Annotated in this window: 67 protein-coding genes (2 of these 67 cut by a window edge); 50 read left to right on the forward strand and 17 right to left on the reverse strand. The window is 63.8% G+C overall.

Annotation, left to right across the window (positions count from 1 at the left end):
• From hflC to ENHY17A_RS03315, 4 genes are all read left to right on the forward strand, one after another.
• Window positions 1-244, forward strand: partial view of a protease modulator HflC gene (hflC, locus tag ENHY17A_RS03300; protein ID WP_159710044.1) — the end only. The gene continues 617 nt to the left of window position 1, outside the view; 244 of the gene's 861 nt are visible here — the last part of the coding sequence; its start codon lies off the left edge, out of view; the stop codon is at window positions 242-244.
• 114 nt (window positions 245-358) lie between these two features.
• Complete coding sequence (locus tag ENHY17A_RS03305; RefSeq protein ID WP_159710046.1) at window positions 359-1,891, forward strand: Do family serine endopeptidase; 1,533 nt, start codon at window positions 359-361, stop codon at window positions 1,889-1,891.
• Between the two features lie 102 nt (window positions 1,892-1,993).
• Complete coding sequence (locus ENHY17A_RS03310) at window positions 1,994-3,622, forward strand: helicase HerA-like domain-containing protein (RefSeq protein WP_159710048.1); 1,629 nt, start codon at window positions 1,994-1,996, stop codon at window positions 3,620-3,622.
• Between the two features lie 143 nt (window positions 3,623-3,765).
• Entirely contained in the window at window positions 3,766-4,455 is a 690-nt protein-coding gene (locus ENHY17A_RS03315) for a hypothetical protein (protein ID WP_236547723.1), read from the forward strand.
• A gap of 55 nt (window positions 4,456-4,510) precedes the next feature.
• Here the strand turns inward: ENHY17A_RS03315 and ENHY17A_RS03320 are convergent, their stop codons facing one another.
• From ENHY17A_RS03320 to queF, 3 genes are all read right to left on the reverse strand, one after another.
• Complete coding sequence (locus tag ENHY17A_RS03320) at window positions 4,511-5,788, reverse strand: glycoside hydrolase family 130 protein (RefSeq protein WP_159710052.1); 1,278 nt, start codon at window positions 5,786-5,788, stop codon at window positions 4,511-4,513.
• 49 nt (window positions 5,789-5,837) lie between these two features.
• The gene (locus ENHY17A_RS03325; protein WP_159710054.1) at window positions 5,838-8,123 is read right to left on the reverse strand and encodes a glycosyltransferase family 4 protein; all 2,286 of its coding nucleotides are present in this window, start codon (window positions 8,121-8,123) and stop codon (window positions 5,838-5,840) included.
• A 149-nt stretch (window positions 8,124-8,272) separates the two neighbouring features.
• A complete protein-coding gene (queF, locus tag ENHY17A_RS03330; RefSeq protein ID WP_159710056.1) occupies window positions 8,273-8,719 on the reverse strand; it encodes a preQ(1) synthase in 447 nt (148 codons plus the stop codon).
• Window positions 8,720-8,749: 30 nt separating this feature from the next.
• Between queF and ENHY17A_RS03335 the strand changes: the two genes are divergently transcribed.
• The 4 genes from ENHY17A_RS03335 to ENHY17A_RS03350 are packed head-to-tail and all read left to right on the forward strand — an operon-like array spanning window position 8,750 to window position 13,704.
• Window positions 8,750-10,285, forward strand: coding sequence for a cryptochrome/photolyase family protein (locus ENHY17A_RS03335; RefSeq protein ID WP_236547724.1), 1,536 nt, complete (start codon window positions 8,750-8,752; stop codon window positions 10,283-10,285).
• A 58-nt stretch (window positions 10,286-10,343) separates the two neighbouring features.
• Window positions 10,344-11,180, forward strand: coding sequence for a 3-mercaptopyruvate sulfurtransferase (sseA, locus tag ENHY17A_RS03340; RefSeq protein ID WP_159710060.1), 837 nt, complete (start codon window positions 10,344-10,346; stop codon window positions 11,178-11,180).
• 20 nt (window positions 11,181-11,200) lie between these two features.
• Complete coding sequence (gene metC, locus ENHY17A_RS03345) at window positions 11,201-12,376, forward strand: cystathionine beta-lyase (protein ID WP_236548010.1); 1,176 nt, start codon at window positions 11,201-11,203, stop codon at window positions 12,374-12,376.
• Window positions 12,367-13,704: a mechanosensitive ion channel family protein gene (locus ENHY17A_RS03350; RefSeq protein WP_159710064.1), complete on the forward strand. Its 1,338-nt coding sequence runs from the start codon at window positions 12,367-12,369 to the stop codon at window positions 13,702-13,704. The genes metC and ENHY17A_RS03350 overlap by 10 nt, the downstream gene beginning before the upstream one ends.
• An 11-nt stretch (window positions 13,705-13,715) precedes the next feature.
• Here ENHY17A_RS03350 and ENHY17A_RS03355 read toward each other — a convergent pair whose 3' ends face one another.
• Window positions 13,716-14,201: a hypothetical protein gene (locus ENHY17A_RS03355; RefSeq protein WP_159710066.1), complete on the reverse strand. Its 486-nt coding sequence runs from the start codon at window positions 14,199-14,201 to the stop codon at window positions 13,716-13,718.
• A 44-nt stretch (window positions 14,202-14,245) separates the two neighbouring features.
• Here ENHY17A_RS03355 and ENHY17A_RS03360 point away from each other — a divergent pair, with 44 nt between their 5' ends.
• Window positions 14,246-15,505: a GNAT family N-acetyltransferase gene (locus ENHY17A_RS03360; RefSeq protein ID WP_443018283.1), complete on the forward strand. Its 1,260-nt coding sequence runs from the start codon at window positions 14,246-14,248 to the stop codon at window positions 15,503-15,505.
• 132 nt (window positions 15,506-15,637) lie between these two features.
• Here ENHY17A_RS03360 and ENHY17A_RS03365 read toward each other — a convergent pair whose 3' ends face one another.
• The 11 genes from ENHY17A_RS03365 to ENHY17A_RS03415 all read right to left on the reverse strand — a co-directional run bounded on the left by ENHY17A_RS03365 (window position 15,638) and on the right by ENHY17A_RS03415 (window position 21,525).
• Window positions 15,638-15,841: a helix-turn-helix transcriptional regulator gene (locus ENHY17A_RS03365; protein WP_236547725.1), complete on the reverse strand. Its 204-nt coding sequence runs from the start codon at window positions 15,839-15,841 to the stop codon at window positions 15,638-15,640.
• Between the two features lie 593 nt (window positions 15,842-16,434).
• The gene (locus ENHY17A_RS03370) at window positions 16,435-16,623 is read right to left on the reverse strand and encodes a conjugal transfer protein TraR (RefSeq protein WP_159710068.1); all 189 of its coding nucleotides are present in this window, start codon (window positions 16,621-16,623) and stop codon (window positions 16,435-16,437) included.
• Entirely contained in the window at window positions 16,616-16,984 is a 369-nt protein-coding gene (locus ENHY17A_RS03375) for a J domain-containing protein (protein WP_236547726.1), read from the reverse strand. Before ENHY17A_RS03375 ends, ENHY17A_RS03370 begins: the two co-directional genes overlap by 8 nt.
• A 200-nt stretch (window positions 16,985-17,184) precedes the next feature.
• A complete protein-coding gene (locus ENHY17A_RS03380; protein WP_159710072.1) occupies window positions 17,185-17,826 on the reverse strand; it encodes a hypothetical protein in 642 nt (213 codons plus the stop codon).
• Entirely contained in the window at window positions 17,823-18,005 is a 183-nt protein-coding gene (locus ENHY17A_RS03385; RefSeq protein ID WP_159710074.1) for a hypothetical protein, read from the reverse strand. Before ENHY17A_RS03385 ends, ENHY17A_RS03380 begins: the two co-directional genes overlap by 4 nt.
• Window positions 18,005-18,205 (reverse strand): hypothetical protein, encoded by a 201-nt coding sequence (locus tag ENHY17A_RS03390; protein ID WP_159710076.1) that lies wholly within the window; start codon window positions 18,203-18,205, stop codon window positions 18,005-18,007. Before ENHY17A_RS03390 ends, ENHY17A_RS03385 begins: the two co-directional genes overlap by 1 nt.
• On the reverse strand, window positions 18,202-18,435 hold the full coding sequence (locus ENHY17A_RS03395; protein WP_159710078.1) for a hypothetical protein: 234 nt from the start codon (window positions 18,433-18,435) through the stop codon (window positions 18,202-18,204). The genes ENHY17A_RS03390 and ENHY17A_RS03395 overlap by 4 nt, the downstream gene beginning before the upstream one ends.
• 151 nt (window positions 18,436-18,586) lie before the next feature.
• Window positions 18,587-19,033, reverse strand: coding sequence for a hypothetical protein (locus ENHY17A_RS03400; protein WP_159710080.1), 447 nt, complete (start codon window positions 19,031-19,033; stop codon window positions 18,587-18,589).
• Between the two features lie 79 nt (window positions 19,034-19,112).
• Window positions 19,113-19,418 carry an HIRAN domain-containing protein gene (locus ENHY17A_RS14885; protein ID WP_159710082.1) on the reverse strand — a complete coding sequence of 102 codons (306 nt, stop codon included), beginning with the start codon at window positions 19,416-19,418 and terminating at the stop codon, window positions 19,113-19,115.
• An 89-nt stretch (window positions 19,419-19,507) separates the two neighbouring features.
• A complete protein-coding gene (locus ENHY17A_RS03410) occupies window positions 19,508-20,269 on the reverse strand; it encodes a hypothetical protein (RefSeq protein WP_159710084.1) in 762 nt (253 codons plus the stop codon).
• Between the two features lie 485 nt (window positions 20,270-20,754).
• The gene (locus ENHY17A_RS03415; protein ID WP_236547728.1) at window positions 20,755-21,525 is read right to left on the reverse strand and encodes a LexA family transcriptional regulator; all 771 of its coding nucleotides are present in this window, start codon (window positions 21,523-21,525) and stop codon (window positions 20,755-20,757) included.
• Between the two features lie 3 nt (window positions 21,526-21,528).
• On the opposite strand from ENHY17A_RS03415, the gene ENHY17A_RS03420 reads away from it, so the two are divergent.
• From ENHY17A_RS03420 to ENHY17A_RS14690, 12 genes are all read left to right on the forward strand, one after another.
• A complete protein-coding gene (locus ENHY17A_RS03420; RefSeq protein ID WP_159710088.1) occupies window positions 21,529-21,723 on the forward strand; it encodes a helix-turn-helix domain-containing protein in 195 nt (64 codons plus the stop codon).
• A gap of 199 nt (window positions 21,724-21,922) precedes the next feature.
• Entirely contained in the window at window positions 21,923-22,402 is a 480-nt protein-coding gene (locus tag ENHY17A_RS03425; RefSeq protein WP_159710090.1) for a phage regulatory CII family protein, read from the forward strand.
• Between the two features lie 39 nt (window positions 22,403-22,441).
• The gene (locus ENHY17A_RS03430) at window positions 22,442-23,161 is read left to right on the forward strand and encodes a hypothetical protein (RefSeq protein WP_201296332.1); all 720 of its coding nucleotides are present in this window, start codon (window positions 22,442-22,444) and stop codon (window positions 23,159-23,161) included.
• Entirely contained in the window at window positions 23,158-23,313 is a 156-nt protein-coding gene (locus ENHY17A_RS03435) for a hypothetical protein (RefSeq protein WP_159710092.1), read from the forward strand. Before ENHY17A_RS03430 ends, ENHY17A_RS03435 begins: the two co-directional genes overlap by 4 nt.
• Window positions 23,310-23,513 (forward strand): hypothetical protein, encoded by a 204-nt coding sequence (locus tag ENHY17A_RS03440; protein WP_159710094.1) that lies wholly within the window; start codon window positions 23,310-23,312, stop codon window positions 23,511-23,513. The genes ENHY17A_RS03435 and ENHY17A_RS03440 overlap by 4 nt, the downstream gene beginning before the upstream one ends.
• The gene (locus tag ENHY17A_RS03445; protein WP_159710096.1) at window positions 23,510-23,749 is read left to right on the forward strand and encodes a DUF2312 domain-containing protein; all 240 of its coding nucleotides are present in this window, start codon (window positions 23,510-23,512) and stop codon (window positions 23,747-23,749) included. Before ENHY17A_RS03440 ends, ENHY17A_RS03445 begins: the two co-directional genes overlap by 4 nt.
• Before the next feature lie 283 nt (window positions 23,750-24,032).
• The gene (locus tag ENHY17A_RS03450; RefSeq protein ID WP_159710098.1) at window positions 24,033-24,293 is read left to right on the forward strand and encodes a hypothetical protein; all 261 of its coding nucleotides are present in this window, start codon (window positions 24,033-24,035) and stop codon (window positions 24,291-24,293) included.
• Window positions 24,290-25,966 carry an SNF2-related protein gene (locus ENHY17A_RS03455; RefSeq protein WP_159710100.1) on the forward strand — a complete coding sequence of 559 codons (1,677 nt, stop codon included), beginning with the start codon at window positions 24,290-24,292 and terminating at the stop codon, window positions 25,964-25,966. The genes ENHY17A_RS03450 and ENHY17A_RS03455 overlap by 4 nt, the downstream gene beginning before the upstream one ends.
• Window positions 25,963-26,349: a VRR-NUC domain-containing protein gene (locus tag ENHY17A_RS03460; RefSeq protein ID WP_159710102.1), complete on the forward strand. Its 387-nt coding sequence runs from the start codon at window positions 25,963-25,965 to the stop codon at window positions 26,347-26,349. Before ENHY17A_RS03455 ends, ENHY17A_RS03460 begins: the two co-directional genes overlap by 4 nt.
• Window positions 26,346-27,056: a helix-turn-helix domain-containing protein gene (locus tag ENHY17A_RS03465; RefSeq protein WP_159710104.1), complete on the forward strand. Its 711-nt coding sequence runs from the start codon at window positions 26,346-26,348 to the stop codon at window positions 27,054-27,056. Before ENHY17A_RS03460 ends, ENHY17A_RS03465 begins: the two co-directional genes overlap by 4 nt.
• Complete coding sequence (locus tag ENHY17A_RS03470; protein WP_159710106.1) at window positions 27,022-27,585, forward strand: hypothetical protein; 564 nt, start codon at window positions 27,022-27,024, stop codon at window positions 27,583-27,585. Before ENHY17A_RS03465 ends, ENHY17A_RS03470 begins: the two co-directional genes overlap by 35 nt.
• Window positions 27,586-27,848: 263 nt before the next feature.
• Window positions 27,849-28,181 carry a hypothetical protein gene (locus ENHY17A_RS14690; RefSeq protein WP_236547729.1) on the forward strand — a complete coding sequence of 111 codons (333 nt, stop codon included), beginning with the start codon at window positions 27,849-27,851 and terminating at the stop codon, window positions 28,179-28,181.
• Window positions 28,182-28,269: 88 nt separating this feature from the next.
• On the opposite strand, the gene ENHY17A_RS03480 is transcribed toward ENHY17A_RS14690, so the two are convergent.
• A complete protein-coding gene (locus ENHY17A_RS03480; RefSeq protein WP_159710110.1) occupies window positions 28,270-28,455 on the reverse strand; it encodes a hypothetical protein in 186 nt (61 codons plus the stop codon).
• Window positions 28,456-28,727: 272 nt separating this feature from the next.
• Between ENHY17A_RS03480 and ENHY17A_RS03485 the strand changes: the two genes are divergently transcribed.
• The 18 genes from ENHY17A_RS03485 (at window position 28,728) to ENHY17A_RS03565 (ending at window position 43,958) form a co-directional block, all read left to right on the forward strand.
• The gene (locus tag ENHY17A_RS03485) at window positions 28,728-29,366 is read left to right on the forward strand and encodes a hypothetical protein (RefSeq protein ID WP_159710112.1); all 639 of its coding nucleotides are present in this window, start codon (window positions 28,728-28,730) and stop codon (window positions 29,364-29,366) included.
• A complete protein-coding gene (locus ENHY17A_RS03490) occupies window positions 29,299-31,455 on the forward strand; it encodes a phage terminase large subunit family protein (protein ID WP_159710114.1) in 2,157 nt (718 codons plus the stop codon). The genes ENHY17A_RS03485 and ENHY17A_RS03490 overlap by 68 nt, the downstream gene beginning before the upstream one ends.
• A complete protein-coding gene (locus ENHY17A_RS14890; protein ID WP_443018303.1) occupies window positions 31,455-31,670 on the forward strand; it encodes a phage head-tail joining protein in 216 nt (71 codons plus the stop codon). The genes ENHY17A_RS03490 and ENHY17A_RS14890 overlap by 1 nt, the downstream gene beginning before the upstream one ends.
• Window positions 31,667-33,160, forward strand: coding sequence for a phage portal protein (locus ENHY17A_RS03495; protein ID WP_159710116.1), 1,494 nt, complete (start codon window positions 31,667-31,669; stop codon window positions 33,158-33,160). The genes ENHY17A_RS14890 and ENHY17A_RS03495 overlap by 4 nt, the downstream gene beginning before the upstream one ends.
• 11 nt (window positions 33,161-33,171) lie before the next feature.
• Window positions 33,172-35,313 (forward strand): prohead protease/major capsid protein fusion protein, encoded by a 2,142-nt coding sequence (locus tag ENHY17A_RS03500; protein WP_159710118.1) that lies wholly within the window; start codon window positions 33,172-33,174, stop codon window positions 35,311-35,313.
• Between the two features lie 66 nt (window positions 35,314-35,379).
• On the forward strand, window positions 35,380-35,664 hold the full coding sequence (locus ENHY17A_RS03505) for a hypothetical protein (RefSeq protein WP_159710120.1): 285 nt from the start codon (window positions 35,380-35,382) through the stop codon (window positions 35,662-35,664).
• Window positions 35,665-35,676: 12 nt separating this feature from the next.
• A complete protein-coding gene (locus ENHY17A_RS03510; RefSeq protein ID WP_159710122.1) occupies window positions 35,677-36,006 on the forward strand; it encodes a DUF2190 family protein in 330 nt (109 codons plus the stop codon).
• Between the two features lie 2 nt (window positions 36,007-36,008).
• Window positions 36,009-36,329: a head-tail joining protein gene (locus ENHY17A_RS03515; protein ID WP_443018284.1), complete on the forward strand. Its 321-nt coding sequence runs from the start codon at window positions 36,009-36,011 to the stop codon at window positions 36,327-36,329.
• Window positions 36,326-36,979 carry a DUF6441 family protein gene (locus ENHY17A_RS03520; RefSeq protein ID WP_159710126.1) on the forward strand — a complete coding sequence of 218 codons (654 nt, stop codon included), beginning with the start codon at window positions 36,326-36,328 and terminating at the stop codon, window positions 36,977-36,979. The genes ENHY17A_RS03515 and ENHY17A_RS03520 overlap by 4 nt, the downstream gene beginning before the upstream one ends.
• Complete coding sequence (locus ENHY17A_RS03525; protein WP_159710128.1) at window positions 36,976-37,428, forward strand: hypothetical protein; 453 nt, start codon at window positions 36,976-36,978, stop codon at window positions 37,426-37,428. The genes ENHY17A_RS03520 and ENHY17A_RS03525 overlap by 4 nt, the downstream gene beginning before the upstream one ends.
• Before the next feature lie 21 nt (window positions 37,429-37,449).
• A complete protein-coding gene (locus ENHY17A_RS03530) occupies window positions 37,450-38,406 on the forward strand; it encodes a phage tail tube protein (protein WP_159710130.1) in 957 nt (318 codons plus the stop codon).
• Window positions 38,403-38,555, forward strand: a complete 153-nt coding sequence (locus tag ENHY17A_RS03535) for a hypothetical protein (RefSeq protein WP_159710132.1) — start codon at window positions 38,403-38,405, stop codon at window positions 38,553-38,555. The genes ENHY17A_RS03530 and ENHY17A_RS03535 overlap by 4 nt, the downstream gene beginning before the upstream one ends.
• Entirely contained in the window at window positions 38,555-39,112 is a 558-nt protein-coding gene (locus ENHY17A_RS03540) for a hypothetical protein (protein WP_159710134.1), read from the forward strand. The genes ENHY17A_RS03535 and ENHY17A_RS03540 overlap by 1 nt, the downstream gene beginning before the upstream one ends.
• A 32-nt stretch (window positions 39,113-39,144) precedes the next feature.
• The gene (locus ENHY17A_RS03545) at window positions 39,145-39,300 is read left to right on the forward strand and encodes a DUF7697 family protein (RefSeq protein WP_159710136.1); all 156 of its coding nucleotides are present in this window, start codon (window positions 39,145-39,147) and stop codon (window positions 39,298-39,300) included.
• Complete coding sequence (locus ENHY17A_RS03550) at window positions 39,297-42,278, forward strand: TIGR02594 family protein (protein ID WP_159710138.1); 2,982 nt, start codon at window positions 39,297-39,299, stop codon at window positions 42,276-42,278. The genes ENHY17A_RS03545 and ENHY17A_RS03550 overlap by 4 nt, the downstream gene beginning before the upstream one ends.
• Before the next feature lie 5 nt (window positions 42,279-42,283).
• A complete protein-coding gene (locus ENHY17A_RS03555; protein ID WP_159710140.1) occupies window positions 42,284-42,886 on the forward strand; it encodes a hypothetical protein in 603 nt (200 codons plus the stop codon).
• Window positions 42,883-43,542 (forward strand): hypothetical protein, encoded by a 660-nt coding sequence (locus ENHY17A_RS03560; RefSeq protein ID WP_159710142.1) that lies wholly within the window; start codon window positions 42,883-42,885, stop codon window positions 43,540-43,542. The genes ENHY17A_RS03555 and ENHY17A_RS03560 overlap by 4 nt, the downstream gene beginning before the upstream one ends.
• Before the next feature lie 5 nt (window positions 43,543-43,547).
• Window positions 43,548-43,958: a DUF6950 family protein gene (locus ENHY17A_RS03565; protein WP_236548012.1), complete on the forward strand. Its 411-nt coding sequence runs from the start codon at window positions 43,548-43,550 to the stop codon at window positions 43,956-43,958.
• Here ENHY17A_RS03565 and ENHY17A_RS03570 read toward each other — a convergent pair.
• Entirely contained in the window at window positions 43,936-44,271 is a 336-nt protein-coding gene (locus ENHY17A_RS03570; RefSeq protein WP_159710146.1) for a hypothetical protein, read from the reverse strand. The two genes, ENHY17A_RS03565 and ENHY17A_RS03570, sit on opposite strands and share 23 nt — an antisense overlap.
• A 27-nt stretch (window positions 44,272-44,298) precedes the next feature.
• Between ENHY17A_RS03570 and ENHY17A_RS03575 the strand changes: the two genes are divergently transcribed.
• The 11 genes from ENHY17A_RS03575 to ENHY17A_RS03625 all read left to right on the forward strand — a co-directional run.
• Complete coding sequence (locus tag ENHY17A_RS03575; protein ID WP_159710148.1) at window positions 44,299-48,252, forward strand: hypothetical protein; 3,954 nt, start codon at window positions 44,299-44,301, stop codon at window positions 48,250-48,252.
• 11 nt (window positions 48,253-48,263) lie between these two features.
• On the forward strand, window positions 48,264-48,731 hold the full coding sequence (locus ENHY17A_RS03580; RefSeq protein ID WP_159710150.1) for a hypothetical protein: 468 nt from the start codon (window positions 48,264-48,266) through the stop codon (window positions 48,729-48,731).
• Entirely contained in the window at window positions 48,728-49,072 is a 345-nt protein-coding gene (locus ENHY17A_RS03585) for a hypothetical protein (protein WP_236547730.1), read from the forward strand. The genes ENHY17A_RS03580 and ENHY17A_RS03585 overlap by 4 nt, the downstream gene beginning before the upstream one ends.
• Complete coding sequence (locus tag ENHY17A_RS03590; RefSeq protein WP_159710154.1) at window positions 49,072-49,248, forward strand: hypothetical protein; 177 nt, start codon at window positions 49,072-49,074, stop codon at window positions 49,246-49,248. The genes ENHY17A_RS03585 and ENHY17A_RS03590 overlap by 1 nt, the downstream gene beginning before the upstream one ends.
• Window positions 49,249-49,261: 13 nt before the next feature.
• A complete protein-coding gene (locus ENHY17A_RS03595) occupies window positions 49,262-49,831 on the forward strand; it encodes a hypothetical protein (RefSeq protein WP_201296333.1) in 570 nt (189 codons plus the stop codon).
• A gap of 3 nt (window positions 49,832-49,834) precedes the next feature.
• Window positions 49,835-50,641, forward strand: a complete 807-nt coding sequence (locus ENHY17A_RS03600) for a hypothetical protein (protein WP_159710156.1) — start codon at window positions 49,835-49,837, stop codon at window positions 50,639-50,641.
• On the forward strand, window positions 50,638-51,258 hold the full coding sequence (locus ENHY17A_RS03605) for a DUF4376 domain-containing protein (protein ID WP_159710158.1): 621 nt from the start codon (window positions 50,638-50,640) through the stop codon (window positions 51,256-51,258). Before ENHY17A_RS03600 ends, ENHY17A_RS03605 begins: the two co-directional genes overlap by 4 nt.
• Window positions 51,255-51,638 carry a DUF1353 domain-containing protein gene (locus ENHY17A_RS03610; RefSeq protein WP_159710160.1) on the forward strand — a complete coding sequence of 128 codons (384 nt, stop codon included), beginning with the start codon at window positions 51,255-51,257 and terminating at the stop codon, window positions 51,636-51,638. Before ENHY17A_RS03605 ends, ENHY17A_RS03610 begins: the two co-directional genes overlap by 4 nt.
• Before the next feature lie 335 nt (window positions 51,639-51,973).
• Window positions 51,974-52,507: a hypothetical protein gene (locus ENHY17A_RS03615; RefSeq protein WP_159710162.1), complete on the forward strand. Its 534-nt coding sequence runs from the start codon at window positions 51,974-51,976 to the stop codon at window positions 52,505-52,507.
• 23 nt (window positions 52,508-52,530) lie between these two features.
• Window positions 52,531-52,944 carry a hypothetical protein gene (locus ENHY17A_RS03620; protein WP_159710164.1) on the forward strand — a complete coding sequence of 138 codons (414 nt, stop codon included), beginning with the start codon at window positions 52,531-52,533 and terminating at the stop codon, window positions 52,942-52,944.
• An 8-nt stretch (window positions 52,945-52,952) separates the two neighbouring features.
• Window positions 52,953-53,468, forward strand: partial view of an N-acetylmuramidase family protein gene (locus tag ENHY17A_RS03625; RefSeq protein WP_201296334.1) — the 5' portion only. It continues 258 nt past the right edge of the window; the window shows 516 of its 774 coding nt (coding positions 1-516); it begins with the start codon at window positions 52,953-52,955; its stop codon lies off the right edge, out of view.

Below are 53,468 nucleotides of genomic sequence, written 5' to 3' on the forward strand. Positions count from 1 at the left end.
GTTGACGATCCGCGCTCAGGGCGAGCGCCAGGCGCAGATCATCCGCGCCGAGGCCGATGCACAGGCTGCGCAAATCTATGCCGCAAGCTTTGGCAAGGATGCTGAATTCTACAATTTCTGGCGGGCGATGCAGTCCTATCGCTACACCTTTAACGATCGCGGCGACGGCACGTCGGGCGAAACGGCATTCGTGCTGGCGCCCGACAATGCCTATCTCCAGCAGTTCCGCGCCGGGGGGCGGTAACGCGAAGCTGACGCAACGTTCATATTCAAACGGCGTTCAGCATCGAAAAGGGATGAATGGCGGCGATCCGCCCGGCCCATCGGGGCCGAGACATAGTTAGGAAGGAAGACCTAAGTGCGATACGCTTATGCGATCACCTCTGCCCTGCTCGTCGGCGGCGCTGCCGCGACGATGGCGTTGCAATCGCCGCTCGGTGCACAGACCGCCCAGAATGACGGGATGACCACGGCCAGCGCGCCCCGCGCCGGTGCGCCGGGAAGCTTTGCCGACCTGGTCGCCAAATTGCAGCCCGCGGTCGTCAACATCTCGACCGAACAGCGCGTCACCGTTCAGCAGAACAACCCATTTGCGGGTACGCCGTTCGAGGGCTTTTTCGGCAATCGCGGCGGCAGCGGGCAACCGGTTCAGCGTCGCGGCAATTCGCTGGGCTCGGGCTTCCTGATCTCCAACGACGGCTATATCGTCACCAACAATCACGTTGTGTCGGCTGGCACGCGCAACGCGGTCGTCGAATCGATCAAGGTGACGATGACCGATGGTCGCGAAATGACCGCTCGCCTGGTCGGCCGCGACGTCGAATCCGATCTCGCGGTTTTGAAGGTGGAGGGCAACGACCTGCCCTTCGTCCGGCTTGGCGGATCGGCGAATGCGCGCGCCGGCGACTGGGTGGTCGCGATCGGCAACCCGTTCGGACTGGGCGGCACCGTGACCGCAGGCATCATTTCGTCGGTACAACGCATCACCGGCGTCGGATCGTTCGACCGCTTCATTCAAACCGACGCATCGATCAACATGGGCAATTCGGGCGGACCGTTGTTCGACCTGAGCGGCAATGTGATCGGCATCAATTCGCAGATCTATTCGCCGACTGGCGGCAATGTCGGCATCGGTTTCGCGATCCCCGCGGACGAGGCGCGTTCGATCATCGAAACGCTGCGCAGCGGTGAGACGGTGCAGCGCGGCTATCTGGGCGTCGGGATCCAGCCGCTGACACCCGATCTGGCACAAGGCCTTAATCTGCCGTCGAACCTGCCGCGTGATCGCGGTGAAGTCATCTCCAGCGTTCAGCCCGGCCAGCCCGCAGCGGCGGCTGGTATTCGTCAGGGCGACGTGGTGGTGCGCGTCAACAATCAGGACGTGACCCCGGATCAGTCGCTCAGCTATCTGGTCGCCAATGTCGCGCCCGGCACGACCATTCCGGTCGAGTTAATCCGCGACGGTCGTCGCCAGACGGTTCGTGTCCGCGTGGCGGAGCGGCCTTCGGCAGAAGAGATGGCCGCGACCGAATTCGACCCGAATGCAGAGCAGCCGATGCCCGGCCGGCCGTCCGATGATCAGGCCAGCGCAACCGCATCGCTCGGTCTGAGCGTTCAGGCGCTGACCCCGCAGATCGCGCGTAGCATCGGCGTTGCGCAGGATACCCGCGGCGTCGTCATCCTTGCGGTCGACCCGTCGAGCGATGCGGCGCAAAAGGGTCTGACCCGCGGGCTGGTCATCACCTCGGCCAACCGCACGCCAGTCGCCACGCCTGCCGATCTGGCGCGGGTGGTGACACAGACGCGCGCCGCCAACCGCGACAGCGTGCTGCTCTATGTGCAGACCCGTGCGGTCAGCCGGTTCGTTTCGGTGGAACTGGCCGCGCAATAAGCAGCCTTACGTGTCGAAATATCGGCGCGCGTCGGGATACTGACGCGCGCCGTTTTTCGTTCTAGGCTCGGCGCCGAGTCACGGCGGGCGGGGAGAAGACGCATGAGCGATACCGGCATCTATATCGGCCTGGGCGGCGGCCAGCCTCAGGAACTCGCCCTCAAACGCGCCAATCGCCACGGGCTGATCGCGGGTGCGACCGGCACCGGCAAGACGGTGACGCTTCAGGGACTTGCCGAGGGGTTCTGCAACGCGGGCGTCCCTGTGTTCGTGGCGGACGTGAAGGGCGATCTCGCCGGACTGGGCATGGCGGGCTCCCCAACCGCCAAAACGCATGAACCATTCGCCGCGCGCGCAGCCGAGATCGGCATGACCGACTGGGCATATGCCGCCTGCCCGGTGCAATATTGGGACTTGTTCGGCGAACAGGGCCATCCGGTGCGTGCCACGGTTTCCGAAATGGGGCCGCTGCTGCTGTCGCGCCTGATGAGCCTGAACGACACGCAGGAAGGCGTGCTGACGATCGCCTTCACCATCGCCGACGATCAGGGGCTGTTGCTGCTCGACCTCGACGATTTGCAAGCGATGTTGGTCCACTGTGCCGAAAATGCCGACCAGATCGGCGTCCAATACGGCAATGTGACCAAGGCGAGCGTCGGTGCGATCCAGCGACAATTGCTCCAACTGCGTGCCCAGGGCGGCGATCATTTCTTCGGCGAACCCGCGCTGGAACTCGCCGACTTCATCAAGACCGACGAGAATGGCCGCGGCGTGGTCAACATCCTGGCCGCCGACAAGCTGATGGCGTCTCCGCGCCTCTACGCGACGTTTCTGCTGTGGCTCCTGAGCGAACTCTTTGAAACGCTTCCCGAGGTCGGCGACCCCGACAAGCCCAAGCTCGTCTTCTTCTTCGACGAAGCGCATCTGCTGTTCGACGAAGCGCCGCCTGCGCTGATCGACAAGATCGAGCAGGTCGTGCGCCTGATCCGCTCGAAGGGCGTCGGCGTCTATTTCGTCACGCAGAACCCGATCGATATTCCCGAGACGGTCGCAGGCCAACTCGGCAACCGCGTTCAGCACGCGCTGCGTGCCTTCACCCCGCGCGACCAGAAAGCGGTCAAATCCGCCGCCGAAACCTTCCGCGCCAATCCGAACATCGATGTTGCAACCGCGATTACCGAGCTGAAGGTCGGCGAGGCGCTGGTCTCGCTGCTCCAGCCCGACGGAGCGCCCTCCCCCGTCGAGCGCACACTGATCCGCCCGCCCGCCTCGCGCGTCGGTACGCTGACCCGTCAGGAGCGCGGCGTGCTGACAGTGACCGATGCGGTGGGCAGCAAATATGACGAGGCCATTGACCGCGAATCGGCCGAAGAAATCCTCACCGCCAAGCGCGCCGAAGCGCAGGCCGCGGCAACCGCCGAAAAGGCCCAAGCCGAAGCCGACAAGGCCGCCGCGATCCAGGCGAAGGAAGACGCGCGCATCGCCAAGGAAACCGAACGTCAGCGCATCGCCGCCGCACGCGAAGCCGAACGCCAGCAACGCGCCGACGAACGCGAAGCCGCCAACTCGCCGTGGGAACGCGCCAAGAAAAGCGCCACCCGCACCGCAACGACCACCGTCAGTCGTCATGTCGCCAACGAATTGAGCAAGGCGGTGTTCGGCGGAGGCAAGAGCGGCGGGCTTGGCGGCAAGCTGCTGCGCGGGGTGCTTGGCGGGTTGTTCAGAGGGTGAGGCTACGGATCGCTCTCATCGCACTAACCGGTTTAGGCTTGCCGTCGATGGCCGCCACGTCGGTTCAGGAGCGCGTCACGCTGGGCGAATTACGGGGCGGCGACACCCCGGAACTCCGCGCGCGTCTGCTTCCGCCAAGCGTTGTGCCGCTGATCGTCGAGGGAGCCGTCGCGCGGACCCCGCATGGCGCACCGGGATCATGGAGCGGCTATTGGAAGGAAGCGGCACAGCCTTATGCGGTCGATTTATGTCGTCGACGCACGCATCACAGGAGCTTCTTCAATATCGAAGCTGGTAAGCCCGGCGCGACCGATGCCATGCCGGTCGATGCGCGTCGCCTGCACAGCGTGGATGGTTTCGCCCTTACCCACCCACACGAGGCCACTCGGCAGCGCTGTGACGGGCAAAAGATGTTCTTCCAGTCATCCGAGGCACGCCGCGCCGTCGATTTCGACGTAGCGCGGGAACTTGCTCGGCTGATCGATGCGGCGAGCGCCGACGCTCCGATCGACTTCCGGATCACCTGCGCATCGGATCCCCTCATCGCCGACTGTAGCAAAGAACCGAGACGTTTTTTTGCCGAACTCGACATCGCGCAGCTTTCCGCCATCGATTATCCGATGGCGTACAGGACGATCTCAGAAGATCGCCAAGCCAACGGACGCACAACCCGGATACGACAAGCGACGGGGCCGAAAGACGGCGAATGGCAATCCCCCACGTTTCGACTCGCCAGCGCGGATCGTGAACGACAGATTTGGGTCGTGACACTCGGTGAGAATACCGCGGGGAAGACCGAAATCACGATGCGAAGTGATTTTGTAATTCACTGACGATGAAAAGCCGACATCCGCGCAGAGGAGCTTGATTCAGCGATCTTCAATCGCCTCACATCGCCGCCAACAACGACCCGATCTTCAAGAACGCGAACGCCACCGACGAATCCGCGACGCCGTAGGGGATGAACAAAATATCCCCGTGCCGGATCGCGCCGCACGAATAGACGACGTTGGGGACATATCCCTCGCGGTCCTGACGCGCGGCTTCGAGGATCGGCTGTTTAGTCCGGCCGATCACCTTGGACGGGTCGTGCTTGTCGAGCAGCACCGCGCCGATCGAATATTTCCGCATCGCGCCGACGCCGTGAGTCAGCAACAGCCAGCCTTCGTCCAGCTCGATCGGCGGGCCGCAATTGCCGATCTGGACCAATTCCCACGGATATTCGGGCTCGAGCAATTTCTCGCCTTCATCCCAATGCGTCAGGCTGTCGGATTTGATCAGGAATAGGTTTTCGCCGTCCTGCCGCCCGATCGTCATATATTGCCCGCCGATCTTGCGCGGGAACAGCGCCATGCCCTTGTTGCGCGCGGCGCTGCCGGTCATCGGCACCAGATCGAAATCGCGAAAATCGCGCGTCCGCATCAATTCGGACTGGATGCCGAAGCCGTTATAGGCGGTATAGGTGCCCAGCCATTCGTAATCGCCGTCGCCATGATCGAACCGGACCAAACGCAGATCTTCCAGCCCGTTCGACTGCTGCTTGGTGATCGGAAAGATGACCATGCCCGACAGCGTCGAATCGCGGTGGCGCTGGATCGTCACTTCGCCCTCGGGCGCGGTGCGTTCGTCGCCGTGAAAATCGCAGGTCGTCGCGAACGGCGCGTCAGGCGCCAGCCGCAACTGGCCCTTGTCGGTGATGATGCCTTCGCGGAACGCAACCGAAGAAATATGCCCTTCGCCAACCGCGCGCAGCGACATGATGATGCGAAGCGAGCCCTTGGGCATGCCCGTCTGGTCGTGATGCGGCACCGCGCTCGGGTTCATCAGCGCGGCGGCGGCATAGCTATATTCGTGGCAGAAATAGGCACCGATCAACTGGCGTTTTTCGTCGGAAATATCGTCTTCGAGCGAGAGCAGCCCGGCAATCTCGTCATAACGGGTCATGAACACCCGCCGCGTCTGCCAATGCCGCGCCTCGAAATCGCGCAGCACCGCTTTCAATTGCTTGGCGGCCTGACCGGGCGACATTTCCAGCACTTCGCGGACCAGCCGTTCGCTGCGGCTCTCCCCGCTGCCATTGGCTTGCCACGCAATATGAAAGGGCCGCACCACCACGCGCGAGGGGTCCGCGTGCAGCCTCAGGCTGTGATGGGACAGATCGATCATCGGCAACCCCCGGCTTCGCGCAATCAGTTACGGTTGCGCACGGGCCGGTTCAGGCGGTCGCGCGACGCTCTGGCTGTGCCACGGTTGGCACCTGCTTTGAAAGGGCGGAAATCGCGCAGGACGCCAATTGCAGCGCCAAAATCGATTCGGCACCCTGATTGCGGTTAACGCCGGTGGGCATCAGCCCGTCATAACAGCCGCCATCGGCACCACTCGACAATGGCAGATCGAGTTCGTTCGCGCCGAGATACCAGCGATAGGCACGCATCGCCTCATCCACCCAGCGGCGGTCGTCCGTCGCCTCGAACGCCGCGGCGCACGCATCGATCGTCGCCTGCGCTTCCAGAGGCTGCTGATCGAACGGCAGCGGTTCGGCAAATTCGCGACCGAAGCTTTCGGTGCCGACCGCACGGAAATGACCGTCGGGCGAGGTCTGGCGCGTGACGATCCATTCCAGCGTCTCGATCCCGCACGCGATCAGGTCGTCGCGACCCAGGGCGACGCCCGCGCGCAGCAGCGCTTCAGGCAACCGCGCATTGTCGTAGGCGAGCACGATTTCGAACCATTTCCATTCCGGACGGCGCGCGGCGTCGAGCAGGGTCAGCAACTGGTCGCCGAACCGCGACATCAGGTTGCGGGCAAGGCCGTGACCGGGGCGCGCGGCATCGATCGATGCGGCACCCAGGATGGCGAACGCCTGCGCCCGCGGGCTGCCGAAATCGAGCGCGATGTGCGCGGTCTGGTCGAACAGGGCGGTCGCCCATTCGCGGTGCTTGCGCTGCGGGGCCTCGTTGGCGGTGACGCCCAGCGCCCACAACGTACGCCCATTCGAATCCTCGGACCCCGTATCCTCGCACCAACTCCGGTCGAACGCCATGAAATTGCGGAATGCACGGGTATCGGGGTTCCAGGCGTGCTGGATGAAGGACGCGTAGATCGTCGTCCATTTGTCGCGGGCAGCAGCGTCGAGATCGGCGATGCGGCTCGCCAAAATCAGCGCGCGGGCATTGTCGTCGATGCAATAGCCATGGCGACGGTCCGGCACCGAGTAGATACCGTGCTGGAGCATGCCCGTCGCGTCGCTCATGCGTTCGACAGCCTGGAAATCGGCGGCAAGCACCTTGGGCGCGGCCTTGGCGACCGTTGGCTGCACCAGGCGGCGCGGCTTGGCGGCAATTGCGCCTGCGATCTCGTCCATCGCGTGTTCGGCAAGCCGCGACCAGATCATCGACCGTCCACGCGCATAGGCCCGCGCCGCCAGCGCGCTACGTGCCACGTCATCGCTCAACAGCGTCGCAATCTCGCGGGCAAAGCCCTGACTGTCGCCGAAGGCGACGAGCCGGCCATGGTCGTCATTCAGGATTTCGGTTGCGTGAATATAGGGCGTCGACACCACCGGCTTGCCCGATGCGACCGCATAGGACAGCGTGCCCGAGGTGATCTGCGCCGGGTTGGTATAGGGCGTCACATAGATGTCGGCGGCATCGAGATAATCGAGCAGCTCGTCGGCTTCGGCGAACTTGTCGATGAACTCGATATTGTCGCCAAGGCCGAGTGCCGTCGCCCGCTGGGTCAGGCCGTCGCGATACGCTTCGCCTTCATGCGCGACCAAGTTGGGGTGAGTTGCGCCCAGCACGACGTAAAGCGTGTCGGGATGCTGCGCCACGACCTTGGGCAGCGCGTCGATCAGCGTCTCGATCCCCTTATTGGGCGCGAGCAAACCGAAGGTAAGGACGACCGAGCGCCCTTCCCAGCCGAATGCCGCCTTCTTGCTGTCCGGGTCGACCAGTGCGCGATCGGGCACGCCGTGCGGGATCATCACGATCTGGCGATCATTCGCACCGTGGACGCGCTTCAATATGTCACGCCCGGCCTCTGCCATCACGATCACCTTGGCGGCACGGCGGAGCAGCGCTTCCATCACCCGGCGTTCCTCGGCGCTCGGGCGCTCCAGCACGGTATGCAGCGTGACGATGACGGGCAGCGTGATCCGGTCGAGCAACCCGAGCAGATAATCGCCCGCCGACCCGCCATAAATGCCGTATTCGTGCTGGACCCACAGCGCCTTGGCACCCGATTCCTGAATCGCACGGGCTGCATCGGAATAAGCCGTGCGCTCGTTCTGGGGAATCGCGCGGGTAACGTCGGCCGGATATGCATAGCGCCCCGGATGGTCGTCCATCGCGTACACATCGACCCGCAGATCGGGATAACGCGCCTTCATCGCCAGATAGGTGTCGGTGGTATAGGTCGCGAGGCCGCATTTACGGGGCAGGTAATTGCCGAGCAAAGCGATATGGTCGATCGACGACGATCCAGCCGCAAGATGCGCCATATGCAGTCCCTTCGCAAAAGCGAGAATGCGCCCACAAATGGCAGGCAGCGACTCAGTAACCGCTTGAAGGACAGATGGTTGCACTAATGTTGCAATGCAGCAAGAAAATTCGCGACGAGTGCACGTCCGGGCGCGCCAAATTGCGCGCGCTATCCCCGCCCGCGATAATTCTGAACGCCCTGGTCGGGCAGCCACAGCGCTTCGGGCGGCGCACCCGATTGCCAGAACACGTCGATCGGAATGCCGCCGCGCGGATACCAATAGCCACCGATGCGCAGCCATTTGGGCTTCATCTCGTCGAATAGGCGCTGGCCGATGCCGACCGTGCAATCCTCGTGGAAGGCGGCATGGTTGCGGAACGCGCCGAGAAACAGCTTGAGCGATTTGGATTCGACGATGGTGTCGCCGGGCGCATAATCGATGACCAGATGCGCGAAATCGGGCTGGCCGGTCACCGGGCAGAGCGAGGTGAACTCGGGCGCCGAAAAGCGGACGCAATAAAGCTGCCCTGCGCGCGGATTGGGAACATAATCGAGGATCGCCTCTTCCGGCGTGGCGGGAAGCGCGCTGGTCTGGCCGAGATGCTTTGGGGTCATGCGCTGCGATTTAGGAAGGTTGGGGCGGAATTGAAACACTCTGTCGAAACGCTGATCCCGGTGCTGGGCGACCAATTGACGCCCGACATCGCATCGCTGAAAGGCGCGAACCCGGAAACCAGCGTCGTACTGATGATGGAGGTGGATGAGGAAGCCACCTATGTCCGCCATCACAAGGCCAAGATCGCATTCATCCTGTCGGCCATGCGCCATCATGCCGATCGGCTGCGTGGACTGGGCTGGACGGTCGATTATGTCCGGCTGGACGATGCCGACAATGCCGGCAGCTTCACCGGCGAAGTCGCACGCGCGGTAGAGCGCCATGCGCCCGCCACGATCTGCGTCACCGAGCCCGGCGAATGGCGCGTGCGCGCGGCGATCGATGGCTGGGCCGACAAGTTCGATTGCTTGGTGGAGATTGTCGAGGACGACCGCTTCGTCTGCTCGCACGCCTCGTTCGACGCCTGGGCCACCGACCGCAAGCAACTGCGCATGGAGTATTTCTACCGCGAGATGCGTCGCAAGACCGGGCTGCTGATGGCAGGCGACAAGCCCGAAGGCGGGCAGTGGAACTATGACGCCGAGAACCGAAAGCCTGCGCAGAACGACCTGTTGATGCCGCGTCCGATCGCGTTCCGGTCCGACGACATCACGCGCGAGGTGATCGCGCTTGTCGCAGACCGCTTTGCCGACCATCCCGGCAGCCTCGACCAGTTCGAATTCGCGGTGACGCATGAAGAGGCGATGCGCGCGCAGCGCCATTTCCTGAAATCCGCGCTGCCCGATTTCGGCACCTATCAGGACGCGATGCTGACCGGCGAGCCCTATCTGTGGCACGCGGTGCTGTCGCCTTACATCAACGCGGGACTGCTCGACCCGATCGACCTGTGCCGCAAGGTCGAGGCCGAATATCGCGCTGGGCGGGTGCCGCTCAATTCGGCGGAAGGGTTCATCCGCCAGATCATCGGCTGGCGCGAATATGTCCGCGGCATCTATTGGCGCGAAGGACCGGATTATGCCCAGCGCAATTTCCTTAACGCAAAACGCGACTTGCCCGCATTCTACTGGACCGGCCAGACCGACATGCATTGCCTGTCGCAAGCCATCGGCCAGACGCTCGATCGCGCCTATGCCCATCACATCCAGCGCCTGATGATCACCGGCAATTTCGCGCTGCTGATCGGCGCCGACCCGCATCAGGTGCATTTATGGTATCTTGAGGTCTATGCCGACGCCTATGAGTGGGTGGAACTGCCCAATACGCTGGGGATGAGCCAGTTTGCCGATGGCGGCTTGCTGGGGTCCAAACCCTATGCGTCGTCGGGTGCCTATATCGACCGGATGTCGGATTATTGCCGGTCGTGCCGCTACGACGTGAAGCAGCGCGTCGGCCCCGATGCCTGTCCGTTCAACGCGCTTTACTGGGATTTTCTGGCGCGCAATCGCGGCAAACTGGGCGACAATCCGCGCCTGTCGATGCCCTATCGCAACTGGGATCGGATGGAAGCCGACACGCAGAACGCGCTCATCAAGCAGGCACGCGGGTTTCTGCAATCGCTCGACTGACGCGCTTGCCCGGGCCTCACGAAGCGGTCAGGATCGCATCGTTCGAAGGAGACGATGGATGGACGATCTGATCTCGACGTCGTGGCTGGCCGACCGGCTGACCGAAAGCGATCTGGTCGTGCTGGATGCCAGCTGGTTCCTGCCCGAACATGGCCGCAACCCCCGCACGGACTTCGCGAGCGGCCACATCCCCGGCGCGCGTTTCCTTGATCTGGCGGCTCTGACCGACGCAGACGATGCGTTGCCGATGATGCTGCCAAGCGACCATGCATTCAATGAAGCGATGCGCGCGCTCGGCATCTCCAACGACACTCGCGTCGTCGTTTATGACGACAGCCCGTTGCACACGTCTGCACGGGCATGGTGGATGATGCGATTGATGGGTGTGCCGCGCGTCGCCATCCTCGATGGCGGTCTCGGGCAGTGGCGTGGCGAAGGACGCGCGCTGGAGATGGGTGACGCGGCACCCGCCTCCGGCATTTTCATGGCGCATTCGGATCGCGGACTGGTGCGCGACAAAAGCGCGATGCTCGCCAATCTGGCGAGTGGCGAGGAACAGATGGTCGATGCGCGATCGCCCGCGCGCTTTGCAGGCGAGGAGCCGGAACCGCGCGCCGGGGTGGAGCCGGGCCATATTCCGGGCAGCCTGAACCTTCCCTATGCACGGCTGTTCGATGCCGAAGGGAAGTGGCGGCCGCCCGCGGAACTGCGCGCGGCATTCGAGGATGCCGGGGTCGATCTGCACCGCCCGATCGTCACCACCTGCGGCTCCGGGGTGACCGCGGCGACATTGGTCTTCGCATTGCATTTGCTTGGGCACGAAGCCGCGCTCTATGACGGCAGTTGGTCGGAATGGGGTGCAGCAGACGTGCCCAAGGCGAAGGGGCCTGCGTGAACGAGGACGCCAAGCGGAATATGGGCAATGCGACGCGCGTCGTCGCGGCGGGGCGGCGCAAGGAATGGACGGGCGGCATCGTCAATCCGCCGGTGTGGCGCGCTTCCACCATCCTGTACGATAACGTCGCCGAAATGCGCGCGCGGGGCAGCGCCGATACGCATCACAAATTATTCTACGGGCGGCGCGGCACCCCGACCCAGTGGAGCCTGGCCGACGCGCTGACCGAGCTGGAACCGGGGGCCGAAGCCACGTTCCTCTACCCCTCGGGCGTCGCAGCGATTGCCGCAGCACTACTGACCGTGCTGGCGCCGGGCGACGAACTGCTGATGGTCGACAGCACCTATGACCCGACGCGCGGGCTGTGCGACGGGCTGCTCGCGCGGATGGGGATCACGACACGTTATTATGATCCGATGGTGGGCGCGGGCATCGCCGACCTGATCGGCGAGCGCACCCGCGCCATCTATATGGAAAGTCCCGGTAGCCTGACCTTCGAGGTGCAAGACGTGCCCGCCATCGTCGCGGTGGCAAAAGCGCAGGGGCTGGTCACCCTGCTCGACAATACCTGGGCGACGCCGTTGCTGTTTCCGGCGATGACACGCGGCATCGACTATTCGATCCTGGCGTGCACCAAATATGTCGTCGGCCATTCGGACGCGATGCTCGGCTCCGTCACCGCCGCACCCGGCAAGTTCGATGCGCTGCGCCAGACCAGCTTTCAGATGGGCCAATGCGTGTCGCCCGACGATGCCTATCTCGGCTCGCGCGGGCTGCGCACGATGGCGCTGCGATTGAAGGAACAGGGGCGCAGCGCGCTCGCCATCGCGGGGTGGCTGGCGCAGCAACCAGGCGTCGCTCGCGTCCTCCATCCCGCGGTCGACACCTGTCCCGGTCACGACCTGTTCGAACGCGACTTCAAGGGCGCGGCGGGCCTGTTCGCCTTCGTCCTCGACGGCGGCAAAGACGCGGCGCGCACCGCGCTGATCGACGGGCTGGACCTGTTCGGCATCGGCTATAGCTGGGGCGGTTACGAAAGCCTGGTGGTGCCCGTCGATCCGCAGCGCCATCGCAGCGTTACCGACTGGCAGGCCGAAGGACCGGTGGTCCGATTGCAGATCGGCATCGAGGATACCGAAGACCTGATCGCCGACCTTGCCCGCGGCCTCGAACAGTTTCGTGCCGCATGCCGTTAGAGCAGCTTAACGCCTGGCTCGTCACACGCGGGCTCGTCATACCGCCGACAGCGGAACTGATCGAAGCGGCGATTGCGCTCGGGTTTGCGCTACTGGCGCTTGCCGCCGGTTGGTATGCGGGCCGCCGGTTCGGACCCCGGCTCAACGCATTCTGGACCGATCGGGTCGGCCATGCAGAGGGACTGGCCGGGCGCATGGGCGCGATCGTGCGGCACGGCACAGCCGCGTTGCTGCTCGCGATCCTGTTCTACCTCTGGCCGTGGAAGACGCTCGCCGCGCTGGGGTTCGGCATTTCGCTGGGCGCGGCGACCGCGATGCTGCTGCTGGAGGTGATGCGCGGACTGTCGATGCCGCGCTGGGCGGCGCGATTGATCGCCGCATTCGTCTTCGTCGCGATCCTGTCTGGCGCGATCGGCGGGCTGGGCGAGATCACCGCGCTGATGGAAAGCGTCGGGTTCAACATCGGGCGACGCCGCATTTCGCTGTTGAGCGTGGTCACGCTGCTCGTCACCATCATCGCATTGTTCGCGATTGCGCGGCTTGCCAACCGGCTGGTCGCGCATTCGATCGAACAGGCACGCGGGTTCGATGCGACACAAAAGCTGTTGTTCCAGAAACTGGCGGGCGTCACCATCCTGGTCGCCCTGTTCTTCTTCGCGATCGACCTGCTCGGACTCGACCTGACGACCTTTGCGGTGTTTTCGGGCGCGTTCGGCCTGGCGATCGGTTTCGGGCTGCAAAAGACGGTCGGCAATCTGTTTGCCGGAATCGTCCTCCTCATGGACCGGTCGATCAAGCCGGGCGACGTGATCGTCGTCGGGGATCAGTTCGGATGGGTGAACAAGATCGGGGTGCGTGCCGTCAGCGTGATTACGCGCGACGGCAAGGAGCATCTGATCCCCAACGAAAACCTGATGACGCAGGAGGTGGAAAACTGGTCCTATTCCGACCGCAACGTCCGCGTCCGTATTCCCGTCGGTGTGGCCTATGAATCGGACATCAAGCTCGCCCAGCAATTGATGCTGGACGCCGCGAACGAAAGCCCGCGCGTGCTGAATTCGCCCAAACCCAATGTCTGGCTGACCTCGTTCGGCGATTATGCGCTGGAACACGAAATCCTGGCGTGGATCAACGATCCCGAAGGCGGCGTCGGCAATGTTAAGTCGGACGTCCTCAACCGGCTATGGGTGAAGTTCCAGGAACACGGCATCGAAATCCCGTTCCCGCAGCAGGTGCTCCATTTCCGTTCGACCAAGGGCGACCAGATCGGCAGCGTCGCGGGAAAGCGGTCGGACGGCCCGGTCGGCGGGCTGGAGGACGCGCCCTAAAGTCCGGGCGTTCAGCGCAGCAGGTCGATCACCTCGGCGCGTGAGACGTTCGCCTGGCTCAGCACCGCGCCCCAGGCATCGCGCAGGATCGCATCGCGCGTCGGCGCTGTCGCCTGCGCTGCATCGCCGGTAACCGTCGCGGTAGTCGCGGCAATCGTCACCGGGGGTACCGATCCGCTCGCGATCCAGCTTCCCATCGCGCGGTAATCGCTGCGCGACGACGGATTGGCGGGCAGCGCGGCGGCGACCGAGGTCGGTTGTGCGTCGGCGGGAGGACTGCTTGCCGATGGGGCTGGCGATGGCGCGGAAGACGCGGGCGGCGGCGAGGATGCGGGAGCGGGTGAGGGCTCGGCGGCAACCGGTGCCGGATCTGGCGCAGGTTCGGCAGCAGACGACGGCTGGCTCGGCGGAGGCGCGGGCTGCGGCTGCGGCTGGGGCTGCGATTGTCCGGGCGGTGTCTGTCCGCGACCAGGGTTCAAAATCGATCCGATAAGCATGGCGCCAGTCTCCTACGACGACATTCGATGCCGTCGATTAGGGGATGAATCTGTCGATCGCCTTGCCCGACATGGCTGGCGCGGCGTTTACCGTCTTTGCATCGGCTTGTGCGGCACCACTGGCATCGCGCGCGTATCGGCTTACATCTGACGGCGTGAACGAGCCGAACCTGACTGCCCAGATCGCCCAAGGCGTCACCTCGGTCCCGGCCGAACGCTGGGATGCCTGCGCGGGCAGCGGCGATCCGTTCGTCAGCCACGCTTTTTTGAGCGCACTCGAAGCGTCCGGTTCGGTCGGCCCCGGCACCGGCTGGCAACCCCTGCCGATCCTGACAGGCCCGGAAGGCGCGCCCACCGCCGTCGTCCCCTGCTACGCCAAAAGCCACAGCCAGGGCGAATATGTCTTCGATCATGGTTGGGGCGATGCATGGCAGCACGCGGGCGGGGAGTATTACCCCAAGCTTCAGGTCGCGGTCCCGTTCACGCCTGTCCCCGGCGCACGCATCCTTGTCGATCCCGCCGCGAACCCCGATACCGCGACCCGCGATGCCATCCGCGCCATCCAGGCGGTCACCGACCAGTCCGGACTCTCCTCCGCGCACGCCACGTTCGTTGCGCCGGAACAGATCGCCGCATTCGAAGCGGCGGGCTGGCTGATCCGGCAGGGCACGCAATTCCATTGGCAGAACGACGACTACGCCTCGTTCGACGATTTCCTGTCCGCGCTTGCCAGCCGCAAGCGCAAGGCGATACGCAAGGAACGCGCCGCCGCCGTCGATGGCCTGACCATCCGCCACCTGAGCGGGGCCGAGATCACCGAAGCGCATTGGGACGCGTTCTGGATATTCTATCAGGACACCGGTGCCCGAAAATGGGGCCAGCCCTATCTGACCCGACCGTTTTTCTCACACATCGGCGAGACGATGGGCGACAGGCTCCTCCTGATCCTTGCCGAACGCGATGGGCACCCGATCGCGGGCGCGCTCAATCTGTTGGGCGGCGATGCGCTTTACGGGCGATATTGGGGATGTACCGAGGACATCCCCTTCCTTCATTTCGAGCTGTGTTATTATCAGGCGATCGATGCCGCGATCGCGCGCCGTCTGGCGCGGGTAGAGGCAGGCGCGCAGGGCGAACACAAACTCGCGCGCGGCTATATCCCCGTCCCCACCTGGTCCGCGCATTACCTCCCCGATCCCGGTTTTCGGCGGGCGGTGGCCGATTTTCTCAAGCGCGAACGCCATGCGGTCGAACAGGAACAAGCGTTTCTTGGGGAGCTTGCTCCGTTCAAACGCGCGGGCTGATCGAAGCGGGGGGAAGGTGGTGGACAGGGCTTCCAGTGCATTATTAGCGCTGACGCCCGCAAACTCGGCATTTGATACGGCTGGCGTCGGACGATACCCCCACGCCTACCCCCAAATTATTTTCGCTACCCCTCAAGCGGCCTTCTGATCGAGCGTCGGAAGCGCCGCCATCCAGTCGAGCACTTCCTGCTCCCGCCAGGCGACGATACCACCGCCGAGATCGACTTGCTTCGGAAAAGTGCCAGCGTGCATCCGATCGTAGATGGTCGAACGGCCCAGCGGCACCAGCTGCTGGACCTCCTTCAGGCGGATCAGGCGGTTCGAGCGTTCGGTCACTGATGTTGCCTTTCTGATCCAGCGATTTCTGCTTGCACCCACATGCCGTTACGAACGCGACCCTGGTATCCGCACTCGTCGCACCCGCCGCCCCGGTCTTCGAAGCCGTAGGTGCAGCCCGAACAACCTTCGGTCCATTGTACGCTTTCGCACAGTTGCCCCTCCACAAAGGCCCACGCCTTTCGACGATCGAGCCGCCTTCCCGCCAAGCGGTCAGCCTCCTCCCAGGATACCGGGCGATCATCGTGGATGATGCGCTGATCCACGGTTGAGGTTCCGGCGCGTATGATGACCGACCCCGCCATTACGCGGGTTCTTCCACAGAGGATTCGTCATCGCCGTACCAAAGGTGCACCGGGCACCCTTTGCCTGCCCTGGGGCATTTGAACACGCCAACCCGTCCGCGACGGACGTCCATCCATCCAGCGCCGCGAAGGGCAATGCCGTGCCGCGGGCATTTGATCGGATCAAACCTGCTCGCGCGACGGCGACGGTTGTTATGTGTCCTCAGCCTGCTCATGCCCGACCCCCCTCGACAGGGGCGGAGGGGAGAAGCTCAAAGCCAGCGGCCGGGTTGGGATGCGCCGACATCGTCAGTACCTCCGGATGCGTTTGGGTTCGCGGCAGGGTGCGCAGCGGCCGTGGACCAGCCGCGGGCTATCCTCACCGCAGTCCTCGCACTCTCCGGCCACGCCGACCAAGATCGGCTGGCGCGCGGCGGCGATGTTGCGATCGAGGTGCGCTTGGGCGATGTCGTTGGCGAAGTCAGCGATGTCAGCCATGCTGGCGCTTCCCTTCGTCCCGCGCCGCAGTCAGTCGGGCCATGCCGCCATCGATGCCGCCGTTCTGGTCGGGGTGGGCGTCGCGGGCGAGTTTGCGATATGCTGTGTCAATGGCGGCTGGCGCCGCCGACTGATCCACGCCGAGGATCGTCCACCACGCATCCGGTGCCGGTAGCGCCTCGAAGCCGGTAAATGCGCGGTCCAGCATCTCGGACGCACCCCAGCGCTCGATACCCCGCATTGCTTCGGCGGTCTTGCCGATCGCGCGGATATTGTCGTGCAGCTGATCATATTTGTCGCACGCAAACACGCCATCGCGACCCTTGCGCTTGAAATACACAGCGACGCCGGGATCAAGCATTGAGCGGCGGGCGAGGCTGACCGATCCGTCACGGTTTAGCGGCTGGTCAGACGACAGAACGATGTCTTTTGCGCCAAGCCTCTCAAGCTCCGCAAACATTTCCTTCCGCGCCTGTGAAGGCGGCACCTTGAAAGGAGCGCCTTTCCGGCTTCCCCGATGGCGGGGCCATCCGGCTGGCCAAAGCAGTGGGTATCTTTGGGTCATGCGGCTTTCCTGATCGAAGTGGACTGGAGCACGAAGGCGCCCCATTGATCGGCCATCGCCGCAGCGATGCCGGGGAAGAACCGCGACCGCTCTTTCCAGCGATCGGGACCAGGTGGCATTCGGTGCACTCGCGCCTCGCGGCCCTCGACGATCTGCGTCGCAACAAGCGGAGGCAGATTGCGCAGCCAAAGACAGGTGCGCTTCGTCTCGCCATGGCCGAACTGCCACGGCTGGACCGACTGTGCGGGGTCGGCGTAGTCATCGATCCGAGCCTTGGCGTGCTTGTGCATCACCGGGTTTTCAACGGCGACATGTGCGATCGGCGCGTTCCAGAGCGTCGAGAACAGCGCCGCGCCCTCATCCAGTTCCGCCCACATGCTCGCAAGCGTCCGGCCTGGCGGTGGACTGGACAGCCAGCGCACACCGCTGTTGCAAAGCCGGGTGCAAGGGGGATGCGCGACAATCAGAAGATCCCAGCCGTCGGGCAAAATATGGCGCACATCGCCGACAATGTGGCGATTGCTGCGCTTGTCGTCCGGTAGCAGGTCGCACGACCAGGCGTCGAACCCGCGCGCAGTGAATGCATCGCGTACGGTGCCCGAGAATTCACAGGCGACGAGGATGCGCGGGTCTCTCATGCGGCGCTCCATTCAGGCGATCGATCCCAGACCGCCGCGTCGATCGTGATCGGGTCCGTGTTCCGGGTGTGATGACGCTGCACCACGACCTTTCCGGCTGGCGCGGTGATACGGGGCATCCGACGCGCGCGGATCGCGTGGCCGGGTGCCACCTCGATACGGCGGTACTCGCTGGCCATCACCGAACCTCAATGCTTGCCGACAGCGCGCCTTGAACGCTGTCGGCAGTGGGGTGCGTGTCGCCCGGGAGTGGGGAGGCGACCGAGGCTGCGGGGAGAACGGTGAGCGATTGTGCCGCCATGGTGGCGACCAGGCCGAGCGCGGCGCCAAGCGTCAGGCGCGTGAAGATCGCCTCCATGTCGCGTCCGAACCGGATCATGATTTGTGGCCCAGGTTGGACGGCGCGACGCGCGGTCCGCCCTTGAGCGCGCGATCGACGGCCTGCTCGCGAGCGAACTCATCACTGACGAGTTTGATGACGACGCCGATCTGACCGGCACCGATGCCCTTATCGAGCAGCTTTTCCAGCTGGCCGACCTGACCGGCGCTGATCGGGATGCCTGCATCCTTAGCGCGCTCGGCGACGCGGTAGTGGCGCATCGGGATCATGGCCGGAACCCCAGCAGGCGGCGGAGCAACGATGGTCGTTCGTCCCGGCGCTGTTCAATGATGTCGAACGGCTGGGCACCGTCACCGGTGACCCAGACATCGCCCCAGCGCTTGCGGCTCTCTGGCGTGCTCAACCGAGGAGGGTTGGCGGTCAGCATTGCGCACCTCGCGCGCCGTAACCGGCATATGCCTGCTCGGCGGCGATGCGTGAGGCGGTCGCTGCCTTCAACTCGGACTGCGCCCGCGTCAGGGCGGTGTGGGCATCGACTTCGCGCGCCCTCGCCTGCTCAATGCGCGTGGCGAGCGTCCGTGACGTGATCCGGTCGGGTGCATCCTTGCCGCGACGGGCCTTACGGTCGATCGCGTCGTTGATGTGGAGCATCAGCGTGTCGGCGCTGATGCACAGGCGTTCCGCCCGAAGCTGGATGCGCGACGTCAGGTCGGTGATGACAGTCTGCGCTGCGCGCCGAGCGTTGCTGCCCGCCGGCAGCTTCAGATATTCCGCCGTCCGTGTGCGAAGCTCCAGCGCCACCGGGCGCAGGTCTTCGATCGCCTGGACGACGTCCGGATCCTCGATTTCGAATGTCTGGTGCAGCACGGTGATCTCCAAAGCCAAAGCGGCGATGGAGGTAAGAACACCATAATGGTGCTACGGTGTCAACACCATTCCGGTGTTGCTAGTCCGGCCAGTCCGGATCGGGCCAGAATTCTGGCTCTGGCTCCGGTTCTACTGGTGAGGGCAATCCGGCCAAAGAAGGTTGCTCACCGCCAAACGCCGCGCGAATCACCGCGCCGTAGGCAGCATGGTGTTGAAAGATCGCCGTAACTTCTGTTTCGCGGAGCAGCTTTGCGATCCGCGGAGCCCGCTGAGTTGTAACGTAGCCAATCTGGATGCCGCGGCAGGAATATACCGCGACCGCGTGCTCATCAGCCGGATTGTTCGGCTCTGCGCGAAGCTCAACGGGTTCGCCCGGCTCGCACATCTTGAGCTCGAAACGCCGTCCTGGACCACGCTTGTTGGGGTGGTCAGCGCCGACTACGGCGAGGGAAAACGGGGGGGGCAAAGTTACTTTTAATGCCTCGTCCACATCGAAAAGTGCGACGCGGCCTGCGAGAAACGAATGAGGTGGCCGACCTCCTCAAGCAGAAGCGCATCACCCGACGGGATGCCACCATCATCGTGTACTGCGACCCGCTCGACGGAGGCGTACGCGGGATTGTGCTTGATGTCGTAAAATTCTTTGAAGCGGCGGGCTACAGCCTCTCGGTCTGCAATGGGCTCGACAAAGGCAATAGGCTTGCTTTCGGTGCGGTCCAACACCACCGCGCTTACGCGATAGTGGCCGCCTAAGTGGCCGGATACTTGTTCATTGGTTCGCACGCGTTTTGCGCCGACCGTATCCACCACTTTGCCAAGCAGCGACGCTTTGAAATCGTGAATGGGCGCCAAGCTGTTCTTCAGTGCTCTGTCCGCAATCAGACGAGAGGCGCAGCCCACAAGCGTCATAGCGACTCCCAGATCATCATCGGCATGACACCTGCGCATGACACGCATTCCGTCGAGACGACAGCCATATGCCTCAACCTCAGGCTGAACGACATCGGCAAGGCGTTTGCCCGTCGGAATGCCGAGATTTGCCAGTATCATTGCAGCGTAGCTGTTGTCGTGCACCAGGTAGCCTTCGGCCTCAGCCCGGACCACGACAGCAACATTGTGGCCGCTGTGGTATATCTGCGGCAGATAAACCTCCAAGCCCTGATTAGTGCGTTCGACTTCGACCATCGAGCAGATGGCTGACCGAATGATTTCGGGTGTGATCTCACGTTCACTCATCGAAGTACGGCATATTTAGCTGCTCGGACATGTAAGGCGGCCTTTCGTACTTTCCGAAAAACTGAATGTTCGTATGGTTCAGAAACTCGCTAAACCACTGATGGTGAATCAGATCTCTCTGGTCTGGTTGCGCGATATCGCACGGCCACGTTGTCCAGTGGGTTTCCCGCACGACGCGCCGCGCCTCCTTGTTGCTATGTGACCTCGCTGGGTTCACGTCCAACGCAAAAATTCGTTCACCGTATATCAGCAGAAAACTACATTTTCGCGGTAGTTTTCGGATATGCGCGGTCAAGGTGAGGCGCACGCGAGCCCGACTTTCTGACGGCACGACGACACGCAAATCACATGTCGCATAATCGCCGTGAACAGTATCTCGCCAGTTCAGCGAATCGTAAATGACCTTCGGCTCCGCAAGGATCCGAGCCACGGTACGATGAAAGATGGGGCCCGTCAGAAACTCCGCCCAATATCGAATCCGTGCATTACAAATCTCTCGCGAAGCGAATAACCCGCCCCCAAATCCGGACTTCGTCGGCGTCAACGGCATACGCCTCGATCGTCTTGTTGTCCGAGATCACCAAAATCCGCTTACCACCCTCGATCGGCCGAAGGCGCTTGATCGCGGCGCCACCATTGATTGAAGCCGCATAGACGCGATCGGAATGCAGCAGCTGGTTCTGCGTCGTGTCGATCAGCACCTCGTCATTGGGCAGGATTGTCGGCGACATGCTGTCCCCCACTCCCCGCGCCAGCTTCAGCCGGTGCGCCGGTGTTCGGGTGAATACCCGGAGATAGCCCAGGTCGAAGATGACCGGCTCGTCCTCGACATAATCGTCGACGCTAGCGCCTGGTCCCATCGGTAGCGAGAGATCGAGGCGGCCGAGAGTGGCGGTTTCGCCCGCATCAACGGCGCGCATGACCGGCTGGTCTGACGTCTTGGCCGGGACAGCAGCGGCCCCATCGCTGGAAATGATTTCCGTGGCACGCACGCCGAACGCCGTGGCTGCGCGCTCCATCCAGTCCTGCGTCAGCTTGCGCTGACCCTTTTCCAGCCGCTCGATCTGCTGGCCGCTGGTGCCCATGCGCGAACCGAGCTCAGGGCGCGACCAGCCACGGGCCATCCGCAGCGCTTCAATGTTGTTCGTCAGAGACACGCCTTGTGATGCACCAAATTGGTGCGGCTCGCATATGCTCCAATTTGGTGTTGACATCATCTCGGTATCAGCACCATGTTGGTGTTGTAAGGAGCTCATTGGATGACGCTACAAGACTGGCGGGATCGCGAAGGTGTTTCAGTCCCCGAATTTGCGACGCGGATCGGCCGAACATCGGAAGCCGTGCGCCGGTATGTCTTGGGCGATCGCATCCCTGATCGTGAAACCATGCCCCTGATCGCGCGCCATACGGACGGGCAGGTCACTCCAAACGACTTCTTCGGAATTGCCGCATGACCTGCGCGCGCTGTGGCGAGCCCGTCTGTGGCCATTCCGACGTCATCTACGCTGGCCTCAATGCCCCACGTCGGCCCGACTGGCTGCGCGACATGGCTGAGCGGCTGGTGTCCCCATTTCATGATTGTGAACCTGCCCTGCCCGCCCCGGCAACACACCGGGAAACGGCGGCAGGAATTCCCCCAAAGGATTTGCACCTGTGACCGACGTCCCCCTGACCAGCGAAGAGAAGATCCTCGCGCTCGCCACGAAGCGGGCGATCCAGGCGGCTGGCGGCGTGGACGTCTGCGCGCGGGAGACCGGGCTGTCGACCAGCCAGCTGTCGCGCTGCAACAGCCCCAACCACCGCGACAGCCTGACCATTCGCGACGCGCACACGATCGAGGCGATCGGCGAAAGCGGCCAGCCGCACATCCTGCGCGCCCTTGCCCGGCTGCTAAACTGCGTCGTCGTGCCGATGCCAGAGGCGACGGTGGACGTCGCCTGCATCGCCAGCGGCACCATGGAATTGACCGGCGAGCTCGGCGACTTCGCCCAGCAGGTGCGCGGCGCGCTGTCGGACGGGGAGATCACCCCCGGCGAGGCAGTGCTCGGCATCGAACATCTCGACGACCTTGATCAGGCGAGCGCCGCACTGCGGCTGAAGCTTCGCTCGATCGCGGACACCAAGCGGAACTGAGGATCAAACCGCCGGGGCGGCCCGGCCAGGAGTGACGACATGGACGCCATCACTGGCGGGGGACCGGCTGGGGCCGGTTCCGCGAACAATATCGGCTTGTCCCGACGCAAGGGCCAGAACACGAGCACCGCCGTCATGCAGCGTCGTGTCGAGGCGCACGACTCGCTGGACGATTTCCCTACGCCGCCCTGGGCGACGCGGGCGCTGTGCGAGCATCTGATCGAAGAGTGGTTCGCCTTAAGCGGAAGTACGTGCCGCGAACCGGCCGCGAACCGGGGCCATATGGTTGCGCCGCTGTCAGAGTATTTCGCCAGCGTCGAAGGCTCTGACGTCCACGATTATGGCGCGGGCTTTCCTCAACGGGATTTCCTGTTTCCCGGTCCGCTGGAACCGGCGGACTGGACGATCACCAACCCACCGTTCCGGCTAGCTGAGCAATTTATCGAGCGTGCACTGGCGACCAGCCGGATTGGCGTGGCGATGATCGTTCGTGCCGCCTTCCTTGAGGGTGTCGGACGCTTCGACCGCCTGTTCGCGACCCACCAGCCTGCGGCGGTGCTGCAATTCAGCGAGCGCGTCGTGATGCACAAGGGCAAGCTATCGCCCAAAGGTTCGACTGCAACCGCTTACTGCTGGATCGTGTGGCACCCCTCCACGATCGGTAAGGTTGCGCGACCATCTTCGCGGCTCAACTGGATCCCGCCTTGCCGGAAGCGGCTTGAGCGCGCGTCCGACTATCCGGTCGAGGTGGCGGCATGAGCGTCTTGGACCTCAAACCTGAGTGGATCATCACGCCTGGCGATCGCACCATCGCGCGCCAAGTCGAATCCGAACGCGCCCGCCGCGGCCACGCCCGAGAATATCACAAGCGGTTCTTGAACGACCCCCTGATCCGGGACCGCGCGGCATGACCGGCTTCCGTAGCGCCTTGCATCAACCGGCTGGCCCATCGCTGCTGTCGCAGGACACCATCCTGCGCCGCAGCCTTACGTCCAGTTCCGACGCCCATCAGCGCGCCCAGCTGCGCACCAGGCAGCAGTTCCTTTCCCCCGACGCGGTGGCGGCCGCGTGGGACCGACTGAACACCGCCAAAGAAGGAAAATGGGCATGAGCGAAGTAGTTGCGGCGGACCAGCTCCGCCTGCTGATCGAGCGCATCGAGCGGCTGGAAGAGGAGAAGAAGGGCCTCTCCGATGACATCAAAGACGTCTTTGGCGAAGCCAAGGCAACCGGGTTCGACACGAAGACGATGAAGACCATCATCCGGTTGCGGAAGATGGAGAAGCATCACCGCGAAGAAGCCGAGATGATCCTCGAAACCTACCTGACCGCGTTGGGCATGGCGTGAAGCGCAATCCCGGCCACCTCCCATCAGAGGCGGTCGGGAAACGCGTGCGCGTCCAGCTGCGCCGCGGAACGATGGGGACGGAAGACCCGAACCCGATGAGCCCGCCCGGCTGGGCGGCAGACGGAAAGAGCGGATGCAAGTGGGCGCTAACCGGCAGCCCCTTCGACATCGTTGAGTTTGAGGTGATTGCGTGACGAGCGTCCATTCGACAGTCCAAATCCTACGGCGGGCGCGGCTTCGGTCAAGCACCGAGGCTGCGCTACAGACATCGATCGAAACAGCATTGACCGCGGGCGATGTCGAATTCGAGCGCGAGGCGCGGTTGGCACCCGGCGAGCGCATCGACTTCCTTACGACTGGCGGCATCGGCATCGAGGCGAAAACCCGGGCCAGTCGCCGCGCCGTCTTTCGGCAACTCGAGCGGTATGCGGCGATCGACACGATCAGTTCGCTCATTCTGGTCACCGGCACCGCCATTGGCCTGCCCGAGAGCATCAACGGCAAGCCGCTCTTTCTCGTCTCGCTCGGCAGGGGCGCGCTGTGAAGACCTATGGCAACCTCCAATTCCTGCCGGGCCCACCCGCACGTTGGAAGATCACCGAACTCGCGCCCCACGTCGCAATCGCGCTCAAGCGCCTGTTCACGCGCGTTCCGCAGACAGCCGTCGATATCCTCCTGACGGACACTGACGAGCTGCGCACGGACTTGGCGTGGTTCATGTCGCGCTATCCGCTGGCTCACGATGCGCAGGCCATAATCGAGGAAGGCTGCTCGCGCGTTGCCGATCGCGCCGCCGAGCGGGAACGCATCTTGTTACCGAACTGGGCACCAGGCGAGGTGCAGGGGTTCAAAGAGGGCCGCGAACCCTATCCCTATCAAGTTCAGGCCGCGCGGCTGGCACTACACAATCCCGGCCTGCTGCTCGGCGACGAAGTCGGCCTGGGGAAAACCATATCCGCTGCCGCCACGATCACTATGGGCGCTCCCCTGCCCGCCGCGATCGTCGTGCAGGCGCATTTGGCTGGACAATGGGCCACGCGGATCGAGGAATTCACTAACCTGCGGACGCACATCATCAAGGGAACGAAGCCCTACGACCTGCCGGCCGCCGACGTTTACATCTTCCGCTATTCGAACATCGCGGGCTGGACCAACGTCATCGCCCAGCGTCTGTTTCCGACCGTGGTCTATGACGAGATCCAAGAGCTCCGCCACGGTCGCGGCACCGCGAAGGGCTCGGCCGCCGCCGTGCTATCCGGCAATGCGCAGGTCCGCATGGGCCTCACCGCTACGCCGATTTACAACTATGGCGATGAAATCCACGCGGTGATGGCGTTCCTGCAGCAGGGCCTTCTGGGCAGCCGCGACGAGTTTATGCGGGAGTGGTGCGCAGGGACGAAGGTCGTGCGGAATCCCGATGGGCTCGGGTCATACCTGCGCGATACCGGCTATTTCCTCCGCCGCACCGAGGATGACGATATCGTCTCCGGATCGATGCCGCCGACGAACGTGGTGGATTGGGAGGTCGGTTATGATCAGCGTGCCGCCGATGGTGAGGAAGCGCTAACTCGCCAGCTGGCCATGACCGTGTTGCAGGGGTCGTTCGTCGCGGCCGGGCAGGCGGCACGAGAGCTCGACGCCAAGATGCGCCAGATCACTGGGATTGCGAAAGCCCGCTCGGTCGCGGCGTATGTTCGGCTGTTGCTCGAGGAAAGCGACCGCGTGCTGCTGGCGGGCTGGCACCGTGAGGTTTACTCAATCTGGCAAGACGAGCTCGCCGAATTTCAGCCGGTGCTCTATTCCGGAAGCGAGAGCGCGGCTGGCAAGCAGCGAAGCGTCGAGCGATTCACCACCGGCCCTGCCCGCGTGATGATGATTTCGCTGAGGTCAGGCGCCGGGCTGGACGGCCTGCAGGGCTATTGCAACGATATCGTCTTTGGCGAGCTCGACTGGTCGCCCCAGGTCCACCACCAGGTGATTGGCCGCCTGCGCCGCCCCGGCCAGCCTAAGCAGGTCACCGCGCATTATCTCCATACCAGCGAAGGCAGCGACCCGGTCCTGTTGGAGACGCTTGGCGTAAAGTCGGACCAGGCTCGCGGCATCAACAGTCCCGGCGTAGATACGCAGGCCCGGTTCAGTGACGACAGCAGGATCCGCCGACTGGCCGCGCATGTTCTGGATCAGCAAGGCCTCAACTTCAGCGAGCGCGCAGCATGACGCGCTTAGGGGGCAAGATTGGGCCGACCGGCCTGCTCGAGCGGGCGGTGCAGCGTGCGCTGATCACCGGGTTCGCCTATCAGCGCTGCTATGCCGTGCACACGCCCAACGGCGCGCACCTGGCGGGCGATGCCATCCGGCGCGCGAGGCAGGTGGCCGCGCTCAAGAAGGATGGCGTCAGCCCCGGCTTTCCTGACCTGACGGTTCTCGATCACGCGCAGCTGCGGGTCGGCTTCGTCGAAGTGAAGCGTGAGGGGCGGACCGACCTCGATCCCGAGCAGGTCTGGTGGCGCGATGAACTGCACCGGCTGGGGTATCCCTGGGCGCTGGCGAACACGCCCGACGCCGCTACCGGTATCCTGCGCGGCTGGGGGTGGCGATGAGCATCCGCATCATGACCGCGGTGTGGGGCATGGACCTGCCCGACAGCGAGAAGATCGTCCTGCTGGCGCTTGCCGACTGCGCGAACGACGAGGGCATCTGCTGGCCGTCAGTCGCGTCGCTGGCGAAGAAATGCAGCAAGAGCGACCGGACGATCCAGGCGGCGATTAAATCGCTCACCGCGGCTGGACATCTGACCCGTGACGAGCGGCCGGGCAAGGGCGTGCTTTATACCTTGCACCCTACCCCCGCAGCGACTGCGCCCCGCAAGGACTGCGCCCCGAAGCGAGCGACACCCACCCCCGAAGCCGCTTCGGACAAACCGTCAAGAACCCCCATATCTTCTTCGGATGCTTCGCATCCTTCGAAGGGCACGGGTGCGCAGAAGCGCGGCTGGCCGAAGGACATGCCGCCGCCAGCCAACGTACCCGACGACTGCTGGGCCGGGTTCATCGAACACCGGAAGGCCAAGCGTCAGACACTGACACCGCGGGCCTACGTCCTGCTCTGCAAGAAACTCGCTGAGCTTGCCGAGGACGGATGGCCACCGGGCGAGATGATAGACCGCGCCGTCGAGCACGGCTGGACCAGCGTATTCCCACCGAAAAGCAATGAGACCCGACATGCACAACCTGGCCGTCCAGCACGAGGACGCTTCCGCGACCCGCTCCTCAATGAACCCGACCGCGGTTATTCCGGCGTGGGTTGATCTGGGCGCCCTCGATGCCAGCCTGACGCACGGATACGGCCTGCCGGTGCCTGCCGGTGCCGCGACCGCGCTGCGCACCGCAGCGGAGGCGCACGTGGCGGCGCTGGCGCCCAGCCTGCCGGCCGATCGGTATGCAGTGCTGCGTGGGCTACGGTCGGCGACGATAATCAAGGATGAGGATGCGGACGAGGCGAAGGCATCGATCTCCCTGCTCAACGCTCACCTGTCGGACGTGCCACAGGACATCCTCGAAGCCGCGTGCCGGGCTTATTGCAATGCGCCCGGGCGGCGGTTCTATCCCCGGTCGGCGGGAGAGCTTCGGGCATTCATCAACCCGATGATGTCGGAGAGGCAAGCGCGCGCGGTGCGGCTGCGCCGACTGGCGGAGCGGGTGGAGCGTGACGAACGGCGTCAGGCGGAGATCGACGCCGATCCGATCATGCCGGGCGACGTCGCGGCGATCTGCCGCGAATTCAAACTGAATGCGAGCATGGCGCAGAGCATTGCGCCCGGGGGGACTGCAGGGTGACGAACAGGATCGACAAGGCTGATGCGTGGTGCATCCTTCGGACGAGCGGCGGGCGCACCCTGCCGCTCGCTCGGTCGTTGCGGGCGGCAGGGTTCGAGGTGTGGACTCCCACCCAGCGGGCGATGCGGCGGTTGCCACGGAAGCGGGTGAAGGTCGAACGAGAAGCCCCCATACTGCCGACGTTCGTCTTTGCGCGGCTGGCTCACCTGCAAGATCTAATCGCGGCTCGGTCTGATGCGCGCGCATCGCATCCGCCCTATTCGGTGTTCCGCTATGCCGGGCGCGTCCCGGTGATCGCCGAAGGACAGATAGCGAGCCTGCGCGCGGAAGAGGCGCGAGCCGAACGTCTCTTCGAAGATGACCGCGAGCGCGATCGCGTGGCAAAACTGCGATCGTCCTCGTCCGTACCGGCGGTGGGCGCGCGGGTCTCCGTGCCCATCACTGCGTTCACGGGCATGGTTGGTGTCGTCGAAGCCGCCAAGGGGCGCAGCGCGGTCGTGAACTTTGGGGGCGGGCGCACGGTCACGATTGCAGCTTGGCTTCTCGAATCGGGTGAGATACAGAACGCGAACACCGGAAACGGCATCGCGGCATGAGCCGCCTGCGACGAGATAGGTCTGGCGATACCGCTGCCCTCGTCCCCAACGCAGGAGCGTGACGCTCCGGGCGAAGTCCGAAGGCTATCTAAGATTTTGGCATAAGCGTCACACCGCGGCCAAGCGGTGAGACTTCGATCTGATCCAGTCGATCAACTAAATCCGCGAATACGTCGTCATGGTCCACCGGCATGTAACGCTGGAACCCGCGGCCGAGTACCGTCAGGTCGTGCTGGGTCAAGAATCCGACGGCGATAACGGCTTCATCTGGCATGACTTTATCCGATCAATGCCTCAACGGCTGCGCTTCGCATTCGGGTCCAATGCGATCCAACATACTTCGTCGATGGCGGCACGCGAGCGGGTTGCCGCCCTTTCCTGCTGTGCTAGTCGCCATCGACGGGGACCGAGTATCCAGATCGTGGAGGCTAACCCTGCCACCAAGGATCGGTCGGGGAGCCGTGGGTCCTTCCTGATCCTTTGGGTAATGAGGGGGGCGAAGGCGCATTAGTTTCCTAGCTCCAGGGGTCAAAAGGTGTCCGCACTATGTTCGCACCATCTGACCCGGTCAGCATTCGCGAATTTGCACGGCTCGATGGTTGCGACGACAAGCTGGTTCGGCGAGCCATAAAGCAAGGAAAGCTGCGGACTTCGGGCGACGGCAAGCTCGATGTCAGCCTCGTCGGAACTGGCTGGCGAAAGCGAAATCGGCAGCGCGCCAACGGTGCGGACAAGGGTGCGGACACCCCTCGCAATGTCCGCACAAATGTCCGCGCTGAAGTCCGCACCGATCCGCCCGCCGAGGAGGTCGATCGCGCGGCTGACGAAATGTTCTCCGAGGAAGCTGACAACTTCCTCGACAAGGTGCTTTCCGGGCAGTTCGCAGACCAGGGGCACGCGGAGCGGATCAAGGAAAACGCACTGGCCGCAAAGCATCTGCTGGCGGCACGCAAGGACGCGGGAAACCTCGTCGAGATCGAACTGGCCGAACGCGTCCTGTTCGAAACGCAGCGCTCCCAGCGCGACGCCTGGATCAACTTCCCAACGAGGATAGGGCCGCTGCTCGCGGCGGAGTTGGGAATTGAGGCGGATAAGGTCGTGGAGGCCCTAACCGCCCATGTCCACCAGCAGCTTGACGACCTTGGAGAACCCGAAGCCGACTTCACGGGCCAGCACTCAGGCTGAACGCCTTCGGGCATCAGCGAACCGCGGCTGGACGCCGCCGCCGCGCATCAGCGTAGCGGAGTGGGCAGACCGATATCGACGGCTCGCGAAGGAGGCGGGCAGCACGTCGGGCAAATGGCGAACGTCAACCGTTGAGGTTGCGCGCGGTGCCATGCTCGCGGTGACCGAGCCGGGCGTCCACAAGATCACGGCAATGGTCTGCACGCAGTTGATGAAAACTGCGCTGCTTGAAAACACCTTCGGCTATTTTGCCCACCTCGACCCTTCCCCGATGCTGATTACTCAGCCGAAGGAAGATGCGGCGGAGCAATTCTCGAAGGAGCGCATCACGCCGCTGATCCGCGCGACACCAGCACTGCGTGGGCTGTTCGGATCGGGAAAGAGCCGGAACGCCGACGAAACGCTGCTCTATAAAGCGTTTCCTGGCGGTTTCCTCGCACTTGCTGGTGCGGGCAGCCCTGACAACCTGGCGCGCAGGCCGATCCGCGTCGGCCTCTGTGACGAGATCGACAAGTATCCCATTACGAAGGAAGGCAACCCGCTCGATCTGATCGAGGAACGGCACGCCACCTTTGCTAACTGGCTGAATATCCGGGCGTGTTCGCCGACGATCTCCGGTGAAAGCCTGATTGAGGACAGCTATCTTGACGGTGACCAGCGGCAGGCATCGGTCGAATGCCCGCATTGCCAGCACCGACAGTTTCTCGATTTCTTCCGGCATGTCGAGTGGGACAAGGATCTCGACGAGAAGGGCAACGTTGCCGAGCATCATGTTCGGTCAGCGCGCATTTATTGTGAGGCTTGCGGCACCGGCTGGAATGAAGGCGAGCGGCTTCGCTCACTTGCCACCACGCAATGGCACCAGACAAAACCATTCACCTGCTGCGGCAAGCGGCACGTACCGCTGGAGGATTACGAGCGCGCCTGGCGTGATCAGCCTGGGGGCGACGATGTGCCAAACCCGGTGCGCGTGGTTTGGGAATGGTGGGCAGCAGACCGGTGGGCAGTGCATCGCGCGGTCTGTTCGGATTGTGGCCGCTGGGCGGTCGACAATGAACACGCATCGTTCACGGCGTCGAAGCTGTTCAGCCCTTGGCCGAAGGACGCTCCGCCGAAGATCGCTGACAAGTGGATCAAGGCCAAGGACGATCCGGATAAGCGGGTCACGTTCGACAACACCCAGCTAGGCAGACCGCATGTTCGCAGTTCTGCCAAGGACGTTGCCGCTGAAGTACTGGCGCGCCGAGCTGAACGTTGGGCGGGCGAAGTGCCGGAGGGCGTCGGCATCATCACGGCCGGCTTGGACACGCAGGATGACCGCGTTGAAATCGAGTATGTCGGCTGGGGTCACGGCGAAGAAAGCTGGTCACTCGGGTTTGAGGTAGTACCCGGCGATCCAGCCGCGGCTTCATTCTGGGATAGGGTGGACGCCGCACTAAAGCGCCGGTTCAAGCGGTCTGACGGGCGCGAGTTCATTATTTCTGCGGCTTGCATCGATTCGGGCGGGCATCACACTCAGTCAGTCTATGCGTTCGCGAAAGCCCGGCTGGGTCGGAACGTCTGGGCCGTTAAGGGGCAGAGCTCACGGAATGGCGATCGAACGCCAGTCTGGCCGACCACCCGGCCGAGTGCGAAGAACCGAACCCGTTTCAAGCCGATCATCATCGGTACGAATTCCGCGAAGGACTCGATTCGCAACCGCCTCGCTCTGGATGAGCCCGGGCCGGGATACATGCACTTCGAGGCTGATCGCGATCTGGGCTGGTATGTCCAGCTGACCGCTGAGAGGCTGCTGACCAAGGTCATGAGCGGCCGACGGTTTACCGTCTGGGATTTGCCAAAAGGCCGCGCCAACGAAGCGCTGGATTGCCGCGTCTACGCTTACGCCGCCCTGATGGGCCTGATGCACCTGGGCATGAAATTGAATGCGGTCACCGACGCAGTGTCCGCTGAACCTGAGATCACCACCGCCCGCCCGCCAAAAACGGCGGAGGCTGCAGCCAAGCCAGTCGCCAAGCCCAAGCCGGGCAAGTCATTGGGTTTCGCCGCGCGCAAAGGCAGCTGGGTAAACCGAAACGGGAGGCGATGATGGCTTTTCAGCAATCCGATCTCGATCAGCTGCGCGCAGCCCTGTCGACTGGCATCCGGTCTGTCACTTTCGCCGATGGACGCCGGACCGAATATCAGAATGCGGGGGACCTCGTTGCCGCCATCGATATGGTCGAGAAGTCGATCGCAGGTGAGGCCCGCGCTGGCCGTCCGCGCCGCCGCATGACAATCCTTCAGGTGGGGCGCCGACGGTGAACTGGATCGATCGCGCCATAGGCTATGTTTCGCCCGTGGCGGGCATGCGCCGACAGGCCGCTCGCGCCCTCCTCGATCGCCGTGCTCCGCCGCAAGGGCGCCGCGGCTTTGGCAGAGGGAAGCGCGCGCCATTCGGCATCAATACCGGCAACCCGGATGATGCGCGCCCGAAGCAATATGTTTCGCGCGAGCGGATACTGCGGCTGGTCGCGGAAAACCCGTTCGCCCGGAAAGCGCTCAGCGCGTTGTTAAACAGCATTGTCGGCTGGGGAATCACCGGTGCGCCTGGCGGGTCAAAGGCGCTGCGCACTGCGTTCGCCGAGTGGATTAAGGTTTGCGACTTTCAGGGACGCCGCGATCTCTACGGGCTGCAAGAGTTGTGGGTCCGCTCGATGTTGCGGGATGGCGAGGTGTTCATCGCCAAACGTTGGCGGAACAATGTCGAAGGCATTCCGCTCCGGCTGCAGACCTTCGACAAAGGGATGCTCGCGACGTGGAAGGTCGGCGCGAGCATTGAGCGCGGTATCGAATACGACGGCGACGGCGTGCCTATTGCCTATCATTTTGCACGGGCGCGCAAGGGAACGCGCTGGGCAACTGACAACACTATTCGCCTGGTTGCCGACGACGTCATTCACCTGTTCCATGACGAGTATGTTGGCCAATCTGAAGGCGTCAGCATCTTCAACAGCGTGATCAAGCGCCTGGGTGATGTTGAAGAGGGCATCGAAGCCGAGGTGGTGAAGGCCAATATCTCAGCCTGCCTCGTCGGATTTCGCTACCGCACCCCGACTGACACCGGCGAGGATGAGTCCATCGGTATGCCGGTGGACAACAGCCCGTCGGACCAGCCGCCAGTAGAAGAACTGGTGCCGGGCATGGTCGAAACACTTGACCCCGGCGAACAAATCACGTTCTCAAACCCGCCGAAAACTGGTGGAATCGGCGATCTAGCCCGAATTGCGCTGCTCGCCTCGTCGGCTGGCGTCGGCGTTACCTACGAGCAAATGACGGGTGACCTGTCGAACGTCAATTTCAGTAGTTATCGGGCGGGAGCGCTCGAGTTCAAGCGGACGGTCGGGCGCCTTCAGTATCTGACACTGATCCCGGTCTGCCTCGATCGCATTTGGGGTTGGTTTCTGAAAGCCGGTATCGATTTCGCTGTGTTTGCAAATAAGCCGGTGCCGATCAAATGGACGCCGCCGCCGTTCGAATCGATCGACCGCCTTGGCGACGCGGAAGCCGACATTGTCGAGATGCAGGCCGGTTTGGAAAGCCGGGAAAACCTGCTTTCGTCGCGCGGTTACGATCAAGACGAGATCTTCGAGCAAATTTCGACGGGTATCACGAAGCAGAAGGCCGCGGGGCTCGCATTCAAGGGCGACCCGTACGAACCCGGCCAAATGGCACAGCCCGATTCCAGCGCGCGCGGCGACGCGGCGCTGGCGATGGAACTGGCCCGAATGATCCGCCGCGCCCGAGCAGGCTGACAGGAGATACCATGAAGGACAAACCGATTTGCCCGCCCGTCGAGGCGGCCGAAGATGCGCGCACGTCGTCGTTGCTGACCCCAAACGGCAAAAAGCTGAAGCGTGACAAGCGTCGCCACGAGCCTCCCATCGATGATGCGGCCAGCGGTGTTCTCACTCGTAACGCGCCGCGAGGCGCGGAAGATGACGGCGAACGCCGCCAGCCGCAGGTCGGCGGTCGAGGCATTCGCGCGCTCACGGTCGTTCCCGAGAGCTACGACGAAAGCGCGCGCACCGTTGAAGCGGTGCTTTCGGCAGGGACTGCTGTTCGCCGCAACTGGTTCACCGAGGAACTGGAAATTACGGCGGAGGCGATCGACCTCGGCCGCGTCACAGGCGGCATTTGCCCCCTGCTGGACACCCATAATCAGTACGAACTGAACGCCGTTATCGGCCGGATCATTTCCGTCCGCATCGAAGGCGGTCAGCTGCTGGGCACTCTTCAGTTTGCCGACGACGATCGCGGACGTGAGATCGAACAGCGTGTGCTGCGCGGCGAACTTCGCGCCATCTCCATCGGCTACCGGGTCACCAAGTGGGTGATGACCGAAGTTGACGACAATGATCACGAGACCTGGCGCGCAGTCGCTTGGGAGTTGCTGGAAGCCAGCCTCGTTCCTGTTCCCGCCGATCCGAACGCCGTGGTTCGATCCGCACAGGGAAATGCGAATCACGGAGCCACCGAAGAGGAAGATGAAATGAAACGGAACCTTCCGGGCGTCGCGGCTCCGTCCGCGCCAGCCCTTAGCACCACGACCGCCGCCGCCCCTGCCGTTGAGCAGGCGCGTACCGAACCCGCTGCTCCTGCGCCGTCTCCCGCGCCTGCAGCGCGTTCAGTAATCCCCGCATCGCGCATTCTGGAGCAGTGCGGACGCACGGCTGATCTTGGCAGTGAGTTTGCTGCCGAGCTGATCCGCGCGAACGAAGAATCGCCATTCAGCGAAGCTGATTTCCTTGGCCGGATCTCCGAACGCCTGTTGGCGACCCGCGCAAACACGCCGACGGTGAACGTCCGCGCTGGCCCAACCGGCACGGAAAGCGATGGCTATCGCGCTGCCGTTGCCGCGGCTGTCATTCTCCGCGCATCGCCAGGCCTTCAGCTGCCCGAGACCGAAGTGGAAGCTGCCCGCGAGTTCCGCGGAATGTCGCTGATGGAATTGTCGCGCGACTATCTGGAGCGCACCGGGATTTCCGCTCGTGGTATGGGTCGGCTCGAACTGGCGGGCGCGGCGCTGGGTATGCGCTACGGCGCAATGACCACCAGCGATTTCGCCAATGCGCTGTCGAGCGCGGTATCTCGCCGCCTTCGCGATGCATATGCGGAAGCACCGCAGACGTTCGGCGCGATCGTTGATCGCACCACGCTTCCGGACTTCAAGGAAACGTCGATCATCGGCTTGGGTGACGCTCCGCAGCTGCGCTTGGTGCAGGAGAACGCAGAGTTCACCTATGGCGCAATCAGCGACAGCGGTCAGACCTACAAGCTCCAGACCTATGGTCGTATCGTCGCGATCACGCGTCAGGCGATCATTAACGACGACAAGCGCTTGTTTGGGCGTATTCCAACCATGTTCGGGCGGCGCGCGCGCGAACTGGAAGGCGATCTCGTCTGGGGCATCCTGCTCAGCAACCCTGTGATGGGTGACGGTCAGCCGTTGTTCCATGCCAGCCACGGCAACCTTGCTGCAGTCGGCGGTCCGATTAATGAAGCGACCGTCGGCGCTGGCGAGCAAGCAATGCTTACCCAGCGTAACCCCGACGGCACGCTGGCGCCGGTCCGTCCGGAATACCTCATCGTCGGTCCCGCCAAGAAGGTCGAGGCGCAGAAGTTCCTCACCGCCGTTGTTGCCGCCAAAACAGACGATGTGAACCCGTTCCCGGGAACGCTCCAGCTGATCGTCGAGCCTCGCATCACCGGCAACCAGTGGTTCCTTTCCGCTGATCCGAATGCGTTCGACACGATCGAGATGGGCCACCTCGATGGGCAGGAAGAACTGTTCATCGAAACGCAGGCCGGTTTCGACGTCGATGGCGTCAAGACTAAGGCGCGGCTCGATGTGGGCGCCGCACCCATCGATCATCGCGGCTTCTACAAGAACCCCGGCAACAACTGATCTGCCGAACAGGCGGGGCCTTAGGGCCCTGCCCGCATCGCCAGCGCATTCGGCGGGAGAACCACCATGAAAGAAGTGACACTCAAGAGCTTCGCCGTGATTCGCGGCGCGGTTCGCTATGCGTCGGAGGGGCCGATCACGGTCACTGAAGACGAGGCCAAGCGCTTGAAAGACGCCGACCAACTCGCGGACGACGACGATGATGACGACGGCGACGATCTCACCGGACTCAAGCTCGTCGACCTGAAGAAGGTCGCAGAGGACGAGGGCGTGGATCTCGGAGAGGCCACGACCAAAGCAGCAATCGCGGACCTGATCCGCGCCCATCGCGCCACCGCGCCGGGCGAATAAGGAGTCACCCCCATGAAGAACTTCGTACAGCAGGGTAACAATCTCACCCTAACTGCACCGCGCGATTTGCTCAGCGGTGTTGCCTTCCTTGTCGGCGCAATCTTCGCAGTCGCTTCGACGACCGTGAAAAGCGGCGAACCTGTAGCTGGTGTCACGGAAGGCGTTTTCGATCTGCCGAAGGCCGCAGGCGCAGTGACCGCAGGGCAGAAGCTGTATTGGGACAATACGGCGTTCAACGTGACCACGACTGCGACGAACAACACGCTGATTGGCGCTGCCATACAAGCTGCGGCGTCCGGTGATGCCACCGTCCGCGTCAAGCTGACCGGTCAGATCGTCTAGCGATGGACCCGTTCGCCATGGCACTCGACGCGCAGTACCTCGCGCCGGGGTCCATGGCGGCCGCGTATCACCCGCACGGGGGCGATCCCTTGCCCGACCCCGTGCGGGTGATCAGGTCGCAGGAAGATCAGGAGATCGGATTTGGGCAGTCCGATGTGGTGGCTCGCGCCGACACTTTTCTGATCCGCCGATCGGATCGCGCCGAGCCAATGGACGGCGACGTGATCGTCATCGCGGAAGGGTCATTCCGGCTGGTTGGCGAACCGCGCACCGATGTCGAAGGGCTGGAGTGGACGTGCCCCGCCGAGCAATTTGAGCCGTGAAGATCAGCGTCGATCTGCCGGGGTTGCGGCAGATCATGCAGGACGTCGAAGGGGATATCTCGACCGCCGCAACGGAGGCGATGCGCGGGACCAGCCGCAAGGCGCTGCTGGAGCTTCGTCGACAGGTCACCGGTGCGGGACTATCCCAGCGCCTGGCGAACACCTGGCGCGACCGGGTCTATCCCGAACGGCGCCGCAGCATGACGCCGACCGGCTATATCTGGTCGAACGCGCCCGATATCATCGACGGCTATGCCCGCGGCGCCACGATCATGCCGCTCGCTGGCAAGCGCTTCCTCGCTATTCCGACGAAGAGCGTGCCGATGGCGCGTCGCCAGACCGGGCGGTCGAAGCGGGTGCCCATGTCGCCAGCCGAGGTGGAGCACGCATTCAACCAGGACCTGTTTTACAAGCGCGGCCGCGCCGGGCAAGTGCTCGCCTTTCTGAATGCCGTTCGCAGCAAGAACCGCCGCACCGTGCGCGCCGCCACCAAAGGCAGAGCGCGCCAGGGCCGCACCGCTGAACCGATCCTGATGTTCGTGCTCGTGCCCAGCGTGAAAGTGCCCCGGTTGTTCGATCTGGACGCCACCGCCCGCCGCTGGGCCGACAATTACGCTGCAGAGTTCGAGCGGCGGCTGGAGGGGCGATGAGCAAGCAGACCGCCGTCCTCGCCGCGCTACATCGTCGCATCAGCGATGCCCTGTTCGGCATCCAGGTGGATTTCGTTGGGATCGATGGCAGTGAAGCGGCGCCGCGGCGGGCAAAAGCCGAGGGCGGACGGATCCTGATTTCACGCGGGGAGCCCGGCGACCCCGAAATCGATCTGTGCCCACCGACCTATCGCTACTCCCACACCATCCCGGTCGCTTTCATCAAATTCGGACAGCCGAAGCCGGTCGGAGAAAGCCTGCTCGATGACGATCTGGCCGTTCTAGCCACCGCCATCTGTTCCGATCCGACGCTTGGTGGCCTGTGCGACTGGTGTGAAGTCACTGCGCCTTTCGTCGAGACCGAAGCGAACGAGCAAGGTGCGATAATCGGCCAGAGCGCCGAGTTCACGGTGATCGCGTCCTACGCCACGTCCAACCCCCTGATCTGAATTCGTCCAAAGGAGACTGTCATGGCCATTCTGCCATCGAAGCGCGCGCGCGGTGCGAATGCGCGGCTGCATGTCGGGTTCGAAAGTGCCTATGGCGCCCCGCCCGCCAGCGGATATCGCCGTTTGCCCTTCGTTTCTCACCAGCTGGGCGCGACGCAAGGCTGGATCGAAAGCGATCTGCTCGGACAGGGCCGCGCGCCCTTCGATCCGACGCGCGACGTCGTCGTGAATGACGGCAACCTGGTGGTGCCGGTCGATACACGGGCCATCGGCTTCTGGTTGCGCCTCCTGCTCGGCGCACCGGCGACGACCGGATCGGGCGGCACGTTCACCCATGTCTTCACCAGCGGCGCAGCAACGCTGCCGTCGGCATCGGCGGAGGTCGCGTTGCCGGAAGTGCCGCAGTTCACGACTAACTACGGCCTGCGCGCAAACACCATCCAGATCGGTATGCAGCGCAGCGGGCTGCTGAACGCCACGCTGGCAATGATCGGCAAGGGCGAGACCAACCCGATCGAGGCGTCGTCGGCGGGTACGCTGGTCGAATATGAGCAAATCGAGCGGTTCGCACAGGCGAGCGGGTCGATCGCGGAAGGTGTCGACACGCTGGGCGGCATCGCCAGCGCGCAGTTCACCTATTCGAACGGGCTCGACAAAGTCGAAACGATCCAGCCTGATGGCGAGATCGAGGACGTGGATCCGGGTATGCCGTCGTTCACTGGTTCGCTGGTACTGCGCAACCTGACTGGTGCGCTGCAGGATTCCAGCCGCGACGGAACACCCCGCGCGATCGATTTCGGATGGGTGCGCGGACCTCACTCGCTGAAATTCTCCGCCCCGCGCGTGTTTCTGCCTCGTGTGAAGCTGCCGGTCGAAGGGCCTGCCGGCCTTCAGCAGACTGTGGAATTCGTGGCTTCGTCGGATGAGGGCGTCGTGATGACCGCCACCCTGATCAACGACGTGGAGTCCTACGCATGACCGCGAAGTCCAAAGAGCCGGTGACGGATTCCGCTTCGGTGATCGCCGCCGAGAAACCCCGCCCGGCCCCAAAGCTCAAGGTCAAGGACGGCTCCTACGTCATCGAGAATGGCGATTTCGTCCACCTCGACAAGAGCGGCGCGCGATAATGGGCTTTGTCGTGTCCAAACCGCAGGCGGGACCGACATGGCTGCCTGTCGTGGGCGGGGAGGTTCTGTTTGCCCCGATAGACCGAACCCTGGTGCGCCGTGCGCGCCGAAAGGCGCTCGAGCAACTTGGACGGGATGTGCATGGCCCGAGCGCCGAGGGTGAGACCGACGACTTCGTGATCCAGATGGAAGATCTGGGAGATGCGCTCAGTTGTGCGATGATCCTTGAGGGCGCGCAAGACTGGAAGGGCGCGATGGAGGAGGTAGATGGCACGTTCGTGCCACTCACCTTCAGCCGCGAAGCGCTGGCCGACATGCTGGCCGATCCTGTGTACTTCGACGCGCTCGATGCAGCCTACGTGATGCCCTACGTCCGTCGGGAACGGGAAAAAAACGTCTCCGCCGCCTCGCCGAATGGGAGTGGGGCGGCGGCGATCGGGGCGAAAGGTACTGCCAGCACAGCTGCAACGCCGAAACCGAAGGCCGCTGCGAAGCGTGCCCGTACCGCGAGCACCAGCTTGAAACGGTCGAAGCCGAAGGTGTCTGGGACGTCCTGACCCGTTGCGACCGCCAGCTGAGGGTTGGGGGCATGGGCGCGCCGTTTGCACTCGATTTTCAGGCGGTGATGACGATCGGCGAGGCGCTGGGCGTTGATGCCGAGATGTTGGCGGACGTTCTGCCAGCCGCAGAGATGGCGATCGTCTCTCAATATGCCGGCGACCATGACGGAGGGGGTGACGCATGAGGAAGAACGTCGCCATCCGCCTCGGGGGAGAGGGTGCGCCTGAGGTCAAACGCATGTTCGACGACATCGCTACGAGCGGTGACACATCGGCCATTCGGCTGGCGCGTTCGTTCGAGCGCGAAGGGAAGAACGTCGAGGCCGCAATCCAGCGGCAAGCGAATACGGCGGCGAAACTCGAGATGGCGTATGGCGGCATCACGCCGCGCAATGTCGAGCGCTTCGCCGGCAACCGCGACGATGTTGGCAAGTCGGCGCAGGCATCGGCGCTGGTGTTCAACCAAGCCTATATGCAGATGGAGACCCGTGCTCGCGCGCTGGTCTTCGCGATCGACCCGGCGGCGGCCGCTCAGGATCGCTTCAATGCCGAGATGGTGGAGGCGCGCGCGCTGGTCAGCGCCGGGGTGCTGTCGCTCGACCAATACGTCGCCAAGCTGCGGGTGGAGCAGAACGCGCTCGATCAGGTTTCAGCGGCCCATCAGCGTGGCGGCGTCAGTGCTGGTGCGCACCGCCAAGCGATGATCGGCGTCAGCTATCAGGTGCAGGACTTCTTCACCCAGATCTCGATGGGTGCCAATCCCATCAACGCATTCGCGGTGCAGGGTGCGCAGCTTGCCGGGCAGTTCGCAAACGTCGAGGGTAAGGCTGGATCGGTCGCGCGCTTCCTGATGGGGCCCTGGGGCCTGGCAATCACTGGCGGGCTGATGCTCGCTGGCATGTTCACCAAGGGGCTATTTGAGCAGGGTGAGAGCCTCGACGATCTGGTCGAAAAGCTCCGGAAGGACGCGGAAGAAAGCCAGCGCGCAGCGCGCGCAAAGGACATGTTCCGCGGTTCGATCGACGGTCTCGACGAAGCGATGCGAATGCAGAACGACACGCTGCGCGAAAGCATCAACCTTGAGAAGACGTCGGCCGAGCGTGCCTATGAAAGTGCGAACGCCAATGTTCGCCTCGCTGAGGCACTGACAGCGGCCACGCGCGCACGCCTGGAGGACCAAAGGGCACTTCTTCAGGCGGAGATGCGCCGTGCCAGCGGGCCGGGTGAGGCGAACGAGCGCGCCGCGCTGAACCTCCCGCGCATCGTTGGACAGATCGATGAAACCGAGGCGGCGCTTGAACGGATAGGCAGTGTCGAGCAGCGGCTGCGCCAACAGCTGACTGCATTCGGCGTGGATGTGGCCATTGAAACCGGCAAGCGTTCCAACGACGCCATTGCGATGATCAATCGGCGATACGACGGCGAGATCACCGCTATTCGTAAGCGCGGCCGAGAACTTGCGCGCGCCGGTCAGGATGCCACCGCTTGGGCAGAGCGCGAAACCGCGGCGATCGAAAAGCGCCGCGAAGCTTCGCTGAAAGAGGCGCGCGAACGCGAGCAGAAGACTCGAACGCCCGGTCTGGGCACCCAGATCAACGCCGAGCGCAGCGCCCAGCTATTGATGACTGCTCAGCGGTATAACGGGCTAAGCGAGAACACCGCGTCTGGCCGGTCGTCGCTCCGCACGCTGTTTTCCGAGGCGAACCAGAACATCGACCCCAAGATGGTCGCGTGGTGCGCGGCGTTCGTAAACGCAGTGCTTGCCACCAATGGCCTGCCCGGCACCAACAGCCTCGCCGCGCGATCCTTCCTCGATTACGGGACCGCGACAAACAAGCCGCAGATGGGCGACATCGTCGTGCTGAAACGCGGCAGCAACCAGGCGCAGGGCCATGTCGGCTTCTATGCTGGTGAGCAAAACGGCAAGGTGATGGTCACCGGCGGCAACCAGGGCGACGCGGTCAGTACGGCGGGGTTCAACCGCCGCGATGTGCTTGGCTTCCGGCGCGCGCCTACTGATGCCGCAACGTTCAAGGACGAAGCACAGCAGGCACGCGAATATGAGCGCGACCTGGCGCGGCTGACCGAACGTTACGATCCGCTATCGGCCGCGGCCGCGCGATATGCGGAAGAGCTTCAGAAGATCGCCGCGGCTCAGGGTCGCAACGAGATCGGCGAGGAAGTGGCCGACCGCTATCGCCGCGGCGCGCTGAACACGTTCGAATCGGAGAAGGCGAAACTGTCCGGCGCCGATGTCGCCGTGCAGAACGCGCTGAAGATCATGGATCAGCTGCGCCAGGCCGAGCGCCAGCGCGACAAGAGCCGCGCGGATGCGCTCGCCCAGATGATGGCCGGGCAAGAGGATTCGTTGGCGCTGGCCCGCGGGGAATTGTCACTCACCGCTGCGAACGACAACGTTCGCGAAGGCACGCTGGCCAAGCTCCGCCTGATCCTCGACCTAAAGCGGCTTGGCGTATCCGCCGACAGCGCGGAGGGTGCCCAGCTGATCGCCAACCAAGCGACGCTTGAGGACATCTATCAGCAGATCGAACGGCAGCGGCGCGCTTGGGACGAGATCAGAGGCTTTGGGACGGAGTTCGCCGACACCGTGCTGTCGCCATCGACCTGGGAGGACTGGGGCGAAGGCGGTCGCAGGATCCTCGACATGCTCAAGTCCGAATTCATCAAGCTCGCCCTGCTCAATCCGCTGAAGAACATGATCAACGGCGACAAGGCTTTGCCGACGCTCGGGTCGATCATGGGCCTGTTTGCGGGCGGTGGCGGCGTGCCGGTCCCCGACAATAGCAGTGCCTATGCGGCGTTCGCGGCATCACTGCCACGCAGCGCGGCTGGTACACACCATTCGTCGGGCGGCGCGATGCTTCTGGGCGAATTCGGCCCCGAGTTGGCCTATCTCCCGCGCGGATCGCAAGTTTCGACGGCGAACGACACGCGACGCCTGCTCGCGGCGAACGATCGGGGGCGGGCCGGTCCAACCGTCAACATTTACGCCGACCGAGCAGTGCTTGCCGATGAAGTCCGGACGTGGGTTGCTGATGGCATGGCACTGGCCGCCGCGCAGGGTGCTGCCGGCGGCGCGATGATGGGTGAAGCCCAGATGGCGGCAAATCAGGCGAAGAAACTCGGGCGCAGCTGGGGCTGACATAGATGGCAATCGATATCCCGTGGGTGCGGATCAATCGTTTCGCGCTCCGCCCCCGGCTGTTCAGCAGCGAGCAGGAAGGCGCGCTCGGCGGGCCGGACTTGCCGAACCCGCGCGTCGGCGATCGATGGATTGCCGATGTCAGCACAGCGATCCTTATTCGTAATGAGGCTTGCACTGGGCTGCTGACGTCGTTGATGCGGGCATCGACCGACAGCGCCCGCATGGAGGTCCGAGCCTATGACATGCCCGCCCCGGGGGTCGGAGGCGGCGCAGTGGTCAACGGCGCGGGTCAAACGGGATCGACGCTGGCGGTGCGAGGCCTGACCGTCGGTGCGGTGGTCCGCTACGGTCAGCCTTTCTCGATCAATCATCTGGGTGTCCATTATCTCTACATGGCGGTCCCAGTCGCACCGCTGCCGGTCCCGGCCGGCGGCCAGTTATCAATTCCGATCTGGCCAATGCTTCGCTTCATCACCGTGGATGCGGAGAAGTGCCATTTCGATGACCCCATGATCGAAGGAGCGCTGGTCGGGTTCGACAAAGGCAGGAGCTTCGTTCGCGACAAGCTGGAGCCGGTCACCTTCTCGATCAGAGAGCGGCGATGACGCTGCGCCTGACGCCGCAGATGACCGCGGCATTGCGCACCGGCAAATATCCGATCGCGCCATTGATCGAAATCGTGATGCCCGGCTGGACGCTCCGCCACCTAGTAGGGTCCGGTGAGGTGCCGTGGGGCGAGAAGGTGTTCGTCGGACGCGATGCGCGATTTGGAGTGCTCCAGTCTGCTGGCGCCCTCATGGACGGCGGTCGGGACGAAGCACCCGACTGGTCGCTGACATTCGTGCCGCCAAACGGCACCGCAGTATCGATCCTGACGTCTGCCGCAATTCAGGGGAGCATCGTCACCGGTTGGGCTGGCGCCCTCGATCCGGCTACCGGGCTGCTCATCCCCGATCCGGTGCAGATCTTCGCGGGCGAGATCGATGTCCCGCGCCTGCGTGTCGGGCGTTCGGGCCGCTCGATCGAATGGCGGTGCGTGTCGGCGCTTGAGGACTTTCACGACATTGAGAAAGGCGCTCGCCTCTCCGATTCGTGGCATCAGCAGATCTTTCCGGGTGAAACCGGGCTCAACAACATGAGCGGCATCGAAAAGACGAGCTACTGGGGCGCCGAGAGCGCGCCTTCCGGCATCACCTATGGCGGTGGATATGGCGGCGGCGGCGGTGGCGGCGGTCTCTACATGAACGAGGTGATGCGTTGATCGACATGGTCAAACGGCGCGACGTGGCAAAGGCTACGATGGCCCGGTTCCAGCATCAGCCATTCAAACTTGGCAAGAACGACTGCGTTCGCATGGCGGCCTATGTGCTGCGCAAGCGAGGATACCGCCCGCAGTTGGGCAAAGCCGGAACGTACACCACGTTGCTTGGGGCAAAGCGAGCGCTGAAACGCGCAGGTTTCAATACGATCGCCGATGCATTGGACGCGCTCGGGCTCGAGCGAATTGCGCCAGCCGCTGCCCGGCCATGCGACATCATCATGGTGCCGGGCGAAGGGCCGCTCGATGGGGCGCTACACATCGCGGTCGGGAACGGTCGAACGCTCGGCTATCACGAAGACATTGACGGGGCTGACATCCTCCAGCCGGTCGAATTTATCGCGGCGTGGCGGACATAGGGTTCGTACAACGGTCAATGAATTTGGCAGGCATCCAGGCTGTAATCTCGGTGCCGCTGTCATTTCTCTTTAGGTCTACTCGCGCTGACGAAAGCCCGTTCGGATTGAACCATATCAGTGTTGCATCGTCTGGCCGGTCGGGTTGCCGATAGACTGTGGGCGCCAGCATTCCGGCCAAATCGATCAAGCATCTTTCAACGTCACCAAGCGGCCTTTCCGTCGTGACTTTGACCTGAGGCGCCCGGTCGGAAAACTTGCCGATTGGCCCTTCCTGGACGCCTCCGAGCAGCACCAGCGCGGCAATGAGAATCATCGATAAATCTCCTTGAGAGAACCATTTATGTCAAAAACCCTGCGGACTGCAGCAATTGTTGTCGGCGCGGTCGCGCTGGCGGCCACGGGCGTCGGTGCTGCCGTCTCTGCAGGCGTGCTCGCTGCATCGGCGACGACGGCAACGATCGCCACGATCGCAAGCGTCTCGCAAGTTGTCAGCGCCGTGGCCCTTACAGCATCGTCCGCAACAGCTGGCCGACCCGTCACCCTCGGCAATGCGACGAAGTTCAAGATCGACAAGGAGGCTGGCGTCCCGATTGCGATCGGTCGGACGTTCGTCGGGGGCAACGTCGTCCATCGCCAATATTACGACGATCCGGGCAGCCGGATGAAGAACCAGCGCGAAAGCTGGGTCACCGTCTATTCGCTAGGTCCGGTCAAGGCGCTGGGGCCGCTGCTGGTCGACCGGGTTGCGGTGTCGTTCAATGGGTCTGGCGCGGCGGTTGGTGTTTATTCGGGCAATATGTGGCTCGACAGCCAGCGCGGTTTCTCGCCCGAGGCACGCGCGCTGCAAGCGCCGACGGGCTATTTTCCCGGCTGGAACGCCAGTTCGAAGCTGTCTGGCCTTGCTGCTGATCTTTGGACGCTCGATTTCGACAGCAAGGGCAAGAAATTCCCGAACGGCATTCCGCAACGCGGGCGGGTCGTGGAAGGCGTCTATTGCTGGGATCCGCGACAGGACAGCACCTATCCAGGCGGGCTGGGTCCGTGCCGAGCCGATGATCCCTCCACCCATATTTATACCGAGTGCCCGTGGCTGCACGGCCTCCAGCACGCTCTGGGCCGGGTGCAGAACGGCCAGCTGATCGCAGGCGGTGGGGTCAAGGTCAGCGGTGTGCTGGTGTCGACCTTCGTTGAGGCGGCGAATGTCTCCGACGCCAACGGCTGGAAGGCCGGCGGGGTGGTGTACGCGACGACGGACAACGACTGGGACATTCTGAAGATGCTTGCCCAGGCGGGCGGTGGCGAGGTGTTTCCGATTGCAGGCAAGCTCGCCTGTTCGGTTGCCGCTCCGAAAGTGTCGATCGGAACGATCACCTCGGCCGATATCGTCGGCGATATCATCGCGCCATCGACTGCATCGAAGCGCGCGCGGCGCAATACGATCATCGCCCGAATTCGGCTGGAGAGCCACGGCTGGGAGATGGTGCCGCTCACCGCGGTGAAGGTGGACGAGTATATCGCGCTCGACGGCGCGCCGCGCCCCCGCGAAATTACCTATGCGCTGGTTCAGCACGCCAAGCAGGCGGCCGAGCTTGCGACGTATGAGCTGATGAATGCGCGCGAGATCGACGGCATCATCCTGCCGTGCAACTTCGCGCATCTGGCCTATCTGCCCGGCGACTGCGTAACGCTGCAGATCCCGGAGGCGAACCTGGTTGATCGCGAAGTCGTGCTACGCACCCGCGATCTCGATCCCGGCAACCTGGGCGTCACCTTCAGCGCGCGGACGGAAACGGCGGGCAAGCACCCTTACGCGCTGGGCAAAACGACGACACCGCCGCCGACGCCCGACCTATCGGTCCCATCGCTCGACTTGGACGCGCCGGAAGGCTGGTCGGCGATGTCGGGCACGATCGACAGCGAAGGCATCCCCCTGCCCGCGTTGATTGTGCAAGGCGAAGTCGATAACGCCGCTGCTGAGGCCGTGGTGTTCGAATACCGGCCGATCGGTGCCACCGAGTGGTGGAGCGCCGGCAACGAAGCGGTGAACGCGGTTCGCAAGACCATCATGCAGGTCGCCGCCGACACGGTTTACGAGGTTTCCGTCCAGTACCGCGTGCGCGGTGCGCTAACCGATCGCCAATTGCTGGAACCGGTCGCGATCGGCCGAACCTATGTCTCTTGGCGCGATGGCGTCGAAGGGGACGGTAAGCCCGACGACAATGCCGACGTCACCGGCGACAATGTAGCGCTGGACGTGCTCAACATCGGCGGGCGGCCGGTCGGTGACGTGCTGGGCGATATCGCCGATATCAGCGACGCCGCCGAAGCGATTGCCGGGCTGGCCGATGATGGCGTGCTGACGGTCGATGAGAAGATCCGCGACCTTGCGCCGAACAACCAGCGGCTCAACGCGATCTATGGCCTACTGATCACGCAATCAGAGGGCGTGGCGCACGCTGCGGTCGCGACGGCGCGAGCGAACCTGATCACGGCGCGCAATGCCTGGGACAGCTTCCTGGGCGAGATCGGGCCGAAATTCTGGTACGATGTCACCGGGCCGTCGGACATCGATCGGGCAACGTACCGTGCGCGGTTGCTGTCCTATGAAACCACGCTCAACGCGCTGACGCAGGCGATGCGCGACTGGGCCCGGGCCGTCGGCCAGGCCGCGCAGGACCGGGTCGATCGCATCGCGGCCGATGGCTGGCTGACGGCGGGACAGGAAAAGGCCGAGGTCCAGCAGGATTACAATGCGCTGGTCGATCGACTGAATCGCCTGGTCGAGCGGCATGATGCGCTGGGGCAGCCCGCCGACGCACTCGACGAACGATCGGCAGCGGGCAACGCGGTCTATAACGGGCGGCCGAGCAGCCTTGGCACCTATCTCAACTCGCTCAACCCGCCATTCACCGATGGCGCGACCGACACGGCGATCAACCCCGTCACCTATCGCAACCGCTGGCAAGTGGCGCTGGCGGCCGTAGCGGCGTTCGAAGCGGCATTGCTCGGCACGATCCCGCAATCGGTTCAGTCGTCGCTCGACGCCCTGCTGCCGCTCAACAGCGATGGCGTGTGGACGCCCTACGAGAAGCGCTCGGTCCTGTTCCGCGAGAATGCGTCGCTGGAGGCGACCTGGTCGCTGCTGGACAGCAAGGCGGCGGCGATCGGGGGCAGCGCAGCGCTGACGACGGCGCGGACGAATGCGAGCACCGCGCGCAGCAGCTGGCAAAACTTCCTGGCCGCGGTGCCGACCTGGTCCGATCCGAACGTCTCGACCACGGTCAACACGGGGGAAGCCCGCACCCGCCTGGTCAATTACGGTGCGATGCTCGATGCCCTGGCGGAGGCGCTGCGCGTCTATACCGACACGCGGGTGACGACGATCGCCGACCGGGTCGCGGCCATCGACAGTGACGGCATCATCTCGCGCGGGGAAAAGTGGTACTACGTCAAGGAATGGCAGGCGCTGGTGAACAAGTACCAGCGGGCGGTCGATCGCTATATCGCGCTCGGCTATCCGTCGTCGGTCTTCCAGGCGCAGCAGGACGCCTATGCGATCATCGGGCCGGACGGGAGCGCGCCCTCGACATCGCTCGGCAAGGTGCTCGGCGCGCTTTCTCCGCAATGGGACAATGCCGATTTCGACACGCCGCTGGCACCGGTAACGACGCCACAAGCGCTTCAGAACCTGTGGGTGAACGCCGACAATGCCGCCGATCGCCTGGTCGCGGCGATGATGGCGCAGCCGAACGCGGACAATACGCAGGCACAGATCAACGCGGGTGCGGCCGACACGAAGATCAGCACGACCGTCAACACGGTCACGCAGCCGCTTCAGCAGAAGACGCAGCTGCTCGACACGAATGGTCGCGCGACGAGCCGCCGTGCCAACACGCAGTTCGCGCTGGGTGGAGCGCAGCAGATCTATCTGGTGGGTGGCGTCGCGGCGAACCCGCTGTCGGCCGCGCCGCAAGGCAATGGGTATCACGTCGCCATCACGATTGCTGCGCATTCGGTGAAGGATGACGCGGGGACCATCAATTACGGCTCGGGCAGCGTGTCGTTCATGGAGCCCAACACCAACATCTACATTTTCGAGGATGATCCGACCTATGCGGGCGGGGCTCGCTTCTATCAGTGGACCACCAATCCTGCCGTGCTCGCTGACGCTCCAGGGCGGCGATACGTCGGCCTAGTCTTCACCGGCTCCGGCGCGGCCGGCACGCCGCCCTCGACCGGCGGTGGCGGCGGTGGTGGCGGCATCCGCACCGATCCGAACTACCAAATCCCATAGGAGCGCCAGCGATGACCTATCCACGCATCCCTGGCTATCCGGGGCTGAACGACGTGCCTACGGCTGAGCGGCCGTATCGCGAAATTGCCTATCAGGCGGACGACAAGGTGGCGCGCATCCGCTTTGTGCCAGTGGTGGTTGAACCTTCCACGCCAGCCAACATCCCGCTGGTGCCCAGCACGCCGGGGCTGATGGCGTCGGGATCGTTCGTCGATGCCGATGGCCAGGTGCTGACGATCAACGGGCGCGGGTTCGTGCGCGAGGCGAGCAGCCAGGCGCGCGGGATCGGCGACGGGTCGGACACGCTAGACCAGTGGCTCGACTGGATCGCCGCGCAGGAAATCACCGAGATGCTCCGCGCCTGGGATTTGATGACAGCGTTTGCTGACCTGGTGCCGCGGCCGGTGCCGGTGATCGAAGAGCGCGAGATGGTCGAGGGCGACATCTATCTGCCGCCTGAAGCACCCGAGGAGGAATGATGCCGCCTTATGTTTTCCAGCGCGGCGAGACGATCGCCGTGGTGCTCGAGGCCGTCGGCGCGACAGCCCAAGACATTGCCGGGATCGAAGTGACCGCGGTGCTGAAGCGCGCGATCGCGCAGCGGGCACCGGCAGCGAATATCGAAGCGGTCGCCGAGTTTGATGTGTCCGATATCGCCAGCGGCAGCGAGGTCGATCCGGGCTGGCTGCTGCGCATCGATGCCGCGACTTCGGCGACGATCGCACCGGGCGTCTACATCACCAACGGCGTGCTGACGCTGCCTGGTGGCGATGTCGAGAAGACCGAACCGCTGCTGATCCAGATCGAGGAAGCGACCTGATGCTGACGTTGCAATGGCGAAAGCCTGCGCCGCGGCTGGCGCTGCGCTGGCGGGGTCCGGATCGCAAGACGCTGATCGCGACGCCGCCGGGCCAACTGCCCGCGGTGGCGGCGATCATCGGCCCCCAGGCCGAGGCCAATGTTTCAGGCGCGAACTGGTCCGCGCGCGAATGGTGAAGGGAATGCACTGATGGCACTCAAATTCTTTAAGGTCGCCGCCCTTCCGGGCGTGCTGGAGGGCGATGCCTTCTACTTCGTCTCGGCGCCGGGCAACGTCGCCGAATCCTATCTGACCGATGCCGCCGGAACGGCGAAGTCGATCGGTAACACGGCGATGATCGAGGCGATCGTTGGCCCGTTGATTGCGGCGGCCGTCGCACAACGCAACCAGATCGAGGTGGTCGCCGATATCGCCGCGCGCGATGCGCTGGCCGATCCCGGATACAACCAGATGGTGCTGGTGACCGATGCGTCGGCCGATCCGACGGTGGATGCGGGCGCGGCGCTCTATGTGTTCAACACCGCGACCGATCTGTTCACGAAGGTCGCCGAATATGAATCGGCCGATTTTTCGTTCGCCTGGGACAATATTACCGGCAAGCCTTCCTCCTCGCCCGCCAACATCGACGATGCGGTCGCCAAGCGGCATGCGCACGCCAACCTGACGACGCTCAACAAGCTGGGCGAGGCAGCGGGCGAGCTGACGTTCGACGGTGCGCCGGTCGGCGGTGGTGCCGACTGGAATACGGTGGCCTGGTAAGTCATGACCGCGCTTCGAACCCATAAGGTGGTGGCCGCGCTGCCACCCGTGCTGGAGCCTAGCGCGCTCTATTTCGTGCGCGTCGGCGCGGGGTTCGACCTGTACGTCACTAACGAGTTGGGCCTGGTCGCGAGCTATAAGCAGAACCTGCCCACCGCGACGGTGGCGCAGTTCCGCAACGCGACGGCAGAACGGCTGCTGTCATCCGATATTTACTGGGCTGCGCAGGTGCCGGTGGCGCTGATCGATGGCGCGACGATCGCTGTAAACCTGGCGAACGGGATCAACTTTGCTGTCACGCTGGGCGGCAACCGAACGCTCGGCAATCCGAGCAGCCTCAAGCCCGGCCAGGCGGGGTCGATCTTCGTCACCGGTGCCGGTTACTCGCTCGCGTTCGCCTCCAACTGGGTGCCCGACGATCTCTCCACCTTCCCGGTGCTCAACCCAACCGGCGTGACCGAATTGCGATACAAGGTCGCGGAGGGCGGCAAGGTTCGGATTGCGGGAGGAAAGCCGACTTCAGGGGGCCTAACCTCGTTCTCGATTGTCGCTAGTCAGATGACCGCTTTCCATCATTTCAGAGCAGCGATGACTTTAGAAATGGAGTTTACGACGAACACAGGCGGCAACGGCAGCCAGTCGGTTCAGGTGGCCACCCCAACAAACATGATGGGCCAGGTCGGCATCCTCACGATAGCGTCCGCACCCTACACCGGGCAGACCCTGACCCGTGCCTTTGCAGCCGGGGAAATGCTAAAAGCAAACTCGGGCGGGCAGATCCTGATTATTGGCTGCAAGGTGGTAGGATGATGCGAGAATATGCGTATCTCTCGTCCGGCAACTGGATCGCTGTAACCGCACCATTCGAACTGGACGAAATCAACTACCCCTCGGACTGGCTCGCTTTAGCAACCGATGCCGAGCGCGCCGCGATTGGCGTCTATCCCATCGTTGAGCCCGACGCGCCACCAAGCGGCCATCGCGTCATCGGATCACGGCTCGAGGATCACGACGGCCTGCCGGTGCGGGTGCTCGAAACGGAGGCGATACCCGACGCAGAAGTGCGCCAGGGGCGTCGCCGCGAGGTTGATCAGCGGATCGAGCAGGCGTTTGGGCTTGGCTATCCACCAGCGCATCCGGCCTTCGTGGGCGAGCGGCTTCAGGTGCGAGGCAACGAGGATCGCACCAACTGGCTGACGTCGCAAGCCAGCTACTCGGCCGCGGTCGCGGGAGGGCATGGCGATGTCATCGGCGCGACGTTCCGGACAATGGGCAATGCAACGATCACCGTCAGCTACGCCGAAGGTCTGCACATCCTGCTCGGCATGGCCGCGTGGGGTCAGACGATCATGGCGCGCAGCTGGGCGCTGAAGGACGCGATCGAGGCGGGTGAGCCGATCGATATCGACGCCGGATGGCCGGAGTGAGCAGCTTCACCGATGCGACGTTCGAGCCCACCGGCGAGCGCCGCGCTGGCCGCGCGCTGTACCGGATCGTCGAGGGGATGCGGTTCGACATCGGGTTCCTTGGATCGAGCTTGAGCGTATGGGTGCCGCCGGGTTTCGTAACCGATGGGCCGTCGGTCCCGGTCTGGTTGCGCTGGGCTCTGCCTGTCGGCCGGATGATTAAAGCCGCCGCCGTCCATGACTGCCTGCGCGAAGACCTGCGCTTTTCGAAGCTCGAGGGCGACGCGATCTTCCTGACCGCAATGCGAGCGGAACGCACGCCCGCATGGCTGCGCGAGCTCGCTTTCGTTGCGGTGCGGCTGAACGGCAGCCGGGCGCGCGCGGCGGCAGCAGCCTCTTGAAGGATGCGTCCTGATGGAATTAGAAGGCTCAAGTCATCGGATGGGGGTCCTTATGTTCGCATTTGTGCGGTGCCTATTTCGCGGTCATTCATGGCGCAACAGCAGTTCGCGCCCCGGGTATCAAACCTGCGTTCGCTGTCAGAAACGACGCCCTAAACAGCACCTGAGATAGCACCCGCCGTAGCCGTAAAAGCCGCGGCTGAAGCCGCAAATTGTCCGCTTAGTACCACCGGCCAACTCCATCTTCAGCGTGAAGCTCCCGTTCCGGTCGAGCGTCACGATCAACGATCTGCGTGATCTCGCCCGACGATAGCGGGCATCTTCGGAGCGATTGCATGACGAATGACAGCCTGGCCACCCAAGCGGTGGCTGCGGGTCCGATGACGGCTGCCCCGCCCAGTTTCGATGGGCAGGGGTGGTTGTTCGTCATCAACCTGACGACGTTCACGGCCGGGTTCTACCTGATGCTGATGTTCATCGCCTGGCAGGCGTATCACATTGGCCGTAACCGCAAGCGCGACGGCTGGCGCGACCCGGTGACGCTGTGGCGATTGACCGGACTGCTAATGGCGACGGGCCTGTGCCTTCGATGCGGGGCTGAAGCGTTCAATCTGTGGTCTTGGGATGCGCGGTTTCCGGAGCAATCGGCGCGCGCGCTGGAGTTCAAGCGGTTCATCGACCCGTTCGCCTGGGGGTTCGGGATGGCAGGACTGGCGCTGTTCTCGCTGTCTGCTCGCGGGCTGGTCCCGCAGCTGCGACGGCAGCCCTTTCCCGTCGATATGTGGGCATCCCTGCCGATGCTCTGGCGACCCGCCGCGGTCGTTGCACTGACGTTCGTCGCCTCGATCGGGGTGGTGACGTTTCGATGATTCTCGAGCGTGTGGGGGCGTCCGTGTTCGGATTACTTACGGCGGCAACGGTCGTCGCGCCGCAACCTATGGTGCGGCATTTCCTAGGCTATCCGTTCGAGGTGCCCAGCATGATCGCCGCGTTGTTCGCGGTGGCGATCACGCGGGTGATCATCTCGATGCGCGCCAAATCGATCCCCAAGCCGCTCGACGTGGCGGTGCTGGTCCTGGTGCTGTCGTCGACGGCGGTGGTGGTGATCGGCTCGCACGCCAGCATCATCCCAGCGTTCCTGTGGGGCACCGGCCTTGCTGGCTTGGGCGAGGGCATCCTGAAGATCGCCGAAAAGTTCGTGGCCGTCGGTCTCGAGAAGGTCGGCATTGAGGTGCCCAAGGCAGACACCAGCGACGAGGCGGCGATTGAGGCCGCGATGCACACCCTCGACCAAGTTCCCGACTGAAAGGACTGATGATGACGCCACGTCAGCAGCTCGCGGCCGCCGTGCGGCCGTTCGGGCCGGGGGGCGTCATGCTCCCCCGCCATATCGACCCGTTCAACGTCTTTGCCGATGCGCTGGGTATCCCGCGCGACGGCGCGGACTCCGATCAGCAAATTGGCCTTAGTGCCGGTGACTTCGCTGCCGCTGCCAAGCTGCTGGGCTGCACGGTCGCGCAGATCCGCGCGGTGGACGAGGTGGAAAGCGGGAGCGGCTGGTTCAGCGATGTTCGCTCGGCAATCCTCGACCTGGACGGACCCGGCGGCTTCATCGACGGGCCGCACCTGCCCAAGATCCTGTTCGAGGCTCATATCTTCGATCGGCACACCGACGGACGGTTCCGCGCGGCGCATCCCAACCTGTCGTTGGCGTCCTGGAACAAGGCGCTCTACGTCGGCGGGCAAGGCGAATGGGAGCGACTGCACCGCGCCATGCAGCTGGATCGCCGAGCGGCGCTGATGTCGGCGTCTGTGGGTCGATACCAGATC

Source organism: Sphingomonas sp. AX6, from assembly GCF_902506605.1.
In the GTDB taxonomy this organism is placed as follows: domain Bacteria; phylum Pseudomonadota; class Alphaproteobacteria; order Sphingomonadales; family Sphingomonadaceae; genus Sphingomonas.

Coding starts and splice junctions, on each gene's coding strand:
- queF (WP_159710056.1), bottom strand. CDS start 8,719: ATGACCCCAAAGCATCTCGGCCAGACCAGCGCGCTTCCCGCCACGCCG.
- ENHY17A_RS03570 (WP_159710146.1), bottom strand. CDS start 44,271: ATGATTCTCATTGCCGCGCTGGTGCTGCTCGGAGGCGTCCAGGAAGGG.
- ENHY17A_RS03510 (WP_159710122.1), top strand. CDS start 35,677: ATGAAGAACTTCGTACAGCAGGGTAACAATCTCACCCTAACTGCACCG.
- ENHY17A_RS03600 (WP_159710156.1), top strand. CDS start 49,835: ATGACCGCGCTTCGAACCCATAAGGTGGTGGCCGCGCTGCCACCCGTG.
- ENHY17A_RS03385 (WP_159710074.1), bottom strand. CDS start 18,005: ATGGCCAGCGAGTACCGCCGTATCGAGGTGGCACCCGGCCACGCGATC.
- ENHY17A_RS03410 (WP_159710084.1), bottom strand. CDS start 20,269: ATGAGTGAACGTGAGATCACACCCGAAATCATTCGGTCAGCCATCTGC.
- ENHY17A_RS03375 (WP_236547726.1), bottom strand. CDS start 16,984: ATGCTTGATCCCGGCGTCGCTGTGTATTTCAAGCGCAAGGGTCGCGAT.
- ENHY17A_RS03595 (WP_201296333.1), top strand. CDS start 49,262: ATGGCACTCAAATTCTTTAAGGTCGCCGCCCTTCCGGGCGTGCTGGAG.
- ENHY17A_RS03540 (WP_159710134.1), top strand. CDS start 38,555: ATGGGCTTTGTCGTGTCCAAACCGCAGGCGGGACCGACATGGCTGCCT.
- ENHY17A_RS03535 (WP_159710132.1), top strand. CDS start 38,403: ATGACCGCGAAGTCCAAAGAGCCGGTGACGGATTCCGCTTCGGTGATC.
- ENHY17A_RS03505 (WP_159710120.1), top strand. CDS start 35,380: ATGAAAGAAGTGACACTCAAGAGCTTCGCCGTGATTCGCGGCGCGGTT.
- ENHY17A_RS03445 (WP_159710096.1), top strand. CDS start 23,510: ATGAGCGAAGTAGTTGCGGCGGACCAGCTCCGCCTGCTGATCGAGCGC.
- ENHY17A_RS14885 (WP_159710082.1), bottom strand. CDS start 19,418: ATGTGCGAGCCGGGCGAACCCGTTGAGCTTCGCGCAGAGCCGAACAAT.
- ENHY17A_RS03435 (WP_159710092.1), top strand. CDS start 23,158: ATGAGCGTCTTGGACCTCAAACCTGAGTGGATCATCACGCCTGGCGAT.
- ENHY17A_RS03380 (WP_159710072.1), bottom strand. CDS start 17,826: ATGAGAGACCCGCGCATCCTCGTCGCCTGTGAATTCTCGGGCACCGTA.
- ENHY17A_RS03555 (WP_159710140.1), top strand. CDS start 42,284: ATGGCAATCGATATCCCGTGGGTGCGGATCAATCGTTTCGCGCTCCGC.
- ENHY17A_RS03325 (WP_159710054.1), bottom strand. CDS start 8,123: ATGGCGCATCTTGCGGCTGGATCGTCGTCGATCGACCATATCGCTTTG.
- ENHY17A_RS03575 (WP_159710148.1), top strand. CDS start 44,299: ATGTCAAAAACCCTGCGGACTGCAGCAATTGTTGTCGGCGCGGTCGCG.
- ENHY17A_RS03480 (WP_159710110.1), bottom strand. CDS start 28,455: ATGCCAGATGAAGCCGTTATCGCCGTCGGATTCTTGACCCAGCACGAC.
- ENHY17A_RS03530 (WP_159710130.1), top strand. CDS start 37,450: ATGGCCATTCTGCCATCGAAGCGCGCGCGCGGTGCGAATGCGCGGCTG.
- ENHY17A_RS03310 (WP_159710048.1), top strand. CDS start 1,994: ATGAGCGATACCGGCATCTATATCGGCCTGGGCGGCGGCCAGCCTCAG.
- ENHY17A_RS03430 (WP_201296332.1), top strand. CDS start 22,442: ATGGACGCCATCACTGGCGGGGGACCGGCTGGGGCCGGTTCCGCGAAC.
- ENHY17A_RS03360 (WP_443018283.1), top strand. CDS start 14,246: ATGAATCTGTCGATCGCCTTGCCCGACATGGCTGGCGCGGCGTTTACC.
- ENHY17A_RS03370 (WP_159710068.1), bottom strand. CDS start 16,623: ATGGCTGACATCGCTGACTTCGCCAACGACATCGCCCAAGCGCACCTC.
- ENHY17A_RS03590 (WP_159710154.1), top strand. CDS start 49,072: ATGCTGACGTTGCAATGGCGAAAGCCTGCGCCGCGGCTGGCGCTGCGC.
- ENHY17A_RS03355 (WP_159710066.1), bottom strand. CDS start 14,201: ATGCTTATCGGATCGATTTTGAACCCTGGTCGCGGACAGACACCGCCC.
- ENHY17A_RS03320 (WP_159710052.1), bottom strand. CDS start 5,788: ATGATCGATCTGTCCCATCACAGCCTGAGGCTGCACGCGGACCCCTCG.
- ENHY17A_RS03560 (WP_159710142.1), top strand. CDS start 42,883: ATGACGCTGCGCCTGACGCCGCAGATGACCGCGGCATTGCGCACCGGC.
- ENHY17A_RS03395 (WP_159710078.1), bottom strand. CDS start 18,435: ATGATCCCGATGCGCCACTACCGCGTCGCCGAGCGCGCTAAGGATGCA.
- ENHY17A_RS14890 (WP_443018303.1), top strand. CDS start 31,455: ATGGCTTTTCAGCAATCCGATCTCGATCAGCTGCGCGCAGCCCTGTCG.
- ENHY17A_RS03585 (WP_236547730.1), top strand. CDS start 48,728: ATGATGCCGCCTTATGTTTTCCAGCGCGGCGAGACGATCGCCGTGGTG.
- ENHY17A_RS03485 (WP_159710112.1), top strand. CDS start 28,728: ATGTTCGCACCATCTGACCCGGTCAGCATTCGCGAATTTGCACGGCTC.
- ENHY17A_RS03580 (WP_159710150.1), top strand. CDS start 48,264: ATGACCTATCCACGCATCCCTGGCTATCCGGGGCTGAACGACGTGCCT.
- ENHY17A_RS03515 (WP_443018284.1), top strand. CDS start 36,009: ATGGACCCGTTCGCCATGGCACTCGACGCGCAGTACCTCGCGCCGGGG.
- ENHY17A_RS03550 (WP_159710138.1), top strand. CDS start 39,297: ATGAGGAAGAACGTCGCCATCCGCCTCGGGGGAGAGGGTGCGCCTGAG.
- ENHY17A_RS03350 (WP_159710064.1), top strand. CDS start 12,367: ATGCCGTTAGAGCAGCTTAACGCCTGGCTCGTCACACGCGGGCTCGTC.
- metC (WP_236548010.1), top strand. CDS start 11,201: ATGGGCAATGCGACGCGCGTCGTCGCGGCGGGGCGGCGCAAGGAATGG.
- ENHY17A_RS03490 (WP_159710114.1), top strand. CDS start 29,299: ATGTCCACCAGCAGCTTGACGACCTTGGAGAACCCGAAGCCGACTTCA.
- ENHY17A_RS03465 (WP_159710104.1), top strand. CDS start 26,346: ATGAGCATCCGCATCATGACCGCGGTGTGGGGCATGGACCTGCCCGAC.
- ENHY17A_RS03565 (WP_236548012.1), top strand. CDS start 43,548: ATGGTCAAACGGCGCGACGTGGCAAAGGCTACGATGGCCCGGTTCCAG.
- sseA (WP_159710060.1), top strand. CDS start 10,344: ATGGACGATCTGATCTCGACGTCGTGGCTGGCCGACCGGCTGACCGAA.
- ENHY17A_RS03615 (WP_159710162.1), top strand. CDS start 51,974: ATGACGAATGACAGCCTGGCCACCCAAGCGGTGGCTGCGGGTCCGATG.
- ENHY17A_RS03415 (WP_236547728.1), bottom strand. CDS start 21,525: ATGAGCTCCTTACAACACCAACATGGTGCTGATACCGAGATGATGTCA.
- ENHY17A_RS03390 (WP_159710076.1), bottom strand. CDS start 18,205: ATGATCCGGTTCGGACGCGACATGGAGGCGATCTTCACGCGCCTGACG.
- ENHY17A_RS03460 (WP_159710102.1), top strand. CDS start 25,963: ATGACGCGCTTAGGGGGCAAGATTGGGCCGACCGGCCTGCTCGAGCGG.
- ENHY17A_RS03545 (WP_159710136.1), top strand. CDS start 39,145: ATGGGCGCGCCGTTTGCACTCGATTTTCAGGCGGTGATGACGATCGGC.
- ENHY17A_RS03440 (WP_159710094.1), top strand. CDS start 23,310: ATGACCGGCTTCCGTAGCGCCTTGCATCAACCGGCTGGCCCATCGCTG.
- ENHY17A_RS03605 (WP_159710158.1), top strand. CDS start 50,638: ATGATGCGAGAATATGCGTATCTCTCGTCCGGCAACTGGATCGCTGTA.
- ENHY17A_RS03420 (WP_159710088.1), top strand. CDS start 21,529: ATGACGCTACAAGACTGGCGGGATCGCGAAGGTGTTTCAGTCCCCGAA.
- ENHY17A_RS03525 (WP_159710128.1), top strand. CDS start 36,976: ATGAGCAAGCAGACCGCCGTCCTCGCCGCGCTACATCGTCGCATCAGC.
- ENHY17A_RS03470 (WP_159710106.1), top strand. CDS start 27,022: ATGAACCCGACCGCGGTTATTCCGGCGTGGGTTGATCTGGGCGCCCTC.
- ENHY17A_RS03500 (WP_159710118.1), top strand. CDS start 33,172: ATGAAGGACAAACCGATTTGCCCGCCCGTCGAGGCGGCCGAAGATGCG.